Here is a 57671-nt window from a genome sequence, read left to right on the forward strand (position 1 = left end):
TATCTGGCGCTTGCCAATACCGATCAGAAATGGTTCGACATGCTAAAAAGCCGCATCGATACCCTCAACGCCGCCGACAATCTGTCCGGCTATCATCCGGCAAAAACCAACGCAGAAAACGATGCCCTGGTGCCGTACTATCGCGCTGACAAAATCAAAGCACAGCAAAACGCCCAACAGCAAACGGTCTTTTCACCGGAAGAGCAAGCCGAACTGGCACAATTTTTTCCGCTGCAAACGGATGCCGACGTGGCGGAATTACGCTCAGTGTTGATCGTTACGCAAACCAACACACGACGTGAAGGCAGCGGTTATTTGCGGCCGCGGCATGTGTTTGAATAAGCAGGCATTAGTCATAGCGTAAAAATATGCAAACTGACAATCGACTATTAAGCGACTCTTCGCACGTGGCTACCACTTAATTTGATTTGACAATGGCCAGCGTCACGGCCAACCACTTCCAATAGGGTAGCTGCGATCAAGTTTGCACTAACCCACATTATGTTGTGAGTTACACGATAACCTCAGGGTATCCACAGCGTCACGCCAGAATTACTACCGAGTCAACACCGAGTCACCTCAGGATAGTGTTATGCCGCTCCACCGGGCCGAATCGGCAGTCACCAAAAGACACACTAAACGCTCCTTCCTGTATGCTAAACGCGAGGAGGAAATATTTGCCTATGGATTTCAGCTTTTTGTCCGAACTACATGAGGGGCCTTTAAGATCAAGCCTGATTGTAATTTTCTCGGCGCTGGTCGCCTGTGCCATCGCGGGAGGTTCGCACCGTTTGGGGATCTTATTATTGCGGCGTCTTGCCCGTGGTCGCCCTTTTACCATCAATGCGAGTTTTATTGCGTTTCATGCAAGTCAGGTATGCATGTTGCTATTTGCCGTTCGCCTGGTGCTGACTGGCGCACCTGACGATACGCCGTGGCTGGTCCCGCTGTCTTACCTGACCTCGGTTGGTCTGATTCTTGCGCTAACCTGGCTCGCGATACGGTGTATAAAAGCAATCACAGTCACAGTGATTGACCGCCACCCGGCGAATACGATAGACAATCTCAAAGCGCGCCGGATACTGACGCAAACCCGGGTACTGGCGCGTAGCGCAAATTTTATCGCCGGCCTGCTTGGGTTGGGCTTTGTATTACTGACCCTACCTGGCGCAAGACAATTTGGTGCCAGTTTGCTTGCATCCGCAGGCGTCGCCGGTCTGGTTGCCGGTATGGCAGCGCGCCCGGTGCTGGGCAATTTCATCGCGGGACTTCAAATTGCATTTTCTCAGCCTATTCGTATCGATGACGTTCTGATTGTCAAAGGGGAATGGGGACGCGTCGAAGAAATCACCGGGACTTTTGTGGTCGTGCGTATTTGGGACGAGCGCAGGATGATCGTGCCGCTGCAATGGTTTATCGAAAATCCATTTGAGAACTGGACACATACTTCGTCCACCATTCTCGGGACGGTCTACTTATGGCTGGATTTTTCTGTACCGGTAGCGGCGTTGCGCACTGAGTTTGAGCGCATCTGTAAATCGTCACCACTGTGGGATGGTCGCGTTTGCGTCCTGCATGTTACCGACGTCGACCAGCGTGCAATGCAAATCAGACTGCTACTTAGTGCGCAAGATTCTGGAATCGCGTTCGATTTGCGTTGCATTATTCGTGAACAAATGATTGCGTTTATTGCCCAGCATTATCCAGAGGGCTTACCGCGCCTCCGCTCCGCAATGGACCCACTTGAGGTCCACACTACTCAAACCGAGGATGCGGCATCGCTCAATACAATCATCGACGGGCCAGCGCAATAACACAATAACGCAATAATACGGCAACGCGATTAACGCAATGAATCAGATACCGCATAGCCTACGCATTTCCGTGCGGCATGTCCGCATTGACCGGAATAGGGTCGCACGTTGCGGCCCTATCCTTCAAGCCCCTCACATTACCTGACTCATGTTACCTGGGCTCACGTTACCTGACTAACTTTACTTGGCGGTCATCCTGATACCGCCATCAAGCCGAATCACTTCGCCATTCAGATAAGCGTTTTCCACGATTGTTTTTACCAGTCCGGCAAACTCAGCTGGCTTGCCCATACGCGCCGGAAACGGTACCGTTTTGCCGAGTGCATCCTGCACCTCCGTCGGCATACTCAGCAACATCGGCGTTTCCATGATACCGGGCGCAATAGTCATCACCCGAATACCGAAGCGCGCTAACTCACGTGCTACTGGCAGCGTCAACGCTACCACGCCCCCCTTGGAGGAGGCATATGCAGCTTGTCCAATTTGGCCGTCGAACGCGGCTACCGATGCAGTATTAATGATGACACCGCGTTCGCCATCTGCGTTAGGTTCCGTCTTGCTGATTACCTCAGCGGCCAGGCGTAACATATTAAAAGTCCCAATAAGGTTGATCTGAATCACCCGTGCAAAATCGTCAAATCCGTGCGGGCCTTCCTTGCCCAGCACTTTTTTGGCCGGTGCGACACCAGCACAATTGACCAGACCATGCAAGCCGCCAAAGTTGGCGACCGCGGCGTCCACTGCTGCCTGTGCGCTGGCCTCATTGCTGACATCAGTGGCGATAAAGCAGGCGTTTGCTCCCAGTTCGTTTGCTAAGGCATTGCCTGCTTCCTGATTCAAATCGGCAATAACCACCTTTCCGCCTTCATGAATGAGCATGCGGGCAGTCGCTGCGCCAAGCCCGGAACCGCCACCAGTAATAAGAAAACATTTATCTTTAATTTGCATACATTCCTCTATAAAAATCAATTACCGGCATGATCACCGGCGCGGTAAAAGCCGACATCGTTACCGCGCTTTATTCAATTATTTAACCAATCCCACGGCCCGACAACGATAATTTCTGGCTGCGGCAAGATTATTTTTCACCCTGCTTTTTGGAGATCGCGTTAGCCACGACCAAAGCCGTCATGTTCACCACCCGACGTACTGTCGCCGAAGGCGTCAACACATGGACCGCCGCCGCCGCGCCAAGCAATACCGGCCCCACAGTGACGCCCTGACCGCCTGTCATTTTCAATACATTAAAAAGAATATTGGCAGAGTCCAGATTGGGCATGATCAATACATTAGCGTTACCGGTCAACGTAGACTTGGGCAGGTATTGGGCGCGAATAGTCGCGCTCAACGCAGCATCGCCATGCATCTCGCCATCCGACTCTACGTCGGGCATGCGTTCGGCGAACACGTTGCGTGCTGCCCGCATTTTGAGCGCAGACGGGCGTGTGCTGGATCCAAACATTGAGTGCGACAAAAACGCCACCTTTGGCGGCACCCCAAAACGCCGCACCTCCTCCACCGCCATTGCTGCAATATCGGCGATTTGTTCAGCATCAGGATCATCGTTGACCGAAGTATCGGCAATAAATAACGTGTGCTGATCCAGTACCAATCCGTTCAGTGTCGCAAAACCTTTGGCGCCATCACGCAAGCCGATGATGTCGCCAATATGCTCAAGATGGCCATCGAAGCGCCCTACCAGTCCACACAGCATCCCATCTGCATCGCCCAGCTTGACCAGCATTGCCGCAATGATCGTGTTGGAACGGCGGAGTATGGATTTTGCCATTTCCGGCGTGACGCCATCACGCGCCTTGATCTCGTGATAAGCCTCCCAGTATTGACGAAACCGCGCATCATCCTCTGGATTGACCAACTCAAAATCCCGTCCCGCCTGAAGGCGCAAGCCAGCGCGCTCTATACGTGCCTCAATCACTGCTGGCCGGCCGATCAAAATTGGGCGCACCAATTTCTCTTCCAGCGCAATTTGCACCGCACGCAATACCCGTTCGTCTTCCCCTTCAGCATAGACAATACGTTGCGGATCAAGCCGGGCAGCCTCAAATATGGGGCGCATAAACATGCCGGTATGGCTGACAAAGCGTGTTAATGACTGACGATAGGCGACCATATCCTTGATCGGACGTTTGGCGACCCCGGACTCTTCTGCCGCGCGCGCAACGGCTGGCGCAATGCGCAAGATTAAACGCGAATCAAACGGTTTCGGAATAATATATTCGGGGCCAAAACGCAATTCCTGGCCTGCATACGCGTTAGCTACCTCTTCGCTGATCTCCGCTTTCGCCAGATCGGCAATCTCGCGCACGCAAGCAATTTTCATTGCCTCGGTTATCCGCGTTGCGCCGCAATCCAGCGCGCCCCGGAAAATGTATGGGAAGCATAAGACATTGTTAACCTGATTCGGGTAATCCGAACGACCGGTAGCGATGATGCAATCAGGTCGGGCCGCCAAGGCTAATTCCGGGCGGATTTCAGGTTCTGGATTCGCCAGTGCCAGAATGATCGGCTGCGACCCCATGGATTTAACCATTTCGGCGCTCAACACGCCTGCGGCGGAACAACCCAAAAATACATCAGCATCCTTGATCGCATCCGCCAGGGTGCGCGCGTTGGTCTTTCTGACGTATCGTTGCTTGGATGCATCAAGCTTGTCTTCGCGGCCTTCATAAATGACGCCGCGTGAATCGCAGACAAACATGTTCTCTCGCTTGACGCCCAGTTCCACCATCAAGTCCAGGCAAGCAATGGCTGCAGCACCAGCGCCTGAGGCGACCAGTTTAATGTCGCCGATAGCCTTCTTCACCAGTTCCAGACCATTCAACAAGGCTGCTGCGGAGATAATGGCGGTGCCATGTTGATCATCATGAAATACTGGAATATTCATCCGTTCGCGCAGTTTCTTTTCGATATAAAAGCATTCCGGTGCTTTGATATCTTCCAGATTAATACCACCGAGGGTAGGCTCCAGTGCGGCGATCATTTCCACCAGCTTATCTGGATCACGTTCCGCTAATTCGATGTCGAATACATCGATACCGGCGAAGTTTTGGAACAAACATGCTTTACCTTCCATGACCGGCTTACTGGCCAATGGACCAATATCACCGAGCCCCAGCACCGCAGTACCGTTGGTAATAACCCCTACCAGATTGGCGCGGGATGTGAACTCTACCGCTAGTTCCGGATTTTCTTCAATCGCCAGGCAGGCGTATGCAACCCCGGGCGAATACGCCAGCGAAAGGTCGCGCTGATTGGATAGCGGCTTGGTCGGTACCACCTTTATTTTGCCACGCGAAGGACTGCGGTGATATTCAAGCGCATCTTCGCGCAACGCTTCTTCAGCAGGTGACAAAGTCTTGTCTGTAGTCATAATGCGTCTCCAAATACTTAAAAGTTATCGTTATTGTGCGAAAGCTACTTCCATATAAAGTAAGTCCACAGGACCTGATAGGTCCTTAGTATGCCGCGCCACTGGACTACTGTTCTCGCCACTTGCTACGTGAACACTGATAATAGCCGATTCGACGGCGCCTTAAGTGGCAAAAGTACAATTTACTTGTGTATGTTGACTGGATAAAAAACGCTGCATTGTCGCAGGCAATCGCACACAAACGGAGGGTCAAGATAATGCGAAGAAGCTTCTTACCCCTCGGAGGATTTTGCCCACAAGTTGATCCCGCCTTCTTGCGCCTGCAAGTCAATCGCGGCTAATTCTCCGGCGCTAAAATCCAGACGTTGCAACGCGGCTACATTTTCCACAATCTGCGCCGGACTACTTGCGCCGATCAGGGTGGTCGTCACACGCGGATCGCGTAACACCCATGCTAACGCCATTTGCGCCAGACTTTGGCCGCGGGCTTTAGCGATATCGTTTAACGCTCGTACACGTGCCAAATTTTCAGCACTAAGATGAGCTTTTTGTAACGAGCCGCCGCCGGGTTGGTTGATGCGCGCATTATCCGGGATACCGTTCAGATACTTGTCGGTGAGCAGTCCCTGCGCCAACGCAGTGAACGTAATGCAGCCCATCCCTTCTGCTTCTAGCGCATCCAGCAGTCCCTGCTCTATCCAGCGATTAAACATATTGTAAGAGGGCTGATGAATCAGGCATGGGACTTTCCACTCGCGCAATAATTTTGCTGCTTCCTGGGTCTTCTCGGGCGAGTACGACGACACGCCGACATACAACGCCTTACCTTGTTGCACTGTAGTCGCCAGCGCACTCATGGTTTCTTCAAGTGGCGTTTCCGGATCGAACCGGTGGGAATAAAAAATATCGACGTAATCCAGTCCCAGCCGCTGCAAGCTTTGATCGAGACTGGCGAGCACATATTTACGCGAGCCGCCACCCTGACCGTATGGACCCGGCCACATGTCCCAACCGGCCTTGGTCGAGATAACCAGTTCGTCGCGATAGGGCTTTAAATCTTCTTTCAGGATGCGGCCAAAGTTAGTTTCTGCGCTGCCGTAAGGAGGTCCGTAATTGTTGGCCAGATCAAAGTGAGTAATCCCGTGATCAAATGCGGTATGCACCAGTTCGCGCTGCCGCGCCAGCGGGGTTGTATCACCAAAGTTATGCCACAAGCCCAACGATAATAGCGGGAGCTTTAGTCCGCTACGACCGCAAAAACGGTACTGCATCTGTTCATAACGATTGATAGCTGCGTGATAGGTCATAAGTTAATTTCCTTTGATTTATATCTTGATTTTATAGGGTGCTACGCCCCAAACGGCAGCGCTATCGCTCACCATTGAGTGACGATGGTTTATAGTTTACGTTATTTAATAAAATAATCCTGAATCAGCGCGCCAGACGCTTCTGTCTCTGAAAATGGAGAAACCTGAGATTAAGCGTTGGGCGCACTGAAGGGGATCGCACTGAAGGAGACATTAGTTACATAAAGCGAAAACCGTTATATTGGCGGTAAAAAATTGTATCAATTTGGTTCCCCTACCAAAGCATTTGCAACTGAAAGTAACTGAACTTGATAAATACACAGCTTCCGCATTATTATTAAGTGCTAAGCAATGATGAGAAACATCATGAAAAAATTTGTTTTATTATTAATAACTGCGATGACTATGCTAGCCGCTAGCAGCGCTAGTTATGCGTGGGGGCGTGGCGGATATTATGGACATGGAGGATTTTATGGTCCCAGTGTTGGTATCAGCATAGGTGATCCTTATTATTACGGTCCGCCGCCGGTATATTACGCCCCACCGCCGGTGTATTATGCACCGCAGCCAGTCTATATTGAACCTGAACAACAAACATACATTGAGCGTAACGACACCGTTGCTGCTGGCCCGGATATAAAATATTACTGCTCCAATCCTGTTGGCTACTATCCTCAGATAGCGCGCTGCCCTAAAGGTTGGTTAAAAGTAGTCCCGGACAATTCTCCTCCAAGATGATAAAGGTGGTGCGATCGTGAACAAACCATTTTTAAATATGCCTAAAAAAATCCTCGCTGCAGCGGTAGTTCTGGTGCTAGGTGGTTGTGTTGGCGTGCCAACAGGGCCGAATGTCATGGCGATGCCGGGCACAGGCAAAAGTTACGAGCAGTTCCAGAACGATGATTACGCTTGTCATCGCTTTGCACAGGATCGGGTAGGCCCGAACGCGGGACAAGCAACCGCAGATAGCGCAACTGGCACCGCGGTGGCTGGCACGCTGATTGGCGCAACCGTTGGGGCATTGATCGGTGCGGCAAGTGGCAACGCTGGCGCTGGTGCGGCCATCGGTGGAGGTGGCGGGTTGCTGGTAGGCAGTTCTGCAGCCAGCAACAATGCAGACCGAAGCGGCGCTGGCATCCAACGCCAATATAACAACGTCTACATCCAATGTATGTACGCGAAGGGTAACCGGGTTCCGGTGCCAGCAGGCTACGATGACAATCGACGCTCTCGCTATGCACCTGCACCGCCACCTGACTATTACGCGCCGCGCCAACGCAGCTACGATACGCCGCCGGATTACGTGCCTTATTAACTCCCTAAATTACGATTGAAAAAGCCTGCTTCTTTATTTGAAGTGGGCTTTTTTTGGACCTAAAATAAGGCGCTGTTGTGCCAACCTATTTTAGCACCGGAACAACCACATCAAATAAAGCACCATATGACGCTATAATTGATGCATTAATTAGGAGGTAATCATGCGAACAACAGTTAATTTAGATGAAGAATTGCTTGCAAGAGCGCAAGCAATTACGGGTGAAACGGAGCGAGGCGAACTCTTGCATGAGGCACTTCGTGCGCTAATTGAGCGCGAAGCTGCCCGTCGACTGTCTCGATTATCGGGAAGCATGCCTGGCGCACAAGATATTCCACGTCGGCGCGGTGAGTGACATGATCCTGGTTGACACATCGATTTGGATTGACCTTTTGCGCGGCTCTGGGCCATTGGGCGAAATGTTAAACAGGAACGAAGTTCAAACGCACCCGTTTGTGATTGGAGAACTGGCCTGTGGCAATTTGCCTGATCGGTCAACTACGCTCCAGCTATTGCGGGAATTGCCGTCAGTGCGCATTGCTGCGAATAGCGAAGTTCTATTTTTCATAGAAAAACATCACTTGATGGCGCGCGGGGTCGGCTATATTGACATGCATTTACTTGCGTCAGCAGCGCTAGACGCATGCAAACTGTTCACCCGCGACAAGCGCTTACACAGCATCGCTGATGAGCTGGCACTGGCGCATTATCAGGAACATTAGACAGGTTAGAAATTATGATTCGCAAATTCTCCACTGGAACACTTAGACGAAATCGCTGGTCAAACCTGAGCAACACCGCCGGTGGCCATCTCTGCGTTAAAACCGAATGAAGTCGGCTGACGTTGACATAATATGTCTTTCATTCGCATCCGAATAGCAGGCATTACTGCAGGGTCGGTTAAAATATAAAATTGCTCAATTGCAATGGCATCAAATAGAGCATCGGCTACTTCTGCAGCCAATACGCCATTCTCCACTGCTTTAGAAATGCACTCTTCTGCTTTTGCAACAATCGCGTCAGATGCTGCTGTGCGCGGCGCATCACCTGGTGGGCGATTACGCTCCGCTTGATCGATCCTTGTCTTTACCCATAAAGGGCATAGCACAGACACCTTGATTTTTGCATCGCGCAAAGTCAGATCGTGATGCAGGCCTTCAGATACAGTGATAACTGCGTGTTTACTCGCATTGTAAGCAGCCACGCAAGACTGAGAAGTCAGACCCGCCGTTGAAGCGGTATTGATGATATATCCCTCTTCATCATTCTTTAACATCGTAGGAATAAACGCACGCAAACTATTAGTGACGCCATACAGATTGACGCCCATTACCCATGCCCAATCTTCAGGTGTCGTTTCCCACACTGGTTTTATGATGGACACGCCAGCATTGTTGACTAGCAAATGGACATTTCTACATTGTTCAAATACTTGTGCGGCCAATGCATCTACTTGCTCTGCCTTTGAAACATCTGCGCATACACCAATAACCTCAATATTTTGTACTTTAAACTCTGCCACCGCAGCCTCTAATTTGATCGCATCAATATCGACCAATACCAGTTTCATACCTTCAGCTGCCGCACGCATGGCAATGGCCCTGCCGATTCCTTCAGCGGCCCCGGTGATGACAGCAACCTTATCCCTGAAAATCTTCATAAATACCCTCATCTATACATCGTTTTACTACACTTTTTTGACTGCTAGCTGCACTACAAACTACTTCCCTTTATGCGTTGATTTTTTGTATGCCATCTTTCCAGATAGGGGAAAAAGTTGGCGCGCGTTGATGCAATATATCTTCCATGCGCGTCCGAATCTTAGGGATTTCATCAGGATCAGTCAGAATATAAAAGCAATCCGTTTGAATAGCATCAAACACAGCATCAGCAATCCGATCTGCCGTAATACCCTTCCTGACGCCACTAAAAATCGCTTTACCGGTCTTAGCAACAACCGGATCGAATACGCCCGTATTAAATGCGTCGGTATTAAGTGCTTTTAGATCTAGCGCGCTATCAGATGGCCGATTACGTTCTGCTTGCGTTATTTTCGTCTTCACCCATAAGGGACATAACACCGACACTTTGATTTTGGCGCCGCTTAAAGCAAGGTCGTGATGCAACCCTTCAGATACTGTTACCACTGCATGCTTACTAGCATTGTAAGCAGCCATGCTTGGCTGAGACTGTAAACCGGCCATTGAAGAAGTATTGATAATGTGACCTTCCTCTCCATTTTTTAACATCGCAGGAATAAACGCACGTAAGCAATTGGTAACGCCATAAAGATTGACCCCCATCACCCAATCCCAGTCTTGTGGCGTGGTTTTCCAAACCGGCTTTACAATCGCAACACCGGCATTGTTGACAAGTAAATGGACATTTCCAAACCGGGAAAAAACCTGTGCCGCCAATGCCTCGACTTGCTCCGCTTTAGAGACATCGGTACACACGCCGATAACATCTGCGTCGCGTGCCTTAAACTCTGCTACGACAGCGTCAAGTTTTAATGGATTTATACTGGCCAACACTAACTTCATACCTTCGTCCGCAGCACGTATCGCAATCGCTTTGCCGATACCATCAGATGCCCCGGTTATGACAGCAACCTTACCCACTAAATTTTCCATAAATTCTTTATCACCGCTCAGCAATCAATACACCGCACAGGAATCCGCACGACAAATTGCGTCCCTTTACCGACCTGACTCTCTACCGTAATGCTTGCATTTAACAGGTCAATTATTCTTTTCACGATTGCCAGACCAAGACCAGTGCCGTGGGTTTTCTCTTGCGAATCAATCTGCACAAACATATCAAAGATGTGCGGTAAATATTTTTCTGGGATGCCCACTCCTGTATCTCCGACAGAAATAATCAATAGAGAATGCTTACCGGTACCATCAGAACTTAAGGTCGTTTCAATGTCCCCATTAATCTCCACTCCCCCACTCTGGGTGCATCTGATAGCGTTAGATACAAGGTTAGTTAAAATTTGTCGTATGCGGTCATAGTCACTCGTCAGCTCCGTATCTGGTCCCAAATTTTTCAGGTTAAGCACAATTTTTTTGTCCTTCGCCATAGAGGAAAAATCATCCAGGATTCCTTCCAATAAATGGCGCAATGTGAACGTACTTTCCCGAATTGAAAGTATTCCCGCTTCAAGGCGCGAGAACTCTCCAATATCCCGCATCTGTGCGGTGATTCTTTGTGAGGCACGCGTAATTTTATCTACCGTTTTTTCCATAGGTGAAGACTTTGCCATCACCGATAACACTTCAATTGCGCCCGTCAAAGATTGAAGAGGACTTCTCAACTCATGGTTCACGGCTGAAATAAACATTGTCTTCTGTTTTGCAGCATTTTTCTCCAGCGCAACAGTGGCTTGCAACTGCTTCACAAGTTGATGGGACATGTCGGCTTTTTCTTTTTCAATTAATCGCAGACGCGTTGCCAAAGCCAGAGCAAAAATGATCGACTCCCATACAGACGCAAACTGAATCGCGTAAGTTGTCAAAAAATTTGACGACAGTAGTTCCAGTGTTTTTAACGCTTGTAAAACCAGTCCTGCACCGAACACCATCCAACCAACACTATAAAGATAGGCAGGTTTATAACCTTGGTAACTACGTATCCCACCACCAATAATCAAAAATGGAATGACCAATAAAATCAGATAGTTGATAGCATAAAATAAATACCTGATAGGAAATATGAAGCACAAAAACAAACCAGCCAGTAGCACCCATTGGAAGAAAACCAAATAGCTATCCAACCACCGAATCGTTTTTTTCAGACTCAGGAAATGTCGTGAAAACAAAATCATTCCATGTACTGCGGCGTATGCACAGGCAGCAAAAAAGCTCTCGTAATATGCATTGATTTGAACAAATAAAGGCGCAAGCCCATAGATGTAAAAAAAAGTTCCTATAAAGCCACCTAAATAGTATAAATAATAAAAATAGGTGCGATCACGGAGATAGAAAAACAGAAAAAAGTTGTAAATCCACATCACCAGTAAACCGCCAAAGAACAAGCCTAATCCTATGTGCGTATCACCGATGTACTCCACAATGCCCTTGGTGCCAGCCCATGACAGATCAATATTTAATGCATGCCCATCAGGCGCAAATCTTACATAGTAGGTCGTTGGATGTGTGGGAGGCGCAGGGATTTTAAAAAGATAATTGTGTATATTGAATAAACGCTTTCCCGGAGGAGCATCTTCAATTAATGTAGTGGAGAGAAATCTCGCGTCCGTACCCGGATAGAAAACAGTCAGGCTGCCAACATGCTCATAATTTTGCATCAAAAACCAATTTAGGCCGTTATAAGCACTAAGATCAGCAGAAAATCGAATCCAAAAGGCTTTCTTTTTATACGTAAAACTGTAGTTTTGATTTTTTAGCGTTTGAAATACGCCTGCTTGGCCGCTTGACACTTGATCGATTGTATAACTTCCATCCGCATCCTCCAAGTACGCCATCTGAACCACCAAAGGTTGTTCCGCCTCACCTAGCGGGACAAAAACACGCGGGATTTCCTTGGAGAAGACCAGATTGGAAAATAAAACAAATAATAATCCTAAGCACCAAACAACAACTGATCTGACTTCCATTTTTCTATTCATTAAAATTTTCCACACAAAAATAATGAATATAAATGTCCATGAATTATGAAATTAAACCCTATTTTTTTGTATGGGATAATCAGTCAGAAGTGCTGCAAATATTTCTGGCATGACCGGTTTGTTTTCGGCGTTAACTGTTGTGCAAATATTTATTGCGGTTACCATCAGCGTTCTTTCAGGTAAGCGATAAATTTTTTGTTCAAACTGAAGGCGTAATTTTGTAATTCTTTTAATTACAGTTTCGACAATAAATTCATCACCACGCATCAATGAATTTTGGCAGTCAACGTCAACACGAAGTACAAAAAAGCCTAATTTTTGCTTTTTAAGTTCTTGAAATGGAAAATCCAATTCTGTTAATACATGGTGACGCGCTTCATCCATGTAATTCAGATACACAGCATGGACAACCCCTCCACTACTATCGCATTCATATTGACGTACTCTGAACTCCGTTGAGAACACTTTTTGTTGTTTTATATTCATTTACTTATCATCATTTAACATGCAAATTATATTCAATTTATATTCATATACACTACGAATATATGCATTTAAACCGCGTTAGTCAAGTACAGTGAATTTCACTCTACAGATGATCCCGTGGTGAGGCGAGTAAGCGGTATGAATGGCGCAACCCATAATGGTGGTGTTTTTGCTTGTAACTATAACGAGTGCGGACGAAATCAGCGGCTAGAATCGGACGCTAGAAAAGGTCGCTGACCGGGCAAATCAGTGGAGGATTTCGATTGGACAAACGAGTTTGGAGAACGAAATGCATGTCGATATCGAACTCAAAATCAGTAGCAAACCAGATCGTCCCTGCGGTGCAACGACTGATGAAGAAAGTTGAGTCTGCGAAATGGCGGCTGTGGCGTGATCGCACACAAGGTGCGATCAAACGGCTGCGCGAGGTTTTATTGAAAAGTGAATGAAGCCATAACGCTGAGCGCGTACCGACTGTAATGCCATTATGAAGCGGAGGAGGGAAAACGGAAAAGCTGTTTATGAAAGGATTTTGCAAGTAGTTCCAGTACAGCGGGTTTTTCGAGCACAGTCACATCGAAACGTTCCACCATTTTTGCTATTTCAGATTGATTGACCTCAGTTGTTCTAAGCTCCCCGGTAAGAATAGTAATGGGGGCGTTAGACTGGAGTTTTTCTCTAATGTATACAATGGCTGATTCGGCTGTTTCGAGCCGTGATAGCATCCAGTCCAAAACATATCCCTCAAATGGCTGGCTTTTGGCCGCCTCCAGCATGGATTGAATACTCTGAAATTGCGCTACGTCTACCCCTTGCCATGCAAACATGGTGGCGATAGTGTCGGTAATATCTGGATTATCGTCTAGCGCCGCAACGCGAGGGTTCGGCAGTACGTCAATCTTTAAAATTTTGTAGCAAACCTGCCCTTCTTCGACTTTGGTACCTGGTATCACGAGCCAACCATCAGCCTCTCTCACGGCAACTAAATTCTCAAATTTCGGCGTTTCCAGTGCGTTACTGTGCTGAATTAAGCATCGCTGTGGGACATCACTAATTTTAAGAATCGCATTCCATGCGTTCGCGGGTTCGTTCGTAATGAACACAGATAAAGGCTCATTGAAGTGCGCTGCAATGAGCTTGAGTTGCTCCGGGGTCCATGAACGCTTGCCTGAAAACTTTTGCTGAATCGATACATATTCCAGTTCGAGAATTCCAGCAATAACCGTCATTTGTTGACGAGGCCGTACGCCGTTTCTGGTGAGAATTTTTTGGATTTGAGCGGTCTCATTGGCATTAGTCATCATCAATACATTATACAACTAGCATGTGGTGGTCTTAACAATGGATTGCTGCTGTTCTTTCACAGTGCAATAAAAGTGTTCAGCGCCATTCATTGAGTTGTCTAATTTACAAAATTAACTGATTCTTTTATCAACGTGAGTGACTGTTTGAGAAATAACGTGAATACCACTTGATATATGAATAGATTATTAATACAATTTGAAGTGTTTTTGAATATATATAATTCATTAAATATTTATCATAAAGATCAAAGTCTTTTTTGATAACTCAGGGCAGCAACGCTCAAATCCTGGCATGTGCAGTTATGACAAAAGACGGAATACACTATATGAACGAATACGATATTAAGAAAGAAGTGAACGCATATAAAATTAAAGAAATTCTACGGAATAATTTTTACAAAATATCAAATAATGCTACTGAAGAAATTTATTCGGGGGATTATATATGCAAAAATATAGATATTTTTAATCATCTCTCCGTATCTGATATTTGTAAAATAGCCTATATAACTGGATTTAATAAAGGGAGAAGAATTTCAATTGAAATAAATCAATTATTAGATGGTTTAAAATAATATGAGAGAAATAATATGAGAGAAATAATATGAGAGCGGCCTCCTGAAATAAAGCTGTGAAAGCTCTTCTTATCTACGTTTTAAATTCAAAGATATAAATACCAAATAATCGTCATGAAAAAAAATTGCCTATAGAAGTGAATAAAAATAACACATTAATTATTACTATTATTTGTATCGCACTGGTTGCTTTAAACCTCCGGCCTAGCATGGCTTCTTTCGGACCACTGCTGACGCAGATCACTAGTTCTATTGATATCACTTATACACAAATCTCTTTGCTGACAATGCTGCCTGTTATTGCCATAGGCATTGGAATGTTTTTTGCTGGAAAAATTAAGTCGATGATCGGTTTGGTTCCCGGGGTGTTCATCTCATTGGCCCTGATAGGGCTAGCAACAGGCGCCAGGTATTTTTACTTTGATGTTACTGGTCTGATTGTGACCGCTATCATTTCAGGACTGGGAATTGCCATTATCCAAGCCCTTATGCCCGCTTTTATTAAGAGTAATTTTACAAATACGTCGCTGTTGATGGGGTTTTATGCAACGGCTATTATGGGCGGCGCTACTATTTCAGCCTCTATGTCTCCATGGCTGGCAAACAAATTAAATAGTTGGCAGCTATCTTTAGCAGCTTAGGCTATTTTTGCAATAGTTGGATTATTTTCCTGGAGAAAGATTAGTCTCGTTACCAAGAATTCTGTGGATCAACCGACGAATGTAAACATAAAGCGGGATAATTTTTTTACGAACAGAAGGGCCTGGCTATTAGCGTTATTCTTTGGCTTTGGCACTGCCTCTTACACTTGTGTCCTGGCGTGGCTAGCACCTTTTTATCTGGACCTTGGTTTTACGGATCAAGAAGCTGGGATGATGTTGGCATTGTTAACGCTTTTCGAGGTCATCGCTGGATTGACCATTCCCATGTTATCCGCAAAAAAACTTGATCGAAGATGGTATTTATTGCTGCTTCTTTCGTTCATCTTTACAGGTTTTATTGGTCTTGCCTTCTTCCCTCTTAAATTATTATTTCTTTGGCCTGCTTTGCTAGGGATTGGAATAGGCGGTCTTTTTCCTATGAGTCTGATCGTATCGATGGATCACATTCAACATCCGCAACGAAGCGGCAACCTGACAGCTTTTACGCAAGGTATTGGCTACATCATCGCAGGTCTTTCCCCGCTGTTCGCTGGCTTTATTCGTAGCGCAACGAATAGTTTTCAGTATTCATGGTTATTATTAGCCCTCATTATGATTGTTATGATACCTATGGCTCTTACCTTCAATCCTATTAGATATAGTGAAAAATTTGACTGAGGGGAGGCAGAGGTATGCAATTTTGGACAGCACTGCGTCAACATAAAAGCCTGGCCACTCCCGGTCAGCATCTGCGGAACATCAACCGTCAATTAACGATGAACCTCAACTAAAACCAACCTACCCATTTCCCGGCAACCTCAAAACCACCTCCAACCCACCCTCTGGATGATTCCTCAAGGTTAACACCGCCCGATGGTTCTCCGCGATATTCCGTGCGATGGTCAAGCCCAAACCCGTGCCGCCCGTGTCGCGAGAGCGTGAGGTTTCCAACCTAAAAAATGGCTCGAATACTGCCGTCAGTTGATCCTCAGGGATCCCGGCACCGCCATCGCGCACGGTAATAACAATAGAACTATGCTCGCCGGCACCTTCGCGGACAATTTGCAAACGTGCGTAGCGGCCATATTTAACCGCGTTGTCGACCAGATTGGTCAGGCAACGGCGTAATGCGTTAGGTTGGGCCATTATCGACGCCCGTGTCTGACCTTTTAACACCACATCCTGCCCGGCATCCGCCGCATCGGCACAAACACTATCCAGCAACGAATCAATGTCCAGCAACTGCATCGCCTCCGCTGAATCCATGCTACGCGCTAAATCAAGACCTTCTCGTACCATACTCTGCATGACTGCTAAATCCTCAATCAGCTTATGGCGCAAATCAAGATCACTCACCTTTTCAAAGCGCAATCGTAATCGCGTCAATGGCGTTTGCAAATCGTGCGTGATCGCCGCCAGCATATGGGTGCGATGTTGAATCTGGCGCTTGATACGGGCCTGCATTGCATTGAAGGCGCTGGCTGCCTGACGAATTTCTGTCGGACCCGACTCCACCAAAGGCGGTCGGTCAATGTCGCGACCGAGCGCCGATGCCGCCTCTGCCAAGCGCTTGATCGGACGCGCTGTCATTTTTGCGACCAGATAGGCAAGCATCGCAATTAAGCCTAAAAATAAAGCAAAGTAAGGTGACAGCGTCGGCATACCGAGTGGACGCCCGCGCAGACCGCCAGGATCCCGCATCACCCGCAACTTCAACTTAAGTAGTGCGCCGTCTTTCAGACTGACATACACCACTTCACATTCATCAATCCGCGGTCGGTTACGCTGGCTTTGATTGTAGGGGCCGGGTGGCCTGTCAGGGTGCCAATTGCAGCCGACCTGTTTGGATACAACAATCTGCCGCTGATTACCGAGCCGCGCTCTTAATAGCGCTACCAGAGAAGCGTTCTCTGGCATAACATTTTCAGTGTTTGGTGCCAGACTTGCTTGCAGCCCAAAATTCTCACTGGTTTCGAGTACAGCTGCACGCATCTCTGGCCGGATACCATCAAGCGAAAGAACAATTTGCTCGACCCTCTCGGCAATGCGAAAATCGTACAGTTCCTTGAATGCATTGCGGCGTTCGTTATCCGCTAACCAACTTGTGGTGCCAGCAGCAACCAGTACGCCAGCGAGCAGAATCAGAAACACCCGATTAGCGACGGAATCAAAGAAATTTTTCACGCATCTACCGATACCGACGTCGCCAATACATAGCCTTCGTTACGTACCGTTTTGATGATGCCAGGCGTACGCGCATCGTCGCCGAGTTTTTGACGCAACCGGCTAATTTGAATATCCACTGAACGATCGAAGGGATCGGCCTCGCGGCCTTGCGTCAGTTCGAGTAACTGATCGCGGTTTAAAATGCGATTCGGATGATCCAGAAAGACCTTGAGTATCCGGTATTCTGCACCCGATAACGCGACAACAACGCCTTCCCGATTGACCAGCTGCCGAGCGATAAGATCGAGCGTCATGCCAGCAAACTGTATTTGTTGTGCTTTCGGTGTTGCCATATTTGGCGGTAACGCCTGAGTGCGGCGTAACACGCTGCGAATCCGGGCAAATAGCTCGCGTGGTTCAAATGGTTTGGATAAATAATCGTCTGCGCCCATCTCCAGACCAAGAATCCGATCCAGCGGCTCGCCGCGGGCGGTCAGCATGATAACGGGAATGCCGAAATGCGTCGGATGGGCACGCAAGGTCCGGCACAGCGTCAGTCCGTCCTCGCCCGGCAGCGTCAGATCAAGCACGATCAGATCCACGCGCGCCTCTTCTAGCACCCGCCGCATTTCAGCGCCGTTGTTAGCCGTTAACGTGCGTAAACCATTGGCGTCAAGGTATTCGGCCAACAAAGTACGAATTTCACGGTCGTCATCGACAACCAATATATGTGCAGTAGTATCCATAGCTTGATTATGGCAATTGATTAAGAGAATGGCGACGCTAATTTTGTATATTCACCTATCCAGAAGGCCTCTGGATACAATGCGATACAAACATGCGGTCACAAAACACATGGCGTTACAAACTCCCGGCATGGGGAAAGATGGCCGTTACATAGATGCGGTTTAATAAAAACTGTGCAGGTTACCTGTTCAAATCATTTTTCTCCTGAAAGGATTCATCATGTTTAAGCTCCGCAAACAACTATTGATCGGCATCACTGCTATGGGCATTGGTGCCATGGGGATGGGTGCCTATGCGCAAAATGCCCCTGCCGGTGCGCCCGCTGTAGCGCAGGCACCCGCGCCATCCGAGCATCATATGCATCAACCACCCACACCGGAACAACGCGCCAAATTTGAAGCCAGGATGGCAAAACGTCAAGCCAAATTGCATCAGGAACTTAAAATCACACCAGCACAAGAAGGTGCATGGAAGACCTACATAGACCAAATGAAGCCACATGGCCCGGATCTGTCGAAGGCGCGTCCAACCAAGGAAGAGTGGGCTAAACAGACCGCACCAGAGCGGATGGATCATCGCATAGAACTGATGAAAAAAATGGAAGAACACATGAGTGAGCGCGCCGCTGCTTTGAAACAATTTTATGCCGTGCTGACACCAGAGCAGCAAAAGGTCATGGATACGCAATTTAGCCACATGCATCATGGCGAGCGCGGTCACAGGGATCACGGCGGAGAAAGCCACAGCATGTAAAATGGCCCGTTATCTGTTTTAAAACGTGGATTTTTAACCCTTTGTTGTTGTGATTGATAACGTACTTGGCCGGATACAATGCGACGTTACCCGCTGCCAGCAGCGGGTAACGTCGCAGAGCGCCGGGCAGGACCGCCGGATATCAGGAAATTATTGGGAATTACTTAGGTAGCGTAATTTACTTAATCGCCAATACGCATAGATTGCCTTGGGTTACACAACGTTAGACAACATTAGGCAGCCCCGGATGCCCAGTCAAATGCGATATCAACGTTGAGGTCCTTGCATAAATCCGATAGTTGTTTAGGTGTGCGTTTGCGGCGGGCAACTAATGGCGTGTATCGGTACACTAGAAAAAAAATGCATTACTCGTTTACACTGCTTCAATTCAAAATCAATTGACTGACTTCCGGCCCGCAATGAACCCAACCCCTCCCCCGAAAGATCAAAATTCAATGACACCCCAACAGCCCAACACCATGGAAAATAAGCCTGGCGCTCCCTCCCGTCGTTGGTGGTGGCTATTGTTGGTGATCGTGCTGGGTGCAGCCGCCTATTTTTTCTGGGGACGGAGCACTGCGCCGGCAGACAGTTCAGGTGCGGCAAACAGTCAAGGCAGAGGTAAAGGTCGTCGAGGCATGGGTCCTGGTGGCGAGAATAGCGTATTGCCCGTAGGCGTGACCACCGCCGCCGTCGCCGATGTGCATATCTATTTATCCGGTCTTGGCAGCGTGACGCCTGAAGCGACAGCAACCGTTAAAAGTCGGGTTGATGGGCAATTAATGAAACTCCATTTTAAGGAGGGAGAAACGGTCAAAGCTGGCGCCTTGCTGGCAGAACTCGACCCACGTCCCTATCAGGTTCTTGTCACCCAGGCCGAAGGTCAGTTCGGTCGCGACTCCGCGCTGCTAAAAGCCGCGCAAATTGATCTGAAGCGCTATCAAACGTTGTTGGCGCAGGATTCCATCGCCAGCCAACTAGTCGATACACAGGCAGCCTTGGTCAAGCAGTACGAGGGGACCGTCAAAACAGATCAGGGTACGTTAGATAATGCGCGATTACAGCTTCTCTACTCCCGCGTTACCGCCCCCATTACTGGCCGCATCGGTCTGCGGCAAGTCGATCTGGGCAATATTGTCCATTCTTCCGATACGAATGGCGTCGTGATCATCACTCAGTTGCAGCCGATTTCTGCCATTTTCAGTATCCCGGAAGATAATATTCCGGGAGTCATGAAACAAATTCAGGCGGGTAAAACTCTGCCTGCCGAAGCGTGGGATCGCGCGCAAAAAAACAATCTCGCTACCGGTAAGTTTGTGACGATTGACAATCAGGTCGATGCCACCACCGGCACGGTGAAATTGCGGGCGGTGTTTCCCAACACCGATTACGCCTTATTTCCAAGCCAGTTCGTTAATATCAGGATGTTGCTAGACACTTTAATCGGTGCCACGGTTATCCCTAGCGCAGCCATCCAGCGCGGCAGCAGTGGTAATTTTGTGTATGTCGTCAAGGAAGACAAAACGGTCACTATCCGTCCAGTGACAATCGGTCCTGTGGAGGGCGAAAACACCTCTATCGCCAAAGGAATTTCACCGGGCGAAATCGTCGTCGTCGATGGTGTCGATAAGCTGCGCGAAGGCGCAAAAGTAGAACCGGTCAAGCGTGGCGCTGGCGGTGCGATTGGCGATGCAGCGAATCCTGCCAATACGGGTAAACGCGGTCATCGCCGTCAAGGTGCTGCAGGTTCGGCTTCTGCGAGTCCTAGCCCTAGTGCGGGCAGCTCGGCCGCGCCGCCTGCTGCCGCAACGGCCGGAGACAAGTCAAAGCCAGCGAGTCATCCAGCAGCCAACTGAAACCGCCGTACAACAGCACCAGACCGCAACATCCGACTCAACATAAGACTTACGCAAAACCGTCCCGGAAACGGGCTTGTTTATACTGCCGACGCAGACAGCACCTAACTGCGGCAGGGAAAGCACAACGCCGCTTGGGCGATTTTGCATAAGTCCGGCAACGAACAACCAACTGTATAACGACGATAAAGCGCATGAATCCATCACGTCAGTTTATTCTCCGACCTGTCGCCACCACCTTAATGATGGTCGCCATCTTTTTGGTCGGTATCGTCGCCTACAAACAATTACCGCTATCGGCATTGCCGGAAGTCGACTATCCGACTATTCAGGTAGTGACGCTCTATCCGGGCGCTAGCCCCGACGTGATGACTTCTTCGGTAACAGCACCGCTGGAGCGCCAGTTTGGTCAAATGCCGGGCCTTAACCAGATGTCCTCCACCAGTTCGGGTGGCGCATCGGTCATCACGTTACAGTTTGGTCTTGCGCTGAGCCTGGATATTGCCGAGCAGGAAGTACAGGCGGCGATTAATGCCGCTAGTAACTTACTTCCCTCAGACCTGCCAACACCGCCGATCTACAATAAGGTCAACCCGGCAGATACCCCCATTCTTTCGCTGGCCATTACTTCAAAAACGCTGCCGTTACCTAAAGTACAGGATCTGATCGATACCCGTCTGGCGCAGAAGATATCGCAAGTGCCCGGCGTTGGCTTGGTCAGCCTTTCAGGCGGTCAGCGTCCTGCCGTGCGGCTGCAACTCAACCCTCGCGCGGTTGCTGCCCTTGGACTCAATCTGGATGACATTCGGACTGCCATTGGCAATGCCAACGTCAATCAGGCAAAAGGGAGCTTCGACGGCCCGGCGCAGGCCTCAACCATTGATGCCAATGACCAGCTATCGTCCGCTGATGAATACCGTAATCTGATTATTGCCTATAAAAAGGGCGCGCCGATTCGGGTTTCCGACATTGGCGATGTGGTTGATGGTGCGGAAAATATTCGACTGGCTGCGTGGGCTAATAATGCGCCGGCGGTCATTTTAAACATTCAGCGTCAGCCCGGCGCCAACGTTATCGGCGTGGTCGATAGCATCAAAAAAATTCTGCCAAGTTTGCAAGAGAATTTGCCCGGTGCCATCGATGTCAAAATTTTGACTGACCGCACCACCACCATCCGAGCCTCGGTCAATGATGTAGAGTTTGAATTGATACTGGCGGTGATTTTGGTCGTGATGGTGATTTTTGTTTTTTTGCGCAATGTGCCGGCAACCATCATTCCAAGCGTCGCGGTGCCGTTATCATTGGTCGGTACCTTCGGCATTATGTATCTGGCTGGATTTTCGATCAATAACCTGACGCTGATGGCGTTGACTATCGCGACCGGTTTTGTGGTCGATGATGCGATTGTGATGATCGAGAATATTTCCCGTTATATCGAACAAGGCATGAAACCGCTCCAGGCCGCTTTGAAAGGTGCGGAGCAGATCGGCTTCACCATTATTTCCCTGACCTTCTCCCTGATCGCCGTATTGATACCGTTGCTATTCATGGGCGATGTTGTGGGTCGCTTGTTCCGTGAATTCGCCATTACGCTGGCGGTCGCTATTCTGATCTCCGCGTTTATCTCACTGACGCTCACCCCGATGATGTGCGCCAAATTGCTACGTCATACACCGGAAGCGGAACAAAGCTGGTTCTATCGTAAAAGCGGTGCCTTTTTTGACAATATTATTGCCCGTTACGGCAAAGCGTTAGAGTGGGTTCTTAAACACCAAAACGCCACATTGGTGGGAGCGGTGGGCACGCTGGCATTAACCGTTGTGCTGTACATTTTTATACCAAAAGGGTTTTTCCCGATTCAGGATACCGGCGTCATTCAGGGTATTTCCGAGGCGGGGCAGTCCGTCTCCTTCAGCGCCATGGCAGAACGCCAGCAAGCGCTGGCAAAAGTGGTACTGGAAGACCCGGCAGTAGAAAGTCTGTCCTCATTCATTGGCGTAGACGGTATCAATACAACGCTCAACAGCGGACGCATACTGATCAATCTTAAGCCACACGATATGCGCAGTGTCAGCGCCTCCGATGTCATTCGGCGTTTGCAGCCAAAGTTGGCACGCGACGTTCCTGGCATGACCTTATACATGCAGCCGGTGCAGGATCTGACCATTGAAGACAGCGTCAGCCGCACGCAATATCAGTTCAGCGTAGAAGATGCTGACGGTACCGAACTAACCAAGTGGGTGCCCAAACTCATCGATAAGTTAAAGGAATTGCCTATGCTGGCCGACGTCGCCAGCAACCAGCAAGATATGGGCTTGCAAGCCTATATTGAGATTGACCGTAACGCGGCGTCGCGCCTGGGTTTAACTACTGCGGCGATCGATAACGCTTTGTACAATTCATTTGGACAACGTCTGATCTCGACCATTTATACGCAATCCAATCAATATCGCGTGGTGATGGAAGTGCAGCCCGCGTTTCAAAAAGGCCCGGCGGCACTCGATAGCATCTTTCTGGTTGCAGCCAACGGTAATCATGTGCCCTTGTCCAGTATCGCTACCGTCAGCGAGCGTAACGCGCCGCTGGTTGTGAACCACATTGGTCAGTTCCCAGCCACGACCATCTCGTTTAATCTGGCCCCGGGAGCGTCGCTCGGTGCAGCGGTAACTGCCATTCGTGCTGCCGAAAAGGAGATTGGTTTGCCGGTCAGTATTCAAACACGCTTTCAAGGTGCGGCACTGGCGTTCCAGGCATCGTTAAGCAACACGCTTTGGCTCATTCTGGCTGCAATCATCACGATGTATATTGTGCTGGGCGTGTTGTATGAGAGCTATATCCATCCGATCACCATTTTGTCCACTCTGCCGTCCGCGGGGGTTGGGGCGCTGTTGTCATTGATGATTTCTGGTAACGATCTCGGAATTATTGGCATCATCGGTATCATTTTGCTCATCGGTATCGTGAAGAAGAACGCGATTATGATGATTGACTTTGCGCTCGATGCTGAGCGAAATGAAGGCTTGTCGCCACGCGATGCCATTTTTCAAGCCTGTCTGCTACGCTTCCGTCCAATTTTAATGACGACGATGGCAGCGTTGCTTGGCGCTTTACCGTTGATGCTCGGCACCGGCGTTGGCGCAGAACTTCGCCAGCCGCTGGGTATTACAATGGTTGGCGGGTTGCTGGTCTCTCAGGTATTGACGTTGTTCACGACGCCAGTTATTTATCTTGCGTTCGACAGGGTCTCGCGGCGCTTCAAAAAGCGCTTCGGCAAAACAGATGGCGACTCTCAGGATAATGATCCGGATTTCCGACCATCGATTGATCCGGTACGGCCATGATGCGTTATGTGCGGATCAAACCCGCCAAGCCCGCTGAACCTATGATGCTGATCCTATGAACATTTCGCTCCCCTTTATCCAGCGTCCCATCGCCACCACTCTGCTGACGATCGGGATTGCCTTGGCTGGGTTGGTGGCGTTCCGGCTATTGCCGGTATCGCCTTTGCCACAGGTCGACTTCCCTACGATTTCTATCTCGGCGTCGATGCCCGGTGCCAGCCCGGAAACCATGGCGGCCACGGTAGCGACCCCGCTTGAGCGTGCCCTCGGATCCATTGCGGGGGTCACGGAAATGACCTCCTCAAGCTCACTTAGTTCGAGCCGTATAACCTTGCAATTCGATTTAAGTCGGGATATCGATGGCGCGGCGCGTGATGTACAGGCAGCGTTAAACGCCGCGCGCAATCTGTTGCCAACCGGCATGCCAGGTAGTCCGACGTATCGCAAAGTCAATCCCGCCGATGCGCCGGTCATGATCCTGGCGCTGACTTCGGACAGCATGACGCAAGGACAAATGTACGATGCCGCCGACACAATACTGGCGCAAAAATTATCGCAGGTGCAAGGTATCGGCAGCGTCAGCGTGGGCGGCAGTTCACAACCCGCAGTAAGGATAGAACTCAACCCCACTGCCCTCAATAAATATGGCATCGGTAGCGCAGACGTTCGCACTGCGGTGGCTGCAACCAACGCCAATCGTCCGAAAGGGATACTGGAAGACGGTGACCGTAACTGGCAGATTTATGCTAACGACCAGGCCCGGACCGCCGCAGAATATATGCCGCTGGTGGTGTCCTACCGCAACGGCGCGCCGATTCGCGTACAAGACGTTGCGACTGTTAAAGATTCTGTTTCCGATCTGCGCAATTCTGGTTCTTCTAATGGAAAACCAGCAGTTTTGGTCGTCCTGAGCCGCCAGCCAGGAGCGAATATTATTGAAACCGTCGATAACGTGCGCGCTTTGCTACCCCAGTTGCGGGCCTCCATTCCCGCTGCCATCAATTTAAAGGTGGCGATAGACCGCACCCCAACTATTCGTGCGTCGTTGCGCGATACCGAGCACACTCTGTTGATGTCGATTGGACTCGTCATCATGGTGGTATTTATGTTTTTACGGAATGCACGCGCTGCGTTGATTCCGACGGTGGCAGTGCCTATCTCGCTGATTGGTACTTTCGGGATTATGTATATGCTGGGCTACAGCCTGGACAATTTATCCCTGATGGCGCTGACTATTGCTACCGGCTTCGTCGTCGATGACGCGATTGTTGTACTGGAGAACGTCTCCCGGCATGTAGAAGAGGGTATGAAGCCGTACGATGCTGCCATTAAAGGTGCGCGTGAAGTCGGCTTTACCGTGCTATCGATGAGCATCTCGCTGATTGCAGTCTTCATTCCTATTCTGCTAATGGGGGGAATTGTCGGTCGCCTGTTCCGTGAGTTCGCGGTCACGTTATCTGCGGCTATTCTGGTCTCTCTGGTGGTGTCATTGACGACCACGCCGATGATGTGTGCACGCTTGTTAAAATACGAACCAAATCGCAAGCAAGGACGATTTTTTACGGCCATCGAACGTATTTTTGATGGCATGCTGAATGGCTACAAGCGCTCTCTAACCTGGGCATTACGCTTTGGACCACTCATGATATTGATTCTGGTAGGGACGATTGCGCTCAACATTCACCTATACAAGATCATTCCCAAGGGTTTTTTCCCGCAACAGGACACCGGGCGCATGATTGGTGGAATTCAAGGGGATCAGGCGATCTCGTTTCAAGCCATGAAAATTAAACTCGATACTTTTGTCGCTATCGTTCAAAAAGATCCCGCCGTTGAAAACGTGATTGCTTTTACGGGCGGCAGTCGTCGCAATAGCGGTGTCATGTTCATCACCCTCAAACCTCTTGCAGAACGCAAAATCTCTGCCGATCAGGTGATTGCACGCTTGCGCGGAAAGCTCAGTCACGTGCCTGGCGCGAACTTGTTTTTGCAATCGGTACAAGACATCCGTGTCGGTGGTCGATCCAGCGATGCGCAATATCAATACACGCTGCAATCAGACGACATCAACCAATTACGCCTATGGGAGCCTAAAATACGTGCTGCCTTCGATGCGTTACCAGAACTTGCGGACGTCAACACCGATCAAAATGATAAAGGCTTGCAAACCTCAGTGGTCATTGACCGCGAGACCGCGATCAGAAGTGGTGTAACCCCGCAATTAATCGACTCTTCACTGAGCGATCTGTTTGGACAGCGCCAGATATCGACGATTTACAGTGGCATGAATCAGTATCACGTTGTGATGGAAGCAGCACCCGAATATTGGCAAAGCCCTGAAATATTGAAAAAAACTTACGTGAGCGTCACCCCCGTGAGCAATAATCTGTCTCCCACGACTTCAGCGTTAGGCACCCCGCCTGCCTTGACTGCAAGCGGTAAGCTGGCGTCCAATTCGTCGCTGGCACAAACGCTTTCAACCACCGTTGAATCGCAGATACCGCTATCGTCTTTTTCGACATTCAAAGCGACCAATACCGCGCTATCAGTCAGTCATCAAAGCCAGTTTATTGCCTCGACCATTTCTTTTAACCTGCCGGAGGGGAAATCATTATCCGATGCAACAATCGCCATCAATGGAGCGATGAGTCGGCTTGGTGTGCCGACCTCGGTGCACGGCACCTTTGCGGGCACTGCGAACGTTTTTCAGTCATCGCTCAATAGTCAGCCTCTCCTGATTTTGACAGCGTTGCTCGCGGTTTATATTGTGCTCGGGATATTGTATGAGAGCTATATTCATCCCTTAACTATCCTCTCCACACTACCATCCGCGGGAGTCGGCGCCTTGCTGGCGCTACTGCTCACCAAGACCGATTTTAGCCTGATCGCATTGATCGGCGTTATTCTGCTCATTGGTATCGTCAAGAAAAACGCCATCATGATGATTGATTTCGCGCTCGACGCAGAACGCAACAAAGGGATGTCGCCGCGTGACGCTATCTTTGAAGCTTGCCTGCTGCGCTTCCGCCCGATCATGATGACGACCATGGCTGCGATGCTGGGCGCAATTCCATTAGCGATCGGTCATGGCGAGGGTGCCGAGCTGCGCACGCCGCTGGGTATTTCTATTGTGGGTGGGTTGATCGTGAGTCAACTACTGACGCTCTATACCACGCCCGTTGTGTATCTTTATCTGGACCGTTTTAGTTTATGGTGTAAAACCACATTTAAACGCCGCGATTACGCCGATGATACAGAAAGTACGCATGCTTGAGCACGGTGGTGTCAGCGCTAGCGATTTTCACAATGATAATTTAGGGCGCCACTTTTATGCCTTATAAGCGGACGGAATTAACATGAAACACATCAGTAAATTTGCCCTGGCGGCAACCGTAGCGTTATCCGTGACCTTGCTGAGTGCTTGTGCAGTGGGACCGGATTACGTGCGCCCGACGATGGAAACACCCACCGCTTTCAAAGAATCGAAAGATTGGAAAGTAGCCGAGCCACGCGACCACGAGCTCGGTGACCACTGGTGGGAAGGTTACAACGATCCAATACTCAATGCATTGATCACACAAATTGAGATATCCAATCAGAACCTGGCGCAGGCTGAAGCCAAATATCGCCAGGCGAGTGCGCTAGTGCAACAATCCCGTGCAGCTTATTTTCCGACCGTAGGTGCCAGCCTGTCGGCATCGCGTTCCGGGGGGCGGAGCATTAATAGCCGCACCACAACAACGGCAAGCAGCAATGGTTCCGTATCGACCAGTCATTCACTATCGCTTAACGCTAGTTGGGAAGCGGACCTTTGGGGCAGAATACGCCGTACGGTAGAATCCAATCAAGCCAACGCTCAATTCAGCGCCGCCAATTTGCAAGGTATAAAACTAAGTGCACAATCTGCATTGGCGCAAGATTATTGGCAGTTACGCATACTTGATGCGCAAAAGATCCTGCTGCAGGATACCGTAGCCGCTTATCAAAAATCGTTTCAACTTACCCAGAATCAATATGCTGCAGGCATAGTCTCCCAATCCGACGTCATTCAGGCGCAAACCCAGCTAAAATCGGCGCAAGCCCAGATGATTGATCTTGGTGTACAACGCGCAAAAACCGAACACGCTATCGCCCTCTTGATAGGACAACCGGCATCAACTTTTTACATAGCGCCGGCGCCGCTGGCCGCGATGGTACCCGCAATTCCTGTCGGTGTCCCTTCCGCCCTCCTGGAACGCCGCCCGGATATCAGCGCGGCAGAGCGCCTCGCGGCGGCGGCAAACGCGCAGATTGGCGTTGCCAAAGCGGCTTACTTTCCATCCCTCATCCTGTCGGCTACTGGCGGATTAGAAAGCAATAGTTTTGCGAACTGGTTGAGCTTGCCAAACCGGGTCTGGTCGCTTGGTCCTGCTTTAGCACAAACTATTTTTGACGGCGGTGCGCGCAAGTCGCAGACTGATCAGGCCATTGCCAACTATGACGGTACGGTTGCGGCTTACAAGCAAGCTGTACTGACCAGTTTTCAGGAGGTGGAAGATAATCTGGCGACACTGCGGATATTGGAAGAAGAAGCGCTGGTACAAGATGAAACCGTACAATCAGCGCGTAAATCGGTCTCGCTGATTCTGAATCAATATAAAGCCGGTCTGGTTAACTACACCAGTGTCGCAACCGTCCAGGCTACCGCACTCAGCGCCGAGAATTCTGCTTTGAGTATTCTGAATCGCCGTATGGCCGCCAGTGTGCAATTAATCGCAGCGCTTGGCGGTGGCTGGAACCAGGCCGAGTTGTCGGGGAACGCCGCCCTCAGTCACGCACAACCGGAAAAGGCTTCAGCGGCACAAAACTAAATTGAAAGGGTCGCTTCCGGTTCTGACGCATTATCCTACAATGACTGCGATTGCCGCCCCGGGTAGTCATCGAGTTAACGGCCAGTGCGCTGCCAGCACGCGTGACTGGTATTTCAGCCTATCGTATTTTGACATCGGAGAATGACATGGACCTGCGCAACAGTTGGCAATTATATGCATTGGGATCAGCCTTTTTTGCCGGACTGACGGCAATTTTCGGTAAGTTTGGCGTCACTGGATTGAACTCCAACTTTGCAACATTTATTCGCACTGTCATTATTTTGTTCGTCATTGCCGGCATCGTCACATTGCGTAATGAGTGGCAAAAACCCGCGCTGGTCGCCTCTGCCAACTGGCTCTTTCTGGCGCTGTCCGCCATCGCCACCGGCCTCTCATGGCTGTGTTATTACCACGCGTTACAGATCGGCCCGATCACAAAAGTAGCGCCCATCGACAAACTCAGCGTCGCGTTTGCCATCGTGTTGGGATTACTGTTCGCTGGCGAACAACTCACCTGGCCGGTAGCCATAGGCGGATCGCTCATCGTCGCCGGATCGGTTGTTATTATTGCGTTTTGAGTCAATAATGCGCGTTTAAAGCTTTCTGCTTTTTGTTCATCCTGACATCAGGATCAAGCAATTTTAACCATCTATCGTTTGCCGCCATGAGGGAAGGGTTTTAATCGACCCATTCAAATGCCACTGCAAAATCTACCTACGGCTGTCAGCCGACGCAATGAAACTAAGACTAAAGAAAACGCGCCAGTATTAAGACGAGTACGAAAAATCGTTTTGAAAGCCATCCTCCAAGTGAAATCCGATCACCGCCGACGGAGCGATGCGCTAAGCTGAATAGCGAAGACACCAGTTGACGGAACTGAGGATTGAACGGAAATGTATGGTTGCACGCCGCTTTTTTCATCCCGGTCAGCACTTCCTGGCAAGAGAAAAACAACGGCTGCAAATTGATGGCGATACTGTCATGCGAACTTTTACACTGACGTCTTCAAATTGATACCGCCGCATCGTATAAAGAATAATGCGGCGATCCGAATTGAACGTTATTTCGATAGCGTTCCATCCACGCGCTGCCAGATTGCCAGCGGATTGCTATCCTGAATAGCCGCTGGCAATAACTGCTGCGGTAAGTTTTGATACGATACCGGACGCAGGAAGCGCGCAATTGCCGCACTACCGACGGACGTGCTGCGGCCGTCCGAGGTGGAAGGGAAAGGTCCCCCATGCACCATGGAATAGGATACTTCAACACCGGTCGGAAACCCGTTAGCCAGAATCCGTCCGACTTTACGTTCCAGAATCGGCAACAAAGTACGAACTGCGTCGTAGTCGCCTTCATCCATTTGCAAGGTGGCGGTTAACTGGCCTTCCAGATGCTCTGCAACTTGCCGCATTTCTGCGATATCGACACATGAAACCAGTAATGATGCCGGGCCAAAAATCTCTTCCGACAAATGTGCGTCGGTCAAAAAGTCTTTTGCGCTGGCCGCAAATAATGATGGCGTGCCCTTACAAGCGCCATCCGTTGCAACGCCTTGCCCGAGTTGACGGACTATGCTATTACCGGCAAGACTACTGACGCCTTTTTGATAAGCAGCATGGATTCCGGCGGTCAACATCGTACCTGAGGCGCGCTGGGACAGCTGGTCAGTCGCGAGAGCGGTAAAGCGCTCAAAATCCGTACCGGCCAATCCTAAGACCACGCCCGGATTTGTGCAGAACTGTCCCACACCCATGACGAGCGAATCAACAAAACTTGTCGCCAGCGTATCAGCACGTGCGGATAAAGCAGCTGGCATCAGGAATACCGGATTGATACTGCTCATTTCGGCGTAGACCGGGATCGGTTGCGGGCGTGCGGCAGCGGCAGCCATCAATGCCAGACCGCCTTGGCGAGAACCTGTAAAACCAACCGCCTGAATAGCAGGATGACGGACCAGCGCGGTGCCGAGATCATTGCCTATGCCGGTCAATAAAGAAAATACGCCTTCGGGTAGATTGCACTCAGCTACCGCCTGTTGAATTGCACGACCAACCAATTCCGAGGTACCGGGATGTGCAGGATGCGCCTTCACCACGACAGGGCAACCAGCGGCCAGCGCGGCAGCGGTGTCACCACCGGCGACAGAAAACGCTAGCGGAAAGTTACTGGCACCAAACACAGCAACAGGCCCAAGTGCAATCATGCGCATGCGCAGATCAACCCGTGCAAGCGGCTTGCGATCCGGCAGCGCAGGATCAATCCGCGCATCGGCCCATGAGCCTTCACGCAATACTTCTGCAAATAATTTTAGTTGCCCGACCGTGCGACCGCGTTCACCCTCAAGACGCGCTTGCGGTAAGCCGCTTTCTGCCATGGCGCGTAGAATTAAAGGTTCGCCTAATTCAATGATTTTTTGTGCAATGGTTTCTAAGAAACGCGCGCGTATTTCTGGATCGGTGGCGCGATAGGTATCAAACGCCTGTTGCGCGAGAGAACACGCCTGGGCTATCTGAGTGCTATTTACGGTATGGAAAACGGGTGCGATTTCGGCTCCCGAGACGGGACTAAACGCAGAGAATGCAACGCCTTCGCCGGTAATGCTTTTAGCGCCAATCAGCGCCTGACCTGTAATGTTCAAAATATATCCTTAGCCGATAATGGCAAATTTTAAATATCTGGCAGCAAACTTACAGCGAATGGATCACCGGTTGCGCCAGCGTTTCTAACGCAAGTTTATTGCGTAATGGCGGTCCGAATGCAGCCACGTCGATCTCAAAAGTCTCACCTGCCAGCACTTCAATCCCATCCACGCAGCTTAATGTCGCTGTGCCAAAAAAATGGACATGCACATCGCCCGGACGGCAAAATAAGGGATATTTAAAGTGGTGATATTCAAGGTTTGCAATCGTATGCGACATGTTATCTTCACCGCTCAGAAATGGTTTCTCCCAACGCACCGCACCTGCAGTATCGCGTATCCGCGACATCCCTTGCACATGGGTGGGCAACTCGCCCAGCAATAACGCAGGGCCGAGCGAGCATTGGCGCAACTTCGAATGTGCGAGATACAGATAGTTCTGACGTTCAGTCACGTGGTCCGAGAATTCATTACCAATTGCAAACCCTAAGCGATACGGTGAGCCGTCGGTACCGATCACATACAACGCGGCGATTTCTGGCTCTTCGCCACCGTCCAAAGCGAAGTGGGGCATAGTTAGCGCTTCGCCATTGGCGCGCACAATTGATCCATCGCCTTTATAAAACCATTCTGGTTGCACGCCTAACTCTCCGGCGGCTGGCTTGCCACCATCAAGCCCCATCCGAAACATCTTCATGCTATCGGTCAGGCTGTCGATATCGCTGATTTTTTTATGCATTGCATCGCGACCATCTGCGCTACCCAGATGGGTTAAACCGGTGCCGGTCACAAAACAATGCGCGTCATCCGCATGATCCAGCGGCGGCAGCAATCGGCTTTCGCTCGCTACCGTCGCGTAGTCGACCGTCGTCGTGCCAAGAGCGGCGCTTGCCAGATCCTTTAGCGAGGATTTTTGCGTAATCGCCGCCTGCGCCAGGGCGAAGGTAGTCTCGTAACCGTCAATCAGACGAATATCACGATTGTCGTTCTCCAGCACACCGATACGGCGGCTGTTATCGGGTTGCTTCAATTGAACTAGTAACATGGCAATTCCATTTTTTTAATGCGATTTTATGTTGGTCGATGCGCGTCGATACCAACTTATATTCCGTACAGATCGCGCCGCTGATCGCTCACGTTCACGCGCTTGATTTATACGATTGTTAATGCGAATGCTTCGGCACCGCAGAACCGCGGCAACCGACCAGAAAGTCAAAGTCGCAGCCTTCATCGGCTTGCAACACCCGGTCGATGTAAAGCTGTTGATAGCCACCCTTCATAGTCGGCGCATTGGTGTCAACTGCGGCTGCACGGGCGGTCTGGCGTTGTGCCATTTCTACATCACTGATATCGAGATGCAAGCGGCCCGCGTGACAGTCGAGTTCAATCCAGTCGCCATCCTGAACGATGCCCAGTGGGCCGCCAGCGGCCGCTTCCGGTGCCACGTGCAGGACTACTGTGCCATAAGCTGTGCCACTCATTCTTGCGTCAGAAATGCGCACCATGTCTTTAATGCCTTGCGCCAACAGTTTTGGTGGAAGACCCATATTACCGACTTCAGCCATGCCCGGATAACCTTTAGGACCACAGTTTTTCATCACCAGCACCGAACTTGCGTCGACGTCCAGATCAGGATCATTGATGCGGGTTTTGTAATGATCAAAGTCTTCAAAAACCACCGCACGACCACGATGCTGCATCAGTTCTGGCGACGCAGCGGATGGCTTCAATACCGCACCGCGCGGTGCCAGATTGCCACGCAAAATGCAAATGCCGCCGTCGGCGATCAACGGGTTATCCAGCGTACGGATAACCTCATCGTTATACACCGGCGCGCTTAAGGTATTCTCCCAGATACTTTTACCGTTGACGGTCAACGCATCCTTGTGCGGCAACAGATTGCCGTCACCAAGTCGGCGCAAGACCCCGGGCAAACCACCTGCGTAGTAGAACTCCTCCATCAAGAAGCGACCGGAGGGCTGCAAGTCAACAATCGTCGGCGTACCGCGGCCAATGTTGGTCCAATCCTCTAACTCAAGATTGACGCCTATGCGTCCGGCAATCGCCTTCAAATGGATGACGGCGTTGGTCGATCCGCCAATGGCGGCGTTGACTCGAATCGCGTTTTCAAAAGCCGCACGTGTCAAAATTTTAGACAAACGCAGATCTTCCCACACCATCTCTACGATCCGCATCCCCGACATATGCGCGAGGACGTAACGGCGTGCGTCCACCGCAGGGATCGCCGCATTATGCGGCAGAGATGTCCCCAATGCTTCCGCCATGCAAGCCATCGTGGAGGCGGTCCCCATGGTGTTGCAGGTACCGGCAGAGCGCGACATACCGGCTTCTGCAGACATGAATTCATGCATTGAAATCTGTCCGGCTTTGACGGCTTCGCTGAGTTGCCACACTGCAGTGCCGGAGCCGATATCCTTGCCGTTGTGTTTGCCGTTAAGCATTGGACCACCGGTAACAACAATCGCCGGGATGTCACAGCTTGCCGCACCCATCAACAACGCTGGCGTGGTCTTGTCGCAGCCGACCAGTAACACCACCGCATCCATCGGGTTGCCACGGATCGATTCTTCTACGTCGATACTGGCCAGATTGCGCGTCAACATCGCAGTTGGGCGCAGGTTGGATTCACCACTGGAGAATACCGGGAACTCGACCGGAAAACCGCCAGCCTCTAAAATACCGGCTTTAACGTGTTCAGCAATCTTGCGAAAATGGGCGTTACATGGCGTCAGTTCGGACCATGTATTGCAAATCCCGATCATGGGCTTACCCTGAAATTCATGATCGGGAATACCCTGATTTTTCATCCAGCTACGATACATGAAACCGTTTTTGTCATTGCTGCCAAACCATTCAGCAGAACGTAGTGGGCGTTTTTTGTCGATAGTCATCGTTGGCTTTCTTTTGAAAGATGAGCAGCGTCCCCCGGACTATCATAATCCGGGTTACCTGACACGTACTCTGATCGGGGCTGCGAAAATAGGCTTAAAGCAAAGTGTAGGAAATCCGCAGCGTTTATTTGTTCTTGTTATAGACATCAACACAAACAGCTGCCAGCAATACCAATCCTTTTATGACTTGCTGATAATCGATACCAATCCCCATAATCGACATGCCGTTGTTCATCACGCCCATCACAAACGCGCCGATTACCGCGCCCATCACCTTACCAACACCGCCCGAGGCGGATGCGCCACCGATGAAGCAAGCCGCGATCACATCGAGCTCGAATCCGGTACCGGCTTTTGGTGTCGCAGTATTCAAACGTGCTGCGAAAATGAGCCCTGCCAGGGCCGCTAATACACCCATATTGACGAAGGTATAAAACGACACGCGGGTGGTTTTGATACCTGACAGCTTGGCAGCTTTCTCGTTACCGCCGACTGCATACACTCTGCGGCCCAGCGTCGTGCGATTGGCAATAAAGGTATAAATAACCATCAGCCCAAACATGATGACCAACACGTTCGGCATGCCTTTGTAAGACGCTAGCAAATAGCTGAAATAAATAATAATCGAAACAAAGACAATATTTTTCAGGACAAAAAATGTGAGCGGCTCATCTTCCATACCATGCCTGGTCTGACTGAGCCGACCGCGAATTTTTACGATGATCAGGATCGCAGCAACCGCCACCCCGACCAGCAATGAAGTGATGCGCAGATCAACGCCGCCAATTGGATCAGGAATAAAGCCTGAACTTAGACGCTGGAATGTATCGGGAAAAGGGCCGACCGATTGCCCGTCCAATAACGCCAACGTCAAGCCTTTAAACACTAGCATTCCGGCCAGCGTTACGATAAATGACGGTATTCTGAAGAACGCTACGAAATAACCTTGTGCGCCGCCAATGACCCCGCCCGCAATCAGGCAAATAATGATCGTGAGGATAAAATTAAGGTGGAAGTTCACCATCAATACTGCTGCCAGCGCACCGACAAAACCGACCACCGATCCGACCGACAAATCGATATGTCCGGCGACAATCACCATTAGCATACCCAGCGCCATGATGACGATATAACTGTTTTGCAATACCAGATTGGTCAGGTTCAATGGCCGCATCAACGTGCCATCGGTCATATACTGGAAGAACGCCATAATCGCGATCAATGACAGCAACATGCCGTACTCGCGCATATTCTTTTTTAAAAAATCCGCGTAATCTCTGGTCTCCGCGACAGGTCTTAGTCCTGTTGAATCTGCCTCTGCGACCGCCATTTTTTGGTTCATGTTAGTTATCTCCGATCTTCGCGTTTTTTACAATCGCGCGCATAATTTTTTCTTGTGATGCTTCTGCCGCCAAAAATTCGCCAACGAAATTACCTTCGTTCATGACGTAAGTGCGGTCGCACATCCCCAGCAATTCCGGCATTTCCGATGAGATCATAATGATGCATTTGCCTTCTGCTGCCAGCTGGCTGATGATGTTATAAATCTCGTACTTGGCACCCACGTCAATACCGCGGGTTGGCTCATCGAGTATCAATACATCAGGATTGGAAAACAGCCACTTGCTCAACACAACTTTTTGCTGATTACCGCCCGACAAATTCAATACTTTTTGAAAAACGCTGGAGCATCGAATCCGCAGCTTGCTGCGATAGTCCGCTGCCACCATAAATTCTCGCCCCTCGTCCACAACCAGCATATTGGATACGCCGTCAAGATTTGCCAGGGTGATATTTTTTTTGATGTCTTCGTCCAGAATCAAGCCGTAGCCTTTTCTGTCTTCCGTGACGTAGGCGATGCCATGGTTAATGGCTTTTTGGACGGTACCAACGTCTATCTCTTTACCGCGCAAAAAGACCTTGCCGCTAATGCGCTTACCGTAGGTGCGACCAAAAATACTCATCGCCAGCTCAGTGCGCCCTGCTCCCATCAATCCGGCGATGCCAACTATTTCGCCTTTTTTTACATGGAAGTTGACGCCTTTAATCACTTCGCGATCAGAATGCAATGGGTGATGGACGCGCCATTGCCTCACCTCAAAAATGGTCTCGCCTATCTTCGGTGTACGCTTCGGATATCGGTCGGCCATTTCACGACCAACCATGTTCTGGATGATGCGATCCTCGCTGATGACTTCTTTATGGCAATCCAGCGTATCCACTGTTGTGCCGTCGCGCAGGATGGTGATCGAATCGGCGACTTTTGAAATTTCATTCAACTTGTGCGAAATAAGAATGGAAGAAATTCCCTCCGCTTTTAATTCAAGCAACAACTCAAGCAAGGCATCGCTATCGCTCTCGTTTAAGCTGGCAGTAGGCTCATCCAAAATCAACAATTTGACTTTTTTGGAGAGCGCCTTCGCAATTTCGATCAATTGCTGTTTGCCGACGCCAAGGTTGGTAATCAGCGTACTAGGTGATTCTTTCAGTCCGACTTTTTGGAGCAGTTCTTTGGCTTTTCTATACGACAGCGCGGTATCGATGATGCCGTTCGTGGCTTGCTCATTACCAAGGAAAATATTTTCTGTAATCGACAACAAGGGGACTAAGGCCAACTCTTGATGGATAATAATAATACCGATTTTCTCGCTGTCGCCAATGTCTTTAAATTGGCGTTCCTCACCTTGGAAATGAATTTCTCCAGTGTAGGAACCGTGGGGGAATACGCCACTTAATACTTTCATCAGGGTGGATTTACCCGCCCCGTTTTCGCCGACCAGCGCGTGAATTTCACCAGTACGCACCACCAGATTGACATTATCCAGCGCCTTAACGCCGGGAAATGTTTTCTGGATTCCTCGCATTTCCAGGATCGTTTCCATCTTTTTACCTCTTATCGTTGCCGCAGTCCCAAAACGTAAAAGGAGCTGGCTTAACGACCAAATTGCGACCGAATTTTACCCGCGGAGTTCGATGTGACGCTTAATATCGCCATCAAATATCGCCATCAAATGACGCCATCAAACGCCGCAGAATGTTACGTCAGGCTACCCTGCGCGCAACGTCTGCGGCACCTCACTTTATTTCCTGAATTAGTAATTATTTAATTTGTGCTTCGGTGTAATAGCCGCTACCAGTCACCAGCACCTGCTTCCAGTTAGTTGCGTCGACCACGACTGGTTTCAACAGGAAGGCAGGAACAACTTTGACGCCATTGTTGTAGGTTTTGGTATCGTTAATTTCAGGTGTCTTTCCGCTCAGTAAGGCATCCACCATACCGACCGTTACCTTGGCTAATTCGCGCGTGTCCTTGAAGACGGTCGAGCGCTGTTCGCCGCGCAGGATCGATTTGACTGATGGGATTTCAGCATCTTGACCGGTTACAATTGGCATTGGCAGTTTTGGCGTACCATATCCAACGCCTTTAAGCGAAGAAATGATCCCGATACTCAAACCATCATAGGGCGACAACACCGCGTCTACGCGCGCATTTGTGTAATACGCGCTCAACAGGTTATCCATACGTGCTTGCGCAACCGCGCCGTCCCAACGTAGCGTAGACACCTTCTCCATACCTAACTGTTTGCTACGCACGACTAGTTTGCCGCTATCAATATACGGCTTCAAAACAGACATTGCGCCGTTATAAAAAAAGAACGCATTGTTATCATCTGCCGAACCGCCAAACAGTTCAATATTGAATGGACCTTTAGCAGTCTTTAAATTGAGTGCTTTCTCGATATAACCCGCTTGCAAAACCCCGACCTGAAAATTATCAAAAGTCGCGTAGTAATTGACATTTTTAGAATTACGGATCAAACGGTCATAGGCGATGATCTTGACGCCCTTATCCGCGGCCTTTTGCAGCACATCAGATAACGTGGTGCCGTCAATCGATGCGATTACCAGGACTTTTGCGCCTTTGGTGACCATGTTCTCAATTTGGGCTAACTGATTTGGGATGTCGTCTTCAGCATATTGCAGATCGGTCTTGTAGCCTTTTTCCTTGAATACCTTAACCATATTCTCGCCATCGGCAATCCAGCGTGCTGACGATTTGGTGGGCATTGAGATACCTACCAGTGCTTTTTCCTGCGCGCTGGCCTGAGAAGCGACGCCAATCAGACCTATCATCAATCCTAAAATCGTGGATTTAATTATGTTCACAACCTGTCTCCTTTAGTTACTTAGTTATTGTGGTGCTGCGAGTGTTAAGTACTACCGCCTTGTAAGTGCTATCAAGAGCTACACTTTTTTAACGATTTTATCGGTAAGCCAATTATCGTATGGGTAACGCTTCGCGCGCTAGCCGATACCCACCTGATGTCTCTTCAAAATGCATCTTAACCTTTTCAACGTCGAGGTTTACAGCAATTTCCAACCTCATAGTACGAATTTTACCGATATCAAACAAATGAATTTTTTTCCTAATTCAATATCCGTTTTGATATGTCTAATCAATCGGCAATTTGTGCGTCAGGCGCGTGATGCATCCGTGATTCATGGCCAGTCTGCGTTTTGAAGTGGACTTCAGGAAAGCGCCCCCACAGTGTAAAAATAGTCGCGTGCTGTGACCAATCACTTTTTTTACAAAAGTGATATCCATAATGATATCGCTGCAAGAAATGGAAGGTCAGAAAATAAACAGCTTAACATTCGTATGTCACGGAAGAATTATTTCCCGGTAGAAATGTCACGTGGTTTTAAAAATTATTGTAGGTAATATTACTTACCTCGTTATTAATAGAGGCAATAAGAAATTGTTAAATAGAAGCGAAAATAGAATTAATTATTTAGAAATGTATCGACATTGACTTAATGTAAAGGAATCAGTCTCTAGTTGGTTCCCAGTTAATTAGAATCGCGGCGATTTCATTGGATTAGTCACGCGATCTTATTGATGTACTGGTGGACTATTCGGTTTTCCCTAGCATTTTTTGTATCATTCTGATGTTTGAAATAATCAACTTATAGAGGCTACAAGATGGCAAGTTTAAATACGAAACAAATTAATGAATATTCAGTTTTTTTCAGCAAACTCGATCTCGATAAGAGTGGGACTGTGTCCGTAAGTGAGCTACGAAAAAGTCCTCTTAGCGGCATATTCAAATTTAAGGAACTAGATGGTGATCACGATAAACAAATCACCTTAACTGAATTTCTCGTTGCGATGGCGGAATAATCGAAATGGGGTGAGATTTGCCAGGGCTTTGGCACTCACCCTTTTGTAGTTTCTTCAAATATTGCTTTTAGCTGGTGTTGTCGAATAATATTGTAGATTTTGTTAATTTATTAAAAAATACTAAATTAGTATTAATTTTATATACTTTTATAATATCTTTCAGTTGTCCCTTTTAACAGGTATCGCTTAACTAAAAATTATGGCGCTTCTATGGAGGCCATCAATAATAAATAAAATAACAGCAAGCTCCTATAAACAAACTTTCCTGCGTTCGCAGTGGGAATAGCCGCGCATAAAAAGCGATTGCCGCTATAAATGTGATTAATTGGGTACTTGCGATAAATCGTTCCGGAACGCGGTCGATTTTGAGGAAAAACAGAGACGGCCAGCACGCCTAACAGCGCGCAACGCCACGAGAACGGGCTGAAAGCTTTAACTAAGGCTTGCGGCCTAAAGAGAACTGAAGGAACAGCGAGAACGGTGAAGTCTGGCAAAATACCGCTTAATATTCTAAAATCGCGCCAGCAAGTCAATCTGGCTGATCATCGGCTCTGCGTCACCGGGCGTCACCTTTTTATAGGTACCATCTGGTTTCATATCCCACGCAGAAGCGTTGTCCTGCAAATGTATCAACAAACTCTCTTCGATAACACGACGCTTTAATTTGCTGTCCAGAATCGGAAACGCTGTTTCAATTCGTCTAAACAGATTCCGATCCATCCAGTCGGCGCTGGAGAGGATTACGTGCTCATCCCCGTCTGCGTAAAAATAGAAGACGCGGTGATGTTCCAAAAAACGGCCAATCACAGAACGTACGGTGATGTTCTCCGACAATCCTGGCACGCCCGCATGCAACGCGCACACGCCGCGAATGATCAGCTGAATCCTGACACCGGCTTGCGATGCGCCATATAGAGCGGCAATGACGGTTGGTTCAAGCAACGCGTTCATCTTGGCGATGATATATCCCTGCCGTCCCGCTTTAACGGCGTCGACTTCTTTTTCGATCGCTTTGAGAATATTTGCGTGCAGCGTAAAAGGTGACTGCCACAGCCGTTTAAGCGGGACCTGCTTGCCAAATCCAGTCAATTGCTGGAAGACGTTATGCACGTCTTCGCACATTTTGTCATCGCTGGTCATCAATCCAAAGTCGGTATATAAACGCGCTGTGCGCGAATGATAGTTACCGGTTCCCAAATGGACGTAACGTTTCAGTTTGGTGTGCTTTGCGTGGCGCTTGCGGCGCACGATCAGCAACATTTTGGCGTGGGTTTTATAGCCGAATACGCCGTAGACAACGTGTGCACCAACCGCCTCCAGTTTGGCGGCCCAGCCGATATTGGTTTCTTCATCAAAACGCGCCATCAGTTCCAGCACCACGGTTACTTCCTTGCCATTTTTGGCAGCCTGCATTAATGCGAGCATCAACGCCGATTCATTACCGGTGCGATAAATGGTTTGCTTGATCGCCAGCACGTCGGGGTCGATTGCTGCTTGCTGCAATAGTTCCAGAACCGGTTGGAAACTTTCGTAAGGATGGTGCAGCAGTACATCGCCCTGATCGATCACATCGAACACCGAGGACCCGGTGAAGAACGACTTCGGCAAAACCGGTGTATGGGGTGCAAACTTCAGATCCGGGCGATCAACCAAATCGGGCAGCGGCATCAAACGGACCAGATTGACAGAACCATTGACCCGATAGCAATCGGCCTGCTGCAATCCATTTTGTTTTAATAAGCGCAGTACCAGCGAGGCGGGAGTATCTTCGGCCACTTCCAGACGCACCGCATTGCCTAATTGTCGCGTCGGCAGTTCGCCTTGCAACGCCAACCGCAAATCAGTAACTTCATCTTCGTCGACAAACAGATCACTGTTGCGCGTGACGCGGAATTGATAGCAGCCGCCTATCGACAGACCGGGAAATAGCTCTCCTACAAAACACTGCATAAAACTACTTAACAGGACAAAGCCGTACGGATGGCGCGATAGCTCGTCGGGCATACGCACCAGGCGCGGTAACGCGCGCGGCGCCTGTACGATGGCTAATTCTGGCTCGCGCCCAAAGGCGTCTTTTCCGCTGAGCTTGACGGCGAAATTCAGGCTCTTGTTTAATACTTTGGGAAAAGGATGCGCGGGGTCAAGGCCAATAGGCGTCAGGACCGGTAGTAATTCCGTTTTAAAAAATTCATGCGCCCAAGCGCTTTGCTTTTCATCCCAATCAGACTCAGAGTAGAAGACAATGCCTTCGGCATTTAGCGCGGGCAGTAATTCATCATTGAAGAGTGCATATTGGCGCGCAACCAATTTCTGCGCGCGTTCGCTAATTACCGTGTACGCGTGCTGCAGCGACATGCCGTCCGGGGTCACACCATCGATAGCTTCACGCATCTGCTCTTGTAAGCCGGACATGCGAATTTCAGAAAATTCATCCAGGTTACTGCTGGTAATACATACAAAGCGCAAGCGCTCAAGTAACGGAATCGATGGATCTTCGGCCTGCGCTAACACACGCTCATTGAAGGCCAAAACGCCCAATTCACGATTCAATATAGGGAAAGTCATATTTTCAATTAGTCATCATCGAAATGGGGGGAACGCCTTCGATCATGCCTTTAAGGCAATACTCAAGAGAATCGATGCGATTGTAATTGTTCAATATGACGAACTAATGACAAATTAATATGTACTTGCATCACGCAAATGGGACATACCCAGTTTTCCGGCAGTTATTTTGCTTCTGCCCCAAACGATAAAAGTGACTGTCGGGAACGAATTCATACGGCTTTATGCAAGATCGAGATGGATTATCGCTGTCCGGGTGGAATAATCTTGATAGCAGCGGCAAAACGCGCATGTAAGTCAAGGTCCACTGGCCGATGTTTCACTTCGGTCCACGCAGGATCGTTAGCGAGGCAATTGCCGTTTTTCCAGTCTTTGGCTGGACGAATTGGTCGCGGAACAAATCCGCCGCCACAATTGGGACAAACATTTTCAAGAATATCATCGACGCAATCCGCGCAAAACGTACACTCATAGGAGCAAATACGGGCTTCGTAAGATGTTGGAGGAAGCGCTTTGTTGCAATTCTCGCAGGTCGGCCTGAGTTCCAGCATGGTGGCTCCTTAAGATGACTTTTATAGTTCGGTATTTGTATCTTGCAGGAAAAATTTTGATGCAAAACGTACTCTGACCCGCGTATGTCCACGTCTGCTTTTACATTTCCGCCTAAATAATCAGGAGTACATTCAGCGCGTGCGTGCTGCTCGGTGGTTATCACTAATATACCGGACTATAAGGTCGTAAGGCACCTTGGCCACCGCATAACCCATGTAAACTGCAAACTCTTTCTTTAGATCCACCGTTATGCTTCTGATGCCACTCGCCAAAACCTTTGGACTCTTTATGTTGACCGCACTCGCCGAAATACTTGGGTGCTATTTGCCTATGCTGTGGCTTAACGGCAAAGGCTCTGCATGGCTGTTGTTGCCCGCCACCCTCAGCCTGACGGCGTTTGTCTGGATGCTGACGCTGCACCCAATTGCGAGCGGGCGGGTCTACGCAGCCTACGGCGCGGTCTATATTGCGACTGCTATCGTTTGGTTATGGCGGGTCGACGGGGTTACGCCACGCTGGACCGACTTGCTTGGCGCTGGACTGGCTTTGGCAGGCGCCGCAGTGATCGCGATGGGCTCTCGAACCTAACGGCGCCGTTGCCTGGTCTACCGCCCGCCCGCACTTTTTAACGGATGCCGATCAATGCTAACCCCACCGCAAAGATCAGATACAGTCCTCCAAACATCGCCAGACGGCCACCGGTCAACATCTGCTTACGTAACAATATATATAAACCTGCAATCGAGACCATTGTGACCATGCCCGCCCAGATCAATGCGGTATCGAGCAACCATGGCGTAAAGATCAACACTAAAGCCGTGGGTATCGTTGCCTGTATCATCATCGCGCCGCTGATATTACTCAATGCCAGCGTTTGCTTGCCTTGGCGCACCCAGATCACGGCGTTGAGGATCTCCGGTAATTCGGTCGCGATCGGACTCAACAGCAGCGCCACCAAATGCGGTGATATACCAAGCCATGGTGCCATCGCTTCTAACTGCGCTACGAATAACTGTGAACTCAAAAAGATAACAACTAGCGCCACTAACGTCTGCAACGCCGCCCAGCCAAGCGCGGGCTGCGGATCGTTTGGCCGAAATTTTAGCGGATCAAGATCATGGACCTCGATATCGGCGCTGTCTTCTTTGCGGATTTCGCCCCAAATATACACGCCATAAGCCATCAGAAACACCAAACCCAGCCATGGCTTGATCGCAAAAGCGAACAGACCTAACGTAATCTTGAGTACAAAGATACCCATGAACCAGGCTTGGTCGCGACTCAACCGCGCACCATCTGCGGCGGACAAGAGGACGTTGCCAAGCTTCTTACGATTCAAAATGAACATTAAACCGACCACCGCGTAGGCAATCGTGCTGAGGGCCAACGGACCGCCAAGCGCAGCGCCGACGCCGATATCCTTATGTGCAGCATCGCGGCCAAACACCACCGCGACAAAAGTCACCACGGTCTCCGGCAAGGCCGTACCAAATGCGGCAAGTACCGTACCGACGGCGCTTTGAGCCACGCCAAGACGACGCCCTACCCACTCAATACTGTTGACGAAATACTCACAAGACAAATAGATAACAATCGCAGACCCTAATAACAATGCAATCGTCAGGATCATGCTGATACCTCTAGCCGGTCAGCTACGTGGCTTCGCAAAAATACGAATGAAGATGCGCTTGAATGGGCAACCAGAGGGCAAACAAAGGAACAGCGCGACTTGAGCATAACGGGACATCCTGAGGGCTGGGCACTGACAAATGGCGCAGCGTCTTCGCCCAGCCGGGTAAAGACAATGCACCAAAGGTCTTGCCAGACCCGACGGTCGCGTATGCCATGACGATAAGCGTCAAGTATGTTGACATACGCTCATTGCAAAACAGAGACGCTTGATCAGGTGTCAGCGAGGTTCTGTTGCAAGAAGGCTACTCCCCTAAGGAAGCGCCGATCTTATCATTAAAATTCCCCTTAAGGCAATCGACTAATTGGTTGGCGCTCTTGTTTAGTTTTTATGGGAAATAGTTATCGAGGCTTATCAACGGTTATCAATGGTATCAATAGCCATAACTGTCAAAATCAGAAGTAATTAGCTACAAACGGCTAGAATGGCGACAAGTTGATTTTTCTGCTGATTTTTTATTGTTTTTTTGCTCTTTGTTATTGCGTGCCGGCGCGCTTATTTATGCGTGCAGCCCATCAATACCAACGCAGCTATTTTTGATTGGAGCACATTGTCATGAAATGGGCAGTGATTAGTATATTTCTTTTATCCGTTATTTACGTGCACTTCCGCGGCAAGGTACGGTTACCTTTTTTTCGCCAGTTGTTCGACCATTCGTCGATCATGGCACCGCTTAACATTCTGATGTACTGGTTTTCTAAAGTACCCACGGATAAAGCGTATTTACCGACCAGTATTTTCAGTGATTTAAAAATTCTGGAAGACAACTGGGAAACCATTCGGGATGAAGCGCAGGCCCTCACCGGTATGGCAAAAATTCGCGCAGCAGAAAAAAATGACGACGCCGGTTTTAACTCATTCTTTAAAGCAGGATGGAAGCGTTTTTATCTAAAATGGTATGACGCCAGCCATCCATCTGCCGAACAGTTTTGTCCAAAAACGGTGGCGTTACTGCGCCGTACGCCCAGCGTCAAAGCAGCAATGTTTGCTGAACTTGCACCGGGTGGAAAACTTAACTTACATCGTGATCCCTTCGCCGGATCGATGCGCTATCACCTGGGCCTGATTACGCCTAACGATGATCGTTGCTTTATTGAAGTTAATGGCGAGCGCTATAGCTGGCGCGACGGTCAGGGTGTCGTTTTCGATGAAACGTTTATGCATTGGGCGCACAATGGCACCGACGTTAATCGCATTATTATATTCTGCGATATCGAGCGCCCTATGCGGTATCGCTGGGCACAAGCGGTCAACCGTTGGCTTGGTCGGCATATGATGAGCGCGGCGGCATCACCGAATGAGACCGGCGATCAGACGGGTGGCATTAATAAACTGTTTCGCTTTGTATGGGCTGCCGGTCAGTACCGCAGGGCACTCAAAAAATTTAGTAAGCCACTCTATTACGTGGTCAAGTTCGGTTTGATTATCGGCGCGATTGCCGCAATTATCTGGCTGTAAGAGCGTGTATAGTCGGGCGCAATCACAGCGCCCTACTTGCAAATCTGTTTTATTGCACTGGTAAAATTTTGCCGACGACATTACCAAAGCCAACTCGATAACCGTCGCCCTGACACCACCCGGTCATGCTGATTTCATCCCCGTCCTGTATGAAACCGCGTTGCGCCCCACCGGTCAGCGTCAGCGGATTTTGTCCATTGCGGGTCAATTCTAACAAGCTGCCGCATGCATCCGGCGTATTGCCGCTGATCGTTCCTGACCCCATTAAATCGCCTACTTTGGTATTACAGCCGGATACCGTGTGATGCGCAAGTTGTTGCGCCATAGTCCAATACATTGCTTTGAAATTAGTTTTGCAAATCACTTGTCCGACGCTGGAACCACTACTATCCTCCGCCGGTTTTAAGGTCACTTCAAGAGTGATGTCGAACCCATTGTCAGTATGCTCCTGCAAGTATGGCAGTGGCACCGGCACCTGCGCCGGACTGGCAACGCGAAAAGGCTCCAGCGCCTCCATCGTCACCACCCAAGGTGAAATCGAGGTGCCGAAAGATTTACTGTTAAAAGGTCCCAAAGGCACGTATTCCCACTGTTGCAAATCGCGTGCGCTCCAGTCGTTGAGCAACACCATGCCAAAAATATGCTGCTCGGCGACGGCGATGTTTATTGGATCACCTAGCGCATTCGGCTGCCCAATGAAGAAGCCGGCTTCCAGCTCAAAGTCCAGCTTGCGCGACGGCGCAAAGATCGGCGCGTCGCTGTCCGGTAGTTTCAACTGACCTTTTGGACGATGCAATGCGGTACCGCTGACCACCACGGAACTTGCCCGCCCGTTATAACCGATGGGCATGTGTAGCCAGTTTGGTAGCAACGCATTTTCTGGATCACGGAACATGCTGCCGACGTTGGTAGCATGTTCTTTAGACGAATAAAAATCGGTGTAACCTGCTATTTCCATGGGCAAATGTAAAGTGACCTCCTCCTGCGGCAATAACGCTGCAGAACGTAGAGTATGATCGTCGCGTAATAACGGGTTATCGTCGCGTAATAAATGACTGATTAACTCTCGCGTGACGCGCCAGGTTGCGTGGCCTAATGCAACGAATTGATTCAGGCTGCCGCTACGAAAGACTTCTGAAGGCAATGGTAGTAGATCGGCGTCCGCTAGCAGCGCCAGATCCACCACGTGATCGCCGATGGCAACACCGACTCTCAAGGTCGCATCTTCAACCGAACTGAAGATGCCGAACGGCAAATTTTGTATCGGGAAATGAGACTCTGGTGCAGTGGCGATAAAGGATTTAAGCGCAGGGTCATTAGGTGGCATTTAATATCTCCCGTTAATATAAAAAGATCGGCTGTTGATCTCTTGTTGACTGGGTATGTCTTGAACGGCGTATCTGGATTTACCATGCGCATCGCATGATAAGGTTAATTATGTCGGCTTGAAGCAGATCGGCTTAAATCAGAAAGTGCTAAAGCATTTAAGGCTGGCCGGTAAAATTCTTTTTTAATCCGTCCCAGCAAGCCAGATAATTTTTCTGTAGCAGTGGTGTATCCAATGCAAATTGCGTCGGATGTATTACGTATCTGCTTTCGAACATAAAGGCCAGCGTGTTATCGATTCGGTGTGGCAACAGCGTTGCTGCGCTGGCTTTCTCAAAGGTTGCAGCATCGGGCCCATGGCCGCTCATACAATTGTGCAGGCTACCACCACCCGGCGCAAAGCCTTCCGCTTTGGCATCATAGGCACCATGTACCAACCCCATGTATTCGCTCATCACATTGCGGTGAAACCAAGGCGGACGAAACGTATTCTCAGCGACCATCCAGCGCGGCGGAAAAATCACGAAATCCACATTAGCAGTTCCAGGAGTATCCGAGGGCGACGTCAGGACAGTAAAAATAGAAGGATCAGGATGGTCAAAACTGACCGTATTAATCGTATTAAAGCACTTCAGGTCGTATTTATAGGGTGTGTAATTTCCATGCCAGGCCACCACGTCCAGTGGCGAATGGTCTATTGCGGCTGACCATAACCGACCGCCAAATTTTGCCACTAACTGGAAATTGCCTTCGCGATCCTCGTAAGCCGCCACCGGTGCCAGAAAATCGCGGACGTTTGCCAATCCGTTAGCACCAACCGGGCCGAGCTCCGGCAACGTAAATTGGGCACCATAATTTTCACAAACATATCCACGGGCCTCGCCATCCGGCAACACCACTCTAAAACGCACCCCGCGCGGGATCACTAAAATTTCTCCTGGCGTCACATCAAGCACGCCAAATTCGGTATGCGCCCGCAAACGTCCCTGCTGCGGCACGATCAATAACTCTCCATCGGCATCATAAAAAAACCGCTCATGCATGGAGCGATTAGCGATATATAAATGAATCCCCATGCCAGCCTGTAGCGCTGGGTCGCCGTTACCCGCAAATGTAATCAAACCGTCGATAAAATCGGCAACCTGGCCAGACGATGGCAACGGCAAAGGATCCCAGCGCAGTTGATTAGGCGATGCCGGTACCTGCTTAAATGGTCCACTACGTAGTAAAGGGTGAGCCAGCGATTCAAAGGCATGATGCATTGCAGCTGGTCGAATGCGGTACAACCAGGATCGACGATTATGCGCTCGCGGTGCTGTAAAGGCCGTTCCCGATAACTGTTCGGCATACAAACCGTACGCTACTTTTTGCGGTGAGTTTTGCGCTACCGGCAACGCACCGGGCAGCGCCTCGCTAGAAAAGTCATTGCCAAATCCGGATTGATACCGGACCGCCTCAGTACCGTCAGCACGAGTGTTTTGCATTGATTTTTGGGCGGCTTCAGAGAGTGAAGTGGCGCACAAACCGATGATTGCCTCCGATTTCGAGGCCGATATTGTGTCAGACTGGAGCGTGGGCATTCAATTTCTCCTTGGGCGCTAAACGGACAATACTTCCCGACCAGCGCATTCACGTCAGGCTAAGCGCCAACGATACAAACCCCATCCATAAAGATACGACACAAGAATATCAGAGATGCGTCCGGGCGAACAATTACACTTAGTACCACTGCGTCACCGACAATTAAAAATACAGGAATTTCCTTGATTTGTAGCAAGGATCGTTAGCTTCCGTTTTATCATTTTAGGTACCACATTCATTTACAAAATAATAAATATTGTGCTGTGCAATGAGAATTAATGAAATTGCACTCAAATTTAACAAAAAAATTAATAAATATCGATAAAAAAGTATCTAATTATTAATTAAATTCTATTGTTGCTCATATGCATTAAAATATCTTTATGTGAATGCCGCCTGTGACGTCGTCACCGGTATCGACGCGAATTATTAAAGGAAAAACAAATGCACTGGCTATATTTAGGTATCGCGATCGTCGCAGAAGTTATCGCCACTAGCGCTCTAAAGGCCAGCAACGAGTTCACCCGCTTGCTGCCCTCAGTCGTGGTCGTAGTGGGTTATTTGATCGCGTTTTATTTCTTGTCCTTGACGTTGCGTACGCTGCCCGTGGCGATCGTGTATGCGATGTGGTCCGGCATAGGTATAGCGCTGATCGCCATGATTGGCTGGCTGGTATTTAAACAAACATTGGATGCGGGCGCTTTAATCGGACTCGGTCTGATTGTCGCTGGCGTGGTGGTGCTCAATGTATTTTCTAAATCGGTGTCGCATTAACAGGGCATTTAGCGTCAAAGGCTGCGTCTCTTTGCCGCCAATTAGGCATTACGTAGAAATACGATGCAAAAACCCGTGCCGAAGGACAGTGAGATTTATGAAAAATGGCGGGCAAGTGTGCGCACCCCGGTTGGACGAATGGTTTTGGCCTTAAGCTTCCAAGGCTAATAAGGCAAACGTTCCTAACCAGTGTTCGCCCATATAGTCGCCCGATACATGCGCAATAGCGCTTTCATAATGCAGATCTGCGGAGGCAAATAGTAATGCTGACCGTGGATCATCGCGGGGCAGCGCGCGCGCTATCGAACGCTGGCACCAGGCGCGGCTAAAATTAAGTCCATCGAGATGGGCGATCTTGCCGTCGCTGCGGTCGGTCACGGTCGCGGGCAAAAATAATGTGGCCGGCTGACGCTGCACCAGATTCGGCAAAAATGCGCTAAACCAGATCTGAAATTCGGCATCGGATAATACTTGCCGCATCAATTCGGCCTCCATCAATGCGGGTGATAAAAATTCGTCCCCGCTGGGCTCCCAAGCCTGACAGTTGACATCATTTGCGTGCCAGCGCCAGGCGGTCTCGCAAATTTGTGTTTCCAATTTTGTGTTGCGGGCTGCGCGCGCATATTTCAAACCTAAGGTCATCGCAAACGCCGTATTGAAGTGGGTGCCTACGCGGACCGGATAGGTCGCTTTCGGCAAGAAATCAATGAACCGCGCGACAAAAGCATCGGCTAACGGCGATAGGATTTTGGCCCAACGTTGGCTTTCTGTGGTGACGTTTTGTTCCAGTGCGGTTTGTAGTGCCAGCAACCAACCCCAGCCGTATGGGCGTTCGAAGCCTGCACGCGAAGGGACTGCCAGATAGGCTAGTTCGCCCTTTACATTTGCTTCGGTTAGTTGACGATTAAATACGGCACGTATCGTTGGCGCTTCTGGCAGATTGGGATAACGCGTCAACAAGCGCGTTAATAACCAATAACCATGCACGCAAGAATGCCAGTCGTAACTGCCGTAAAAAATGGGGTATAACGCGCGCGGGCTTTGTACGTCAGCTGCGCTGTCGAGCGAGTGGGTTAGCTTGTTTGGGTATTCCTGGGTTAAATGGCCTAGTACCAATTTGGCGAACCTGGAGGCCAGGTCTGGAGTTAGATGGTGGTTCGATTGGGTCATGGTTTTGCGATGGTTATGTTTGATTGATATGAAGACGCGCAATGCCGCCAGGAGAGCCAGGCACCTGAATCATGCAATCGGAATCACGCAAAACTGTCACGGCAACCGGCTTGCCAACCCTGCCGATGCAGACAGTATGCTAGCACCGAGCCGCAGCGTGGCTAGGAAAGCACCAACGCCGCCGGGGCGATTTTGCGTCAATCCGACCTACCTCAAGAGGGCCAGAGGGGGGCCTCATCCATCAAGGCGATTTGCTCGCGTAATTCCAGCACGCGGTCTTGCCAATATCTCTGCGTATTAAACCAGGGGAATGCTACCGCAAACGCGGGGTCGTCCCAGCGCCGTGCGATCCATGCGGAATAATGTATAAGGCGCAGTGTCCGCAGTGCTTCGATCAGGTGTAGTTCACGTGGATCAAAATCGCAAAAATCTTCGTAGCCAGCTAGCAGGTCGGATAACTGACGGACCATGTCTTGACGTTCGCCTGACAATAACATCCATAAATCTTGTACAGCAGGTCCCATACGGCTATCGTCGAAATCGACGAAGTGCGGCCCGGCGTCGGTCCACAGCACATTACTGCCATGGCAGTCACCGTGCAAGCGCAGCGCACCGACGTCGCCAGCCCGATCGAAACAGCGGCGCACGCCTTCTAGCGCCTGGGTCACGGTGGTGCGATAGGCGGCTAATAAATCTTCCGGGACAAACGCACTCCCTAACAAATAATTACTTGGTTCGATACCGAAGGTAGTGATGTTCAGCGTCGGCCTGTGCGCAAAATTCTTTAGCTTTCCGATCGAGTGGATGCGTCCCAGAAACCGGCCTAACCATTCCAGCGTCGCGCTGTCTTCTAACTCTGGCGAACGGCCGCCATGCCTTGGAAATACCGCAAACCTGAACCCATGAAACTGATGCAATGTGCTTCCGTCCTTACTCGCCGAGGCGGGGACCACGGGAATTTCTCGCTCAACCAGTTCTTCAACAAATGCGTGCTCTTCCAGAATGGCGTCGTCGCTCCAACGCTGTGGTCGATAAAATTTTGCTACCAAAGGCGGTCCATCGTCCATGCCGATCTGATAAACCCTATTCTCATAACTGTTGAGCGCCAGCAAACGGCCATCGCCATGCAAGCCTATGCTATCAAGCGCATCCAGCACGGTATCCGGGGTCAGGGTAGAAAATGATGCGGGTGTGATTAGGTTCATGCCGACTATTGTAAGCTGCAAATGTGGTCTCGCCCTGCCTGAACGAATCCATTTATTGTTAACTGCTGGACGGCCCTCCACACGCCTGGTGCAAAATGCAAAAATAACAATATTAAACATGACGATGCTGGCTACTTTTACCAAAATAGGAAGAAACGCAATACTGAGGCGGAACCGGCGTAAAATTTACCTGGCAGAAAATACTGTCGTTGTTATCCACGCTCAATCCACAGGAAGTGCTCATGCCAGTGCTCGGACTCAATCATTACAATCTGCGTGCGCCACGCGCGCTGATGGTGATCCTGAAAAATTTTTATTGCGACGTCGTCGGGTTAGAAGATGGTCCGCGCCCTGCTTTTAGCAGCGTTGGGTATTGGCTCTACGCGGGCGGTCTGCCGGTTTTGCATCTGAGCGAAATAACCGACGCCACATCAATAGAAATACCGCAGCCCAGCGGCAAAGTTGTCGCGACCAATACTTTTGACCATGCGGCCTTTACCTGCGCCAGCCTGCAAGCCATACAAACGCACCTGACAGCGCACAACGTGGCGTATAAAATCGTATTCTCGCCAGTCACGCGCCAAACCCAGCTATTTTTTAAAGACCCTGGCGGCAATGGTGTGGAGTTAAACTTTGATGAAGAGCGCGCTTGATCGCGCAAGGAACCCTGCCCGGAATGTGCGGATACTAGATTACACAAAAAGTTGAGCGGGATTGCCCGGAATTGCACCCAAAAATACGATGATTTGGGTGTTTTTGACACTAAATTGCGAGCTTTGGGCATTTCAATCGTAAAATCCGCCTCGAACCTCACATTTATATATTACATAGGCATCACGATGGAACTTGACGAACCGCTATCAGATAAAGAATTTGATGAATTAGACGACTTTTTGCTTTCCGACCGCTGCGGGGAAGAAAGCATGACCATGGACACGCTGCACGGTTATCTGACCGCGCTGGTCATCGGTCCGGAGCAAATTTTATTGGGTGAATGGCTACCGCACGTGTGGGGTCCGTCACTAAAGGATGCGCCTAAATTTAAATCCGACAAGGAATTTGAGCGCACGGTCGGCCTGATCGCACGCTACATGAACGAAATCGCGGTCACGCTAGAAGTTGCACCAAAAGAATACGAGCCGCTGTTCTGCGAGTTTGAGCATGAAGGCAAGCCGCTATTGGACGGTGAAGCCTGGACGTGGGGCTTCTGGGAGGGCATCAACTTGCGCCCGCAAGCGTGGGAGCCAATCTGGACCTCGAACTTATCTACCGTGGTCCGGCCAATTTATCTGCTGGGTGCAGAAGAGTTGGAAGAAGAAGAAATGCGCCTGCGCGAAGATCCGATTCAGCGCCATAAGTTGACTGTTGAGGTCGAAGCAGCGATCCCGGAAATTTATCGCTATTGGCTGCCCAACCGCAAGTCGGCAGTTAAAACAATCCAGCGCGAGACGCCAAAAGTCGGACGGAATGATTTGTGCGGTTGTGGAAGTGGCAAGAAATTTAAGAAGTGCTGCGGTGCTGGACTAGCCGAAGAGTAAAACCGAAGCGGAAAATGCCACCTTTCGATCTTTGAAAGGTCGCATTGTCATTGTAAAAGTGAGGTGCACAATCAAAGCGGTGTCGTTACCAGTTACGCTGCCAAACACTGCCTGGCGTAAGGCCACAAGTTACGGCAGCATTAATATAGCGCAACAGCCATGCGCTTGACGCATCCGACAATTTACTCCTTGATGAAATGTTCGCGGTAGTATTTCAGCTCTTCAATCGACTCAAGAATATCCGCGAGCGCGGTGTGCTTTTGGTGCTTCTTGAAGCCACTCGCCAGTTCAGGCTTCCAGCGGCGACATAATTCCTTTAGCGTCGAGACATCCAGATTGCGATAGTGAAAGAACGCTTCCAGCTTTGGCATGCCACGCGCCATAAAGCGGCGATCCTGACAAATTGTATTGCCGCACATCGGCGACTTTCCGTTAGGCACGTATTTGCGCAGAAAGGCGATCAGCTCCGTTTCGGCCTGCACTTCAGTCACAGTCGACGCTTTGACCCGCTCGATCAAACCGGAGCGACCATGGGTGCCTTTGTTCCATGCATCCATGCCATCCAGAAAGGTATCCGCCTGATGGATGGCAAAAACCGGCCCTTCTGCCAAAATATTGAGTTGCGGGTCGGTGACGACTACCGCTACTTCGATGATGCGCTCTGCATCGGGGTCGAGACCGGTCATCTCCATGTCCACCCAGATCAGATTGAATTCATTAGTGCGCAACGGTGCCACAACTGGTGCGGATGATGTCGATGAATCGATAGCTTGTGACATAATTGTTCTCTTTACTATTTATTGGGAAACGCGCTTAAATTGCGTCGTCAGGCGCGTATTTTCTCACATAGGGACAACATGTCTTCATTTGCATTTTCAGTATTATTTATAGTCTTTTTGGCAATTAGCCTGTCTTTGCGGTTCTGGCTCGGCTCGCGTCAGATTCGCCACGTGTTGCAGCATCGTAGCGCAGTACCGCCAGAGTTCTCTGAAAAAATTCAGCTTTCGGCACATCAAAAAGCCGCAGATTACACCGTGGCGAAGACTAAATTCGGCCTTTTTGGGATTTTAGTCAATGCGGTGGTACTGATTGGCTTCACTTTGCTAGGCGGTTTGCAATGGCTTTCGGGCACTTTATTCGGCGTAACCGGGTCCGGAATGCTGTATCAACTAAGCTTACTGGTCGCATTTTTAGCGATTTCCGGTCTGATCGACTTACCGATGGCTTACTACAAACAGTTTGTGCTTGAGGCGCGGTATGGCTTCAACAAAATGACGCACAAGTTATTTTTCGTCGATTTACTAAAAAGCACCGTGCTCGGTGCGGTAATCGGCTTGCCGCTGATCTGGGTGGTTTTGTTACTGATGGAAAAATCCGGCAGTATCTGGTGGTTTTATACATGGCTGGTCTGGAGCGGCTTTCAGCTATTGATGCTGGTACTATTTCCAACCGTGATAGCACCGTTGTTCAATAAATTCACGCCATTAACGGATGACAGCTTGCGGGCACGGATCGAAGGATTAATGCAGCGCGTCGGCTTTGCGTCCAAAGGCTTGTTTGTGATGGATGGTTCCAAGCGCAGCGCCCATGGTAACGCTTACTTCTCCGGCTTCGGTGCGAGTAAAAGGATCGTTTTTTTCGATACGCTACTGGCGCGCCTTGCACCGCATGAAATCGAAGCAGTGCTGGCACATGAACTGGGCCATTTCAAGCTCAAGCACATCATTAAACGCATCATCGTATTATTTGTGGTGTCGCTCGTATTTTTGGCACTACTAGGCTATCTCAAAGAACAATTATGGTTTTACACCGGACTTGGGGTGGTGCCATTGCTGTTGGCCGATTTATCCAATAACAATGCGATGGCGTTGATTTTGTTCATGCTGGCACTGCCAATTTTTACTTTCATGTTGTCGCCGCTATCGTCGATCACCTCCCGTAAGCACGAGTTTGAAGCAGACGCGTTTGCCGCCAAATATACTAAAGCAGACGATCTGGTCTCGGCGCTAGTGAAATTGTACGAGGATAATGCATCGACGCTAACGCCAGACCCGCTGCATTCCGCCTTTTATGATTCGCATCCGCCAGCCGCCCTGCGTATTAATAAGTTACTTGCCACAAAATCAGGAGCAGTCGTCGCGCATGGTTGATCATTACAAACCCAAGCCGGGTAAGGCAGCAAAAGCAGGCATCGCAACCGCCATCGGTGTGGTCATCGCAGCGCATGGTCGCCACTATCTGGTCCAGGCGCTGGTTGATGGAGAATCATTAAAACTGCATTGCGTGACGCGCGGCAAGAAGAGCGACGTGGCGGTCGGTGATAAAGTTAATCTCAATATGACCTCCAAGAATCAGGCCGTCATCGAGTCCATCGGCGAGCGGCGCAGCCTGTTATATCGCTCGGATCAATACAAGTCCAAGTTGCTTGCTGCTAATGTTTCTCAATTGTTTATCGTGGTGGCGACCGAACCGGGATTTACCGATGATTTGATCTCGCGTGCGCTGGTGGCTGCCGAAGCCGCAGGCGTTGCCGCGCACATCATCTTGAACAAGACCGATATCGCCGCCTCGCTGCCGAGAACCCGCGAACGCTTGCAAGCTTACGCAAAACTTGGCTATCCGATCCATGAAGTATCCGCCATGGGCATGCCGGAGCAAACCTGCGCTACCCTGATGCCATTGCTGGAAAATCAGTCGACCATACTGATCGGCCAGTCTGGAATGGGTAAATCGTCGATCATTAACCTGATCGTGCCGGATGCCGACATCGCCACGCGAGAGATTTCTGCTGCATTGGATACCGGTAAGCACACGACGACTTTTACCCGCTTATATGAGGTCAATCCCGGCACAAACGATGAAACCTACATTATCGACTCGCCCGGATTCCAAGAGTTTGGCTTGTACCAACTGAGCGAAGGAATGTTGGAGCGAGCATTCAGAGAGTTCGAACCTTTCCTTGGGAAGTGTAAATTTTACAATTGCCATCATCTGATAGAGCCGAATTGTGCCGTTCTGGAAGCAGTGCAAGATGGAAAGATCGCACCGATGCGACATCAATTGTATAAACAATTGTTGCATGAATCATCACAAACTTTGTATTGAACGAATGAGAGCAATTCAGGTATTGCCCGCCTGATGCCTGCTTAGTGCCTGCTCAATGCCTGCTTTATGCCTATTGGGAAAGCTAAGTTGCAGTGCCTCATAGTCATCCCATTGCGACATTGATCGGCCCCATCATCTGCTAAGCGTCGCGCAATATTGATATATATGGACCAGATACTGCTCCCTTCTGCCTTTTTATTGATATTAAGCCGATGGGTAGGTCCCTTCTGCAGGTATCTTTTTAAGCAATATCCCTTATAATTGAACGGGTTAGAAACTTCGGCGGCAGACCTACCACTGCCGCCATTTTCATTTATGGCAATCAAACACTACCTGCAGTTTTCCGACTTTACGCTGGATGAATACGAGTACATTATTGAACGTACCCGCATCATTAAACGTAAGTTTAAAAACTATGAGCCGCACCACCCGCTCCTTGACCGCACGCTAGTGATGGTGTTCGAGAAAAACTCGACCCGGACCCGCCTGTCATTTGAAGCCGGGATGCATCAACTCGGCGGTGCTGCGATCTACCTGAACACCCGCGATAGCCAGCTTGGACGCGGTGAACCGGTCGAAGACGCTGGTCAGGTGATGTCACGCATGTGCGACGTTATCATGATTCGTACTTTCGGGCAGGAAATTATCGAGCGCTTTGCTGCCAATTCGCGGGTGCCTGTAATTAACGGCCTGACCAATGAACATCATCCATGTCAGGTCATGGCCGATGTATTTACGTTTATTGAACAGCGTGGCTCTATCGCAGGCAAGACGATAGCGTGGATCGGCGATGCCA

General features: G+C 49.6%; 46 protein-coding genes, 1 pseudogene and 1 riboswitch (1 of these 48 running past the window's edge). Of the genes and pseudogenes, 23 read left to right on the plus strand and 24 right to left on the minus strand.

Annotated features, from left to right (window positions below):
• Positions 1-342, plus strand: a 342-nt coding sequence (locus HAV38_RS08055; protein ID WP_168054240.1) for a hypothetical protein, incomplete at its 5' end; no start/stop codon positions are given.
• Between the two features lie 341 nt (positions 343-683).
• Positions 684-1814 (plus strand): mechanosensitive ion channel family protein, encoded by a 1131-nt coding sequence (locus HAV38_RS08060; protein WP_184013465.1) that lies wholly within the window; start codon positions 684-686, stop codon positions 1812-1814.
• A 180-nt stretch (positions 1815-1994) separates the two neighbouring features.
• Here the strand turns inward: HAV38_RS08060 and HAV38_RS08065 are convergent, their stop codons facing one another.
• The 3 genes from HAV38_RS08065 to mgrA form a co-directional block, all read right to left on the minus strand.
• A complete protein-coding gene (locus tag HAV38_RS08065) occupies positions 1995-2762 on the minus strand; it encodes a 3-hydroxyacyl-CoA dehydrogenase (protein WP_168054244.1) in 768 nt (255 codons plus the stop codon).
• 130 nt (positions 2763-2892) lie between these two features.
• On the minus strand, positions 2893-5205 hold the full coding sequence (locus HAV38_RS08070) for an NADP-dependent malic enzyme (RefSeq protein WP_168054246.1): 2313 nt from the start codon (positions 5203-5205) through the stop codon (positions 2893-2895).
• 272 nt (positions 5206-5477) lie between these two features.
• On the minus strand, positions 5478-6512 hold the full coding sequence (gene mgrA, locus HAV38_RS08075; RefSeq protein WP_168054248.1) for an L-glyceraldehyde 3-phosphate reductase: 1035 nt from the start codon (positions 6510-6512) through the stop codon (positions 5478-5480).
• Between the two features lie 366 nt (positions 6513-6878).
• On the opposite strand from mgrA, the gene HAV38_RS08080 reads away from it, so the two are divergent.
• The 4 genes from HAV38_RS08080 (at position 6879) to HAV38_RS08095 (ending at position 8549) form a co-directional block, all read left to right on the plus strand.
• Positions 6879-7250: a hypothetical protein gene (locus HAV38_RS08080; RefSeq protein WP_168054250.1), complete on the plus strand. Its 372-nt coding sequence runs from the start codon at positions 6879-6881 to the stop codon at positions 7248-7250.
• Positions 7251-7266: 16 nt separating this feature from the next.
• Positions 7267-7827 carry a glycine zipper family protein gene (locus tag HAV38_RS08085; RefSeq protein ID WP_311734912.1) on the plus strand — a complete coding sequence of 187 codons (561 nt, stop codon included), beginning with the start codon at positions 7267-7269 and terminating at the stop codon, positions 7825-7827.
• Between the two features lie 163 nt (positions 7828-7990).
• On the plus strand, positions 7991-8182 hold the full coding sequence (locus tag HAV38_RS08090; protein WP_168054252.1) for a type II toxin-antitoxin system VapB family antitoxin: 192 nt from the start codon (positions 7991-7993) through the stop codon (positions 8180-8182).
• Between the two features lies 1 nt (position 8183).
• Positions 8184-8549, plus strand: a complete 366-nt coding sequence (locus tag HAV38_RS08095; RefSeq protein ID WP_168054254.1) for a type II toxin-antitoxin system VapC family toxin — start codon at positions 8184-8186, stop codon at positions 8547-8549.
• 59 nt (positions 8550-8608) lie between these two features.
• Here HAV38_RS08095 and HAV38_RS08100 read toward each other — a convergent pair whose 3' ends face one another.
• The 5 genes from HAV38_RS08100 to HAV38_RS08120 form a co-directional block, all read right to left on the minus strand.
• Positions 8609-9487 (minus strand): SDR family NAD(P)-dependent oxidoreductase, encoded by an 879-nt coding sequence (locus tag HAV38_RS08100; RefSeq protein WP_168054256.1) that lies wholly within the window; start codon positions 9485-9487, stop codon positions 8609-8611.
• A gap of 70 nt (positions 9488-9557) precedes the next feature.
• Positions 9558-10460, minus strand: a complete 903-nt coding sequence (locus HAV38_RS08105; protein ID WP_168054258.1) for an SDR family NAD(P)-dependent oxidoreductase — start codon at positions 10458-10460, stop codon at positions 9558-9560.
• Positions 10461-10477: 17 nt separating this feature from the next.
• A complete protein-coding gene (locus HAV38_RS08110) occupies positions 10478-12460 on the minus strand; it encodes a sensor histidine kinase (protein ID WP_168054260.1) in 1983 nt (660 codons plus the stop codon).
• Positions 12461-12511: 51 nt separating this feature from the next.
• Positions 12512-12946 carry an acyl-CoA thioesterase gene (locus HAV38_RS08115; RefSeq protein ID WP_168054262.1) on the minus strand — a complete coding sequence of 145 codons (435 nt, stop codon included), beginning with the start codon at positions 12944-12946 and terminating at the stop codon, positions 12512-12514.
• 485 nt (positions 12947-13431) lie between these two features.
• Positions 13432-14250 carry a helix-turn-helix domain-containing protein gene (locus HAV38_RS08120; RefSeq protein ID WP_168054264.1) on the minus strand — a complete coding sequence of 273 codons (819 nt, stop codon included), beginning with the start codon at positions 14248-14250 and terminating at the stop codon, positions 13432-13434.
• A gap of 326 nt (positions 14251-14576) precedes the next feature.
• On the opposite strand from HAV38_RS08120, the gene HAV38_RS08125 reads away from it, so the two are divergent.
• On the plus strand, positions 14577-14825 hold the full coding sequence (locus tag HAV38_RS08125) for a hypothetical protein (RefSeq protein ID WP_168054266.1): 249 nt from the start codon (positions 14577-14579) through the stop codon (positions 14823-14825).
• Between the two features lie 209 nt (positions 14826-15034).
• Positions 15035-16144 (plus strand): annotated as a pseudogene (locus HAV38_RS22170) (MFS transporter).
• 120 nt (positions 16145-16264) lie between these two features.
• Here the strand turns inward: HAV38_RS22170 and HAV38_RS08135 are convergent.
• Positions 16265-17650, minus strand: a complete 1386-nt coding sequence (locus HAV38_RS08135; RefSeq protein ID WP_168054268.1) for an ATP-binding protein — start codon at positions 17648-17650, stop codon at positions 16265-16267.
• Positions 17647-18378 (minus strand): response regulator, encoded by a 732-nt coding sequence (locus tag HAV38_RS08140; protein ID WP_168054270.1) that lies wholly within the window; start codon positions 18376-18378, stop codon positions 17647-17649. Before HAV38_RS08140 ends, HAV38_RS08135 begins: the two co-directional genes overlap by 4 nt.
• A 220-nt stretch (positions 18379-18598) precedes the next feature.
• Between HAV38_RS08140 and HAV38_RS08145 the strand changes: the two genes are divergently transcribed.
• The 6 genes from HAV38_RS08145 (at position 18599) to HAV38_RS08170 (ending at position 29757) form a co-directional block, all read left to right on the plus strand.
• Positions 18599-19132, plus strand: a complete 534-nt coding sequence (locus HAV38_RS08145) for a Spy/CpxP family protein refolding chaperone (protein WP_168054272.1) — start codon at positions 18599-18601, stop codon at positions 19130-19132.
• Positions 19133-19587: 455 nt separating this feature from the next.
• Positions 19588-20988 carry an MdtA/MuxA family multidrug efflux RND transporter periplasmic adaptor subunit gene (locus HAV38_RS08150; RefSeq protein ID WP_245182270.1) on the plus strand — a complete coding sequence of 467 codons (1401 nt, stop codon included), beginning with the start codon at positions 19588-19590 and terminating at the stop codon, positions 20986-20988.
• 194 nt (positions 20989-21182) lie between these two features.
• Positions 21183-24329, plus strand: a complete 3147-nt coding sequence (locus HAV38_RS08155; RefSeq protein WP_168054276.1) for an MdtB/MuxB family multidrug efflux RND transporter permease subunit — start codon at positions 21183-21185, stop codon at positions 24327-24329.
• A gap of 55 nt (positions 24330-24384) precedes the next feature.
• A complete protein-coding gene (locus HAV38_RS08160; RefSeq protein ID WP_168054278.1) occupies positions 24385-27603 on the plus strand; it encodes an efflux RND transporter permease subunit in 3219 nt (1072 codons plus the stop codon).
• Between the two features lie 82 nt (positions 27604-27685).
• The gene (locus HAV38_RS08165; RefSeq protein ID WP_168054280.1) at positions 27686-29179 is read left to right on the plus strand and encodes an efflux transporter outer membrane subunit; all 1494 of its coding nucleotides are present in this window, start codon (positions 27686-27688) and stop codon (positions 29177-29179) included.
• A gap of 50 nt (positions 29180-29229) precedes the next feature.
• Positions 29230-29757, plus strand: a complete 528-nt coding sequence (locus HAV38_RS08170) for an EamA family transporter (RefSeq protein WP_245182271.1) — start codon at positions 29230-29232, stop codon at positions 29755-29757.
• A gap of 482 nt (positions 29758-30239) precedes the next feature.
• Here HAV38_RS08170 and HAV38_RS08175 read toward each other — a convergent pair whose 3' ends face one another.
• The 6 genes from HAV38_RS08175 to chvE all read right to left on the minus strand — a co-directional run bounded on the left by HAV38_RS08175 (position 30240) and on the right by chvE (position 38863).
• The gene (locus HAV38_RS08175; protein WP_168054282.1) at positions 30240-31817 is read right to left on the minus strand and encodes an aldehyde dehydrogenase (NADP(+)); all 1578 of its coding nucleotides are present in this window, start codon (positions 31815-31817) and stop codon (positions 30240-30242) included.
• A gap of 49 nt (positions 31818-31866) precedes the next feature.
• Positions 31867-32862 (minus strand): AraD1 family protein, encoded by a 996-nt coding sequence (gene araD1 / locus HAV38_RS08180; RefSeq protein ID WP_168054284.1) that lies wholly within the window; start codon positions 32860-32862, stop codon positions 31867-31869.
• A gap of 118 nt (positions 32863-32980) precedes the next feature.
• Positions 32981-34729 carry an IlvD/Edd family dehydratase gene (locus HAV38_RS08185; protein WP_168054286.1) on the minus strand — a complete coding sequence of 583 codons (1749 nt, stop codon included), beginning with the start codon at positions 34727-34729 and terminating at the stop codon, positions 32981-32983.
• A gap of 124 nt (positions 34730-34853) precedes the next feature.
• Positions 34854-36059 (minus strand): multiple monosaccharide ABC transporter permease, encoded by a 1206-nt coding sequence (gene mmsB / locus HAV38_RS08190; RefSeq protein WP_168054423.1) that lies wholly within the window; start codon positions 36057-36059, stop codon positions 34854-34856.
• Positions 36060-36072: 13 nt separating this feature from the next.
• Positions 36073-37611, minus strand: coding sequence for a multiple monosaccharide ABC transporter ATP-binding protein (gene mmsA / locus HAV38_RS08195; protein ID WP_168054289.1), 1539 nt, complete (start codon positions 37609-37611; stop codon positions 36073-36075).
• A 217-nt stretch (positions 37612-37828) separates the two neighbouring features.
• Complete coding sequence (gene chvE / locus HAV38_RS08200) at positions 37829-38863, minus strand: multiple monosaccharide ABC transporter substrate-binding protein (RefSeq protein ID WP_168054425.1); 1035 nt, start codon at positions 38861-38863, stop codon at positions 37829-37831.
• An 850-nt stretch (positions 38864-39713) separates the two neighbouring features.
• Here chvE and HAV38_RS22265 point away from each other — a divergent pair.
• A complete protein-coding gene (locus HAV38_RS22265) occupies positions 39714-39911 on the plus strand; it encodes an EF-hand domain-containing protein (RefSeq protein WP_168054291.1) in 198 nt (65 codons plus the stop codon).
• A gap of 510 nt (positions 39912-40421) precedes the next feature.
• Here HAV38_RS22265 and ppk1 read toward each other — a convergent pair.
• Both ppk1 and HAV38_RS08215 read right to left on the minus strand, forming a co-directional pair.
• A complete protein-coding gene (gene ppk1, locus HAV38_RS08210; RefSeq protein ID WP_168054293.1) occupies positions 40422-42476 on the minus strand; it encodes a polyphosphate kinase 1 in 2055 nt (684 codons plus the stop codon).
• 242 nt (positions 42477-42718) lie between these two features.
• Positions 42719-43027, minus strand: a complete 309-nt coding sequence (locus HAV38_RS08215; RefSeq protein WP_168054295.1) for a DUF1272 domain-containing protein — start codon at positions 43025-43027, stop codon at positions 42719-42721.
• A gap of 259 nt (positions 43028-43286) precedes the next feature.
• Between HAV38_RS08215 and HAV38_RS08220 the strand changes: the two genes are divergently transcribed.
• Complete coding sequence (locus HAV38_RS08220; RefSeq protein ID WP_168054427.1) at positions 43287-43616, plus strand: YnfA family protein; 330 nt, start codon at positions 43287-43289, stop codon at positions 43614-43616.
• Positions 43617-43653: 37 nt separating this feature from the next.
• Here the strand turns inward: HAV38_RS08220 and HAV38_RS08225 are convergent, their stop codons facing one another.
• Positions 43654-44658, minus strand: coding sequence for a sodium:calcium antiporter (locus tag HAV38_RS08225; protein ID WP_168054297.1), 1005 nt, complete (start codon positions 44656-44658; stop codon positions 43654-43656).
• Positions 44659-44778: 120 nt separating this feature from the next.
• Positions 44779-44976: riboswitch (yybP-ykoY riboswitch) on the minus strand.
• A gap of 297 nt (positions 44977-45273) precedes the next feature.
• On the opposite strand from HAV38_RS08225, the gene lpxO reads away from it, so the two are divergent.
• Positions 45274-46176, plus strand: a complete 903-nt coding sequence (lpxO, locus tag HAV38_RS08235; RefSeq protein WP_168054301.1) for a lipid A hydroxylase LpxO — start codon at positions 45274-45276, stop codon at positions 46174-46176.
• Between the two features lie 49 nt (positions 46177-46225).
• Here lpxO and fahA read toward each other — a convergent pair whose 3' ends face one another.
• Both fahA and hmgA read right to left on the minus strand, forming a co-directional pair.
• Entirely contained in the window at positions 46226-47503 is a 1278-nt protein-coding gene (gene fahA, locus HAV38_RS08240; RefSeq protein ID WP_168054303.1) for a fumarylacetoacetase, read from the minus strand.
• A 157-nt stretch (positions 47504-47660) separates the two neighbouring features.
• Positions 47661-48986, minus strand: coding sequence for a homogentisate 1,2-dioxygenase (hmgA, locus tag HAV38_RS08245; protein ID WP_168054429.1), 1326 nt, complete (start codon positions 48984-48986; stop codon positions 47661-47663).
• Between the two features lie 541 nt (positions 48987-49527).
• On the opposite strand from hmgA, the gene HAV38_RS08250 reads away from it, so the two are divergent.
• The gene (locus HAV38_RS08250) at positions 49528-49857 is read left to right on the plus strand and encodes a DMT family transporter (RefSeq protein WP_168054305.1); all 330 of its coding nucleotides are present in this window, start codon (positions 49528-49530) and stop codon (positions 49855-49857) included.
• Between the two features lie 150 nt (positions 49858-50007).
• Here HAV38_RS08250 and HAV38_RS08255 read toward each other — a convergent pair whose 3' ends face one another.
• Positions 50008-51027 carry a DUF2891 domain-containing protein gene (locus HAV38_RS08255; protein ID WP_168054307.1) on the minus strand — a complete coding sequence of 340 codons (1020 nt, stop codon included), beginning with the start codon at positions 51025-51027 and terminating at the stop codon, positions 50008-50010.
• Positions 51028-51239: 212 nt separating this feature from the next.
• Positions 51240-52232 (minus strand): serine/threonine protein kinase, encoded by a 993-nt coding sequence (locus tag HAV38_RS08260; protein ID WP_168054309.1) that lies wholly within the window; start codon positions 52230-52232, stop codon positions 51240-51242.
• 242 nt (positions 52233-52474) lie between these two features.
• Between HAV38_RS08260 and HAV38_RS08265 the strand changes: the two genes are divergently transcribed.
• Both HAV38_RS08265 and HAV38_RS08270 read left to right on the plus strand, forming a co-directional pair.
• Positions 52475-52885, plus strand: a complete 411-nt coding sequence (locus HAV38_RS08265; RefSeq protein ID WP_168054311.1) for a VOC family protein — start codon at positions 52475-52477, stop codon at positions 52883-52885.
• Positions 52886-53071: 186 nt separating this feature from the next.
• Complete coding sequence (locus tag HAV38_RS08270) at positions 53072-53770, plus strand: UPF0149 family protein (RefSeq protein ID WP_168054313.1); 699 nt, start codon at positions 53072-53074, stop codon at positions 53768-53770.
• Between the two features lie 182 nt (positions 53771-53952).
• Here the strand turns inward: HAV38_RS08270 and orn are convergent, their stop codons facing one another.
• On the minus strand, positions 53953-54549 hold the full coding sequence (gene orn, locus HAV38_RS08275) for an oligoribonuclease (protein WP_168054315.1): 597 nt from the start codon (positions 54547-54549) through the stop codon (positions 53953-53955).
• Positions 54550-54627: 78 nt separating this feature from the next.
• Here orn and HAV38_RS08280 point away from each other — a divergent pair, with 78 nt between their 5' ends.
• From HAV38_RS08280 to argF, 3 genes are all read left to right on the plus strand, one after another.
• Positions 54628-55920: a M48 family metallopeptidase gene (locus tag HAV38_RS08280; protein WP_168054317.1), complete on the plus strand. Its 1293-nt coding sequence runs from the start codon at positions 54628-54630 to the stop codon at positions 55918-55920.
• Complete coding sequence (rsgA, locus tag HAV38_RS08285; RefSeq protein WP_168054319.1) at positions 55913-56875, plus strand: ribosome small subunit-dependent GTPase A; 963 nt, start codon at positions 55913-55915, stop codon at positions 56873-56875. Before HAV38_RS08280 ends, rsgA begins: the two co-directional genes overlap by 8 nt.
• 315 nt (positions 56876-57190) lie before the next feature.
• On the plus strand, positions 57191-57671 hold the 5' portion of the coding sequence (argF, locus tag HAV38_RS08290) for an ornithine carbamoyltransferase (protein ID WP_168054321.1). 437 nt of this gene lie beyond the right edge of the window; 481 of the gene's 918 nt are visible here — the first part of the coding sequence; it begins with the start codon at positions 57191-57193; its stop codon lies off the right edge, out of view.

It is taken from the genome of Glaciimonas immobilis (assembly GCF_011947285.1).
Classification (GTDB): domain Bacteria; phylum Pseudomonadota; class Gammaproteobacteria; order Burkholderiales; family Burkholderiaceae_D; genus Glaciimonas; species Glaciimonas immobilis.

Coding starts and splice junctions, on each gene's coding strand:
- HAV38_RS08105 (WP_168054258.1), bottom strand. CDS start 10,460: ATGGAAAATTTAGTGGGTAAGGTTGCTGTCATAACCGGGGCATCTGAT.
- ppk1 (WP_168054293.1), bottom strand. CDS start 42,476: ATGACTTTCCCTATATTGAATCGTGAATTGGGCGTTTTGGCCTTCAAT.
- HAV38_RS08260 (WP_168054309.1), bottom strand. CDS start 52,232: ATGAACCTAATCACACCCGCATCATTTTCTACCCTGACCCCGGATACC.
- HAV38_RS08090 (WP_168054252.1), top strand. CDS start 7,991: ATGCGAACAACAGTTAATTTAGATGAAGAATTGCTTGCAAGAGCGCAA.
- rsgA (WP_168054319.1), top strand. CDS start 55,913: ATGGTTGATCATTACAAACCCAAGCCGGGTAAGGCAGCAAAAGCAGGC.
- HAV38_RS08140 (WP_168054270.1), bottom strand. CDS start 18,378: ATGGATACTACTGCACATATATTGGTTGTCGATGACGACCGTGAAATT.
- HAV38_RS08220 (WP_168054427.1), top strand. CDS start 43,287: ATGCCACTCGCCAAAACCTTTGGACTCTTTATGTTGACCGCACTCGCC.
- HAV38_RS08215 (WP_168054295.1), bottom strand. CDS start 43,027: ATGCTGGAACTCAGGCCGACCTGCGAGAATTGCAACAAAGCGCTTCCT.
- HAV38_RS08080 (WP_168054250.1), top strand. CDS start 6,879: ATGAAAAAATTTGTTTTATTATTAATAACTGCGATGACTATGCTAGCC.
- araD1 (WP_168054284.1), bottom strand. CDS start 32,862: ATGTTACTAGTTCAATTGAAGCAACCCGATAACAGCCGCCGTATCGGT.
- HAV38_RS08265 (WP_168054311.1), top strand. CDS start 52,475: ATGCCAGTGCTCGGACTCAATCATTACAATCTGCGTGCGCCACGCGCG.
- HAV38_RS08115 (WP_168054262.1), bottom strand. CDS start 12,946: ATGAATATAAAACAACAAAAAGTGTTCTCAACGGAGTTCAGAGTACGT.
- HAV38_RS08100 (WP_168054256.1), bottom strand. CDS start 9,487: ATGAAGATTTTCAGGGATAAGGTTGCTGTCATCACCGGGGCCGCTGAA.
- orn (WP_168054315.1), bottom strand. CDS start 54,549: ATGTCACAAGCTATCGATTCATCGACATCATCCGCACCAGTTGTGGCA.
- HAV38_RS22265 (WP_168054291.1), top strand. CDS start 39,714: ATGGCAAGTTTAAATACGAAACAAATTAATGAATATTCAGTTTTTTTC.
- HAV38_RS08150 (WP_245182270.1), top strand. CDS start 19,588: ATGACACCCCAACAGCCCAACACCATGGAAAATAAGCCTGGCGCTCCC.
- HAV38_RS08160 (WP_168054278.1), top strand. CDS start 24,385: ATGAACATTTCGCTCCCCTTTATCCAGCGTCCCATCGCCACCACTCTG.
- mmsA (WP_168054289.1), bottom strand. CDS start 37,611: ATGGAAACGATCCTGGAAATGCGAGGAATCCAGAAAACATTTCCCGGC.
- HAV38_RS08095 (WP_168054254.1), top strand. CDS start 8,184: ATGATCCTGGTTGACACATCGATTTGGATTGACCTTTTGCGCGGCTCT.
- chvE (WP_168054425.1), bottom strand. CDS start 38,863: ATGATAGGTCTGATTGGCGTCGCTTCTCAGGCCAGCGCGCAGGAAAAA.
- HAV38_RS08250 (WP_168054305.1), top strand. CDS start 49,528: ATGCACTGGCTATATTTAGGTATCGCGATCGTCGCAGAAGTTATCGCC.
- HAV38_RS08255 (WP_168054307.1), bottom strand. CDS start 51,027: ATGACCCAATCGAACCACCATCTAACTCCAGACCTGGCCTCCAGGTTC.
- HAV38_RS08225 (WP_168054297.1), bottom strand. CDS start 44,658: ATGATCCTGACGATTGCATTGTTATTAGGGTCTGCGATTGTTATCTAT.
- HAV38_RS08155 (WP_168054276.1), top strand. CDS start 21,183: ATGAATCCATCACGTCAGTTTATTCTCCGACCTGTCGCCACCACCTTA.
- HAV38_RS08070 (WP_168054246.1), bottom strand. CDS start 5,205: ATGACTACAGACAAGACTTTGTCACCTGCTGAAGAAGCGTTGCGCGAA.
- HAV38_RS08125 (WP_168054266.1), top strand. CDS start 14,577: ATGAACGAATACGATATTAAGAAAGAAGTGAACGCATATAAAATTAAA.
- HAV38_RS08065 (WP_168054244.1), bottom strand. CDS start 2,762: ATGCAAATTAAAGATAAATGTTTTCTTATTACTGGTGGCGGTTCCGGG.
- HAV38_RS08280 (WP_168054317.1), top strand. CDS start 54,628: ATGTCTTCATTTGCATTTTCAGTATTATTTATAGTCTTTTTGGCAATT.
- HAV38_RS08165 (WP_168054280.1), top strand. CDS start 27,686: ATGAAACACATCAGTAAATTTGCCCTGGCGGCAACCGTAGCGTTATCC.
- mgrA (WP_168054248.1), bottom strand. CDS start 6,512: ATGACCTATCACGCAGCTATCAATCGTTATGAACAGATGCAGTACCGT.
- HAV38_RS08270 (WP_168054313.1), top strand. CDS start 53,072: ATGGAACTTGACGAACCGCTATCAGATAAAGAATTTGATGAATTAGAC.
- HAV38_RS08145 (WP_168054272.1), top strand. CDS start 18,599: ATGTTTAAGCTCCGCAAACAACTATTGATCGGCATCACTGCTATGGGC.
- lpxO (WP_168054301.1), top strand. CDS start 45,274: ATGAAATGGGCAGTGATTAGTATATTTCTTTTATCCGTTATTTACGTG.
- mmsB (WP_168054423.1), bottom strand. CDS start 36,059: ATGGCGGTCGCAGAGGCAGATTCAACAGGACTAAGACCTGTCGCGGAG.
- HAV38_RS08185 (WP_168054286.1), bottom strand. CDS start 34,729: ATGACTATCGACAAAAAACGCCCACTACGTTCTGCTGAATGGTTTGGC.
- fahA (WP_168054303.1), bottom strand. CDS start 47,503: ATGCCACCTAATGACCCTGCGCTTAAATCCTTTATCGCCACTGCACCA.
- HAV38_RS08060 (WP_184013465.1), top strand. CDS start 684: ATGGATTTCAGCTTTTTGTCCGAACTACATGAGGGGCCTTTAAGATCA.
- HAV38_RS08110 (WP_168054260.1), bottom strand. CDS start 12,460: ATGAATAGAAAAATGGAAGTCAGATCAGTTGTTGTTTGGTGCTTAGGA.
- hmgA (WP_168054429.1), bottom strand. CDS start 48,986: ATGCAAAACACTCGTGCTGACGGTACTGAGGCGGTCCGGTATCAATCC.
- HAV38_RS08120 (WP_168054264.1), bottom strand. CDS start 14,250: ATGATGACTAATGCCAATGAGACCGCTCAAATCCAAAAAATTCTCACC.